General features: G+C 30.1%; 53 protein-coding genes and 2 tRNA genes (1 of these 55 running past the window's edge). 34 read left to right on the top strand and 21 right to left on the bottom strand.

Annotated features, from left to right (window positions below; translation table 11 throughout):
- The first annotated feature begins 485 nt into the window (after positions 1–485).
- The gene (locus AABJ49_RS11295) at positions 486–2,084 is read left to right on the top strand and encodes a L,D-transpeptidase family protein (protein ID WP_338378382.1); all 1,599 of its coding nucleotides are present in this window, start codon (positions 486–488) and stop codon (positions 2,082–2,084) included.
- On the opposite strand, the gene AABJ49_RS11300 is transcribed toward AABJ49_RS11295, so the two are convergent.
- Positions 2,055–2,771, bottom strand: a complete 717-nt coding sequence (locus tag AABJ49_RS11300) for a murein L,D-transpeptidase catalytic domain family protein (protein ID WP_338378383.1) — start codon at positions 2,769–2,771, stop codon at positions 2,055–2,057. The two genes, AABJ49_RS11295 and AABJ49_RS11300, sit on opposite strands and share 30 nt — an antisense overlap.
- Before the next feature lie 198 nt (positions 2,772–2,969).
- On the opposite strand from AABJ49_RS11300, the gene AABJ49_RS11305 reads away from it, so the two are divergent.
- The 8 genes from AABJ49_RS11305 to AABJ49_RS11340 all read left to right on the top strand — a co-directional run bounded on the left by AABJ49_RS11305 (position 2,970) and on the right by AABJ49_RS11340 (position 15,306).
- Positions 2,970–5,369, top strand: coding sequence for a DUF5916 domain-containing protein (locus AABJ49_RS11305; RefSeq protein ID WP_338378384.1), 2,400 nt, complete (start codon positions 2,970–2,972; stop codon positions 5,367–5,369).
- A 75-nt stretch (positions 5,370–5,444) separates the two neighbouring features.
- On the top strand, positions 5,445–7,856 hold the full coding sequence (locus AABJ49_RS11310; protein WP_338378385.1) for a DUF5916 domain-containing protein: 2,412 nt from the start codon (positions 5,445–5,447) through the stop codon (positions 7,854–7,856).
- 38 nt (positions 7,857–7,894) lie between these two features.
- Positions 7,895–9,412, top strand: a complete 1,518-nt coding sequence (gene gpmI, locus AABJ49_RS11315) for a 2,3-bisphosphoglycerate-independent phosphoglycerate mutase (RefSeq protein ID WP_338378386.1) — start codon at positions 7,895–7,897, stop codon at positions 9,410–9,412.
- Positions 9,413–9,595: 183 nt separating this feature from the next.
- Positions 9,596–10,117 (top strand): thioredoxin family protein, encoded by a 522-nt coding sequence (locus AABJ49_RS11320; protein WP_338378387.1) that lies wholly within the window; start codon positions 9,596–9,598, stop codon positions 10,115–10,117.
- Positions 10,118–10,238: 121 nt separating this feature from the next.
- On the top strand, positions 10,239–10,907 hold the full coding sequence (locus AABJ49_RS11325) for a TetR/AcrR family transcriptional regulator (protein ID WP_338378388.1): 669 nt from the start codon (positions 10,239–10,241) through the stop codon (positions 10,905–10,907).
- On the top strand, positions 10,907–12,562 hold the full coding sequence (locus AABJ49_RS11330; RefSeq protein WP_338378389.1) for an ABC transporter ATP-binding protein: 1,656 nt from the start codon (positions 10,907–10,909) through the stop codon (positions 12,560–12,562). The genes AABJ49_RS11325 and AABJ49_RS11330 overlap by 1 nt, the downstream gene beginning before the upstream one ends.
- Positions 12,563–12,568: 6 nt before the next feature.
- On the top strand, positions 12,569–13,915 hold the full coding sequence (locus tag AABJ49_RS11335; protein ID WP_338378390.1) for a biotin/lipoyl-binding protein: 1,347 nt from the start codon (positions 12,569–12,571) through the stop codon (positions 13,913–13,915).
- A gap of 2 nt (positions 13,916–13,917) precedes the next feature.
- On the top strand, positions 13,918–15,306 hold the full coding sequence (locus AABJ49_RS11340) for a TolC family protein (protein WP_338378391.1): 1,389 nt from the start codon (positions 13,918–13,920) through the stop codon (positions 15,304–15,306).
- A 191-nt stretch (positions 15,307–15,497) separates the two neighbouring features.
- On the opposite strand, the gene AABJ49_RS11345 is transcribed toward AABJ49_RS11340, so the two are convergent.
- Positions 15,498–15,842: an RNA-binding protein gene (locus AABJ49_RS11345; protein WP_338378392.1), complete on the bottom strand. Its 345-nt coding sequence runs from the start codon at positions 15,840–15,842 to the stop codon at positions 15,498–15,500.
- 115 nt (positions 15,843–15,957) lie between these two features.
- A complete protein-coding gene (locus AABJ49_RS11350) occupies positions 15,958–17,232 on the bottom strand; it encodes an acetyl-CoA hydrolase/transferase C-terminal domain-containing protein (RefSeq protein ID WP_338378393.1) in 1,275 nt (424 codons plus the stop codon).
- 238 nt (positions 17,233–17,470) lie between these two features.
- On the opposite strand from AABJ49_RS11350, the gene map reads away from it, so the two are divergent.
- The 3 genes from map to AABJ49_RS11365 are packed head-to-tail and all read left to right on the top strand — an operon-like array spanning position 17,471 to position 19,850.
- A complete protein-coding gene (map, locus tag AABJ49_RS11355; protein ID WP_338378394.1) occupies positions 17,471–18,289 on the top strand; it encodes a type I methionyl aminopeptidase in 819 nt (272 codons plus the stop codon).
- Positions 18,290–18,294: 5 nt separating this feature from the next.
- Positions 18,295–19,077, top strand: coding sequence for a DUF3667 domain-containing protein (locus tag AABJ49_RS11360; protein ID WP_338378395.1), 783 nt, complete (start codon positions 18,295–18,297; stop codon positions 19,075–19,077).
- A gap of 2 nt (positions 19,078–19,079) precedes the next feature.
- On the top strand, positions 19,080–19,850 hold the full coding sequence (locus AABJ49_RS11365; RefSeq protein ID WP_338378396.1) for a methyltransferase domain-containing protein: 771 nt from the start codon (positions 19,080–19,082) through the stop codon (positions 19,848–19,850).
- Positions 19,851–19,903: 53 nt separating this feature from the next.
- Here the strand turns inward: AABJ49_RS11365 and AABJ49_RS11370 are convergent, their stop codons facing one another.
- From AABJ49_RS11370 to AABJ49_RS11410, 9 genes are all read right to left on the bottom strand, one after another.
- A complete protein-coding gene (locus AABJ49_RS11370; RefSeq protein WP_338378397.1) occupies positions 19,904–22,708 on the bottom strand; it encodes an insulinase family protein in 2,805 nt (934 codons plus the stop codon).
- Positions 22,709–22,802: 94 nt separating this feature from the next.
- Positions 22,803–23,813, bottom strand: a complete 1,011-nt coding sequence (locus AABJ49_RS11375; RefSeq protein WP_338378398.1) for an FAD:protein FMN transferase — start codon at positions 23,811–23,813, stop codon at positions 22,803–22,805.
- Positions 23,791–24,153, bottom strand: coding sequence for a Na(+)-translocating NADH-quinone reductase subunit F (locus AABJ49_RS11380; RefSeq protein ID WP_338378399.1), 363 nt, complete (start codon positions 24,151–24,153; stop codon positions 23,791–23,793). Before AABJ49_RS11380 ends, AABJ49_RS11375 begins: the two co-directional genes overlap by 23 nt.
- 94 nt (positions 24,154–24,247) lie before the next feature.
- Complete coding sequence (gene nqrF / locus AABJ49_RS11385) at positions 24,248–25,558, bottom strand: NADH:ubiquinone reductase (Na(+)-transporting) subunit F (RefSeq protein ID WP_338378458.1); 1,311 nt, start codon at positions 25,556–25,558, stop codon at positions 24,248–24,250.
- 8 nt (positions 25,559–25,566) lie between these two features.
- Positions 25,567–26,316, bottom strand: coding sequence for an NADH:ubiquinone reductase (Na(+)-transporting) subunit E (gene nqrE, locus AABJ49_RS11390; RefSeq protein ID WP_338378400.1), 750 nt, complete (start codon positions 26,314–26,316; stop codon positions 25,567–25,569).
- A 3-nt stretch (positions 26,317–26,319) separates the two neighbouring features.
- Positions 26,320–26,991 carry an NADH:ubiquinone reductase (Na(+)-transporting) subunit D gene (locus AABJ49_RS11395; protein WP_338378401.1) on the bottom strand — a complete coding sequence of 224 codons (672 nt, stop codon included), beginning with the start codon at positions 26,989–26,991 and terminating at the stop codon, positions 26,320–26,322.
- A gap of 2 nt (positions 26,992–26,993) precedes the next feature.
- A complete protein-coding gene (nqrC, locus tag AABJ49_RS11400; RefSeq protein WP_338378402.1) occupies positions 26,994–27,716 on the bottom strand; it encodes an NADH:ubiquinone reductase (Na(+)-transporting) subunit C in 723 nt (240 codons plus the stop codon).
- Between the two features lies 1 nt (position 27,717).
- Complete coding sequence (locus tag AABJ49_RS11405; RefSeq protein WP_338378403.1) at positions 27,718–28,935, bottom strand: NADH:ubiquinone reductase (Na(+)-transporting) subunit B; 1,218 nt, start codon at positions 28,933–28,935, stop codon at positions 27,718–27,720.
- A 23-nt stretch (positions 28,936–28,958) separates the two neighbouring features.
- The gene (locus AABJ49_RS11410; RefSeq protein WP_338378404.1) at positions 28,959–30,305 is read right to left on the bottom strand and encodes a Na(+)-translocating NADH-quinone reductase subunit A; all 1,347 of its coding nucleotides are present in this window, start codon (positions 30,303–30,305) and stop codon (positions 28,959–28,961) included.
- A 196-nt stretch (positions 30,306–30,501) separates the two neighbouring features.
- Between AABJ49_RS11410 and AABJ49_RS11415 the strand changes: the two genes are divergently transcribed.
- The 4 genes from AABJ49_RS11415 (at position 30,502) to pruA (ending at position 34,945) form a co-directional block, all read left to right on the top strand.
- The gene (locus AABJ49_RS11415; protein ID WP_338378405.1) at positions 30,502–31,755 is read left to right on the top strand and encodes a DUF5103 domain-containing protein; all 1,254 of its coding nucleotides are present in this window, start codon (positions 30,502–30,504) and stop codon (positions 31,753–31,755) included.
- On the top strand, positions 31,755–32,807 hold the full coding sequence (locus tag AABJ49_RS11420) for a DUF3667 domain-containing protein (protein WP_338378406.1): 1,053 nt from the start codon (positions 31,755–31,757) through the stop codon (positions 32,805–32,807). Before AABJ49_RS11415 ends, AABJ49_RS11420 begins: the two co-directional genes overlap by 1 nt.
- Before the next feature lie 3 nt (positions 32,808–32,810).
- On the top strand, positions 32,811–33,197 hold the full coding sequence (gene apaG / locus AABJ49_RS11425; protein ID WP_338378407.1) for a Co2+/Mg2+ efflux protein ApaG: 387 nt from the start codon (positions 32,811–32,813) through the stop codon (positions 33,195–33,197).
- Positions 33,198–33,316: 119 nt separating this feature from the next.
- A complete protein-coding gene (gene pruA, locus AABJ49_RS11430) occupies positions 33,317–34,945 on the top strand; it encodes an L-glutamate gamma-semialdehyde dehydrogenase (protein WP_338378408.1) in 1,629 nt (542 codons plus the stop codon).
- 119 nt (positions 34,946–35,064) lie between these two features.
- On the opposite strand, the gene AABJ49_RS11435 is transcribed toward pruA, so the two are convergent.
- A complete protein-coding gene (locus AABJ49_RS11435) occupies positions 35,065–36,549 on the bottom strand; it encodes a tail fiber domain-containing protein (protein WP_338378409.1) in 1,485 nt (494 codons plus the stop codon).
- Positions 36,550–36,699: 150 nt separating this feature from the next.
- On the opposite strand from AABJ49_RS11435, the gene AABJ49_RS11440 reads away from it, so the two are divergent.
- The gene (locus tag AABJ49_RS11440; protein ID WP_338378410.1) at positions 36,700–38,481 is read left to right on the top strand and encodes a hypothetical protein; all 1,782 of its coding nucleotides are present in this window, start codon (positions 36,700–36,702) and stop codon (positions 38,479–38,481) included.
- Positions 38,482–38,496: 15 nt separating this feature from the next.
- Here the strand turns inward: AABJ49_RS11440 and rsmG are convergent, their stop codons facing one another.
- On the bottom strand, positions 38,497–39,126 hold the full coding sequence (rsmG, locus tag AABJ49_RS11445; protein WP_338378411.1) for a 16S rRNA (guanine(527)-N(7))-methyltransferase RsmG: 630 nt from the start codon (positions 39,124–39,126) through the stop codon (positions 38,497–38,499).
- A gap of 105 nt (positions 39,127–39,231) precedes the next feature.
- Between rsmG and AABJ49_RS11450 the strand changes: the two genes are divergently transcribed.
- The 9 genes from AABJ49_RS11450 (at position 39,232) to fabD (ending at position 46,210) form a co-directional block, all read left to right on the top strand.
- The gene (locus AABJ49_RS11450; RefSeq protein ID WP_338378412.1) at positions 39,232–40,326 is read left to right on the top strand and encodes an acyl-CoA desaturase; all 1,095 of its coding nucleotides are present in this window, start codon (positions 39,232–39,234) and stop codon (positions 40,324–40,326) included.
- A 52-nt stretch (positions 40,327–40,378) separates the two neighbouring features.
- The gene (locus tag AABJ49_RS11455; RefSeq protein WP_338378413.1) at positions 40,379–41,566 is read left to right on the top strand and encodes a pyridoxal phosphate-dependent aminotransferase; all 1,188 of its coding nucleotides are present in this window, start codon (positions 40,379–40,381) and stop codon (positions 41,564–41,566) included.
- Between the two features lie 45 nt (positions 41,567–41,611).
- The gene (purT, locus tag AABJ49_RS11460; RefSeq protein ID WP_338378414.1) at positions 41,612–42,778 is read left to right on the top strand and encodes a formate-dependent phosphoribosylglycinamide formyltransferase; all 1,167 of its coding nucleotides are present in this window, start codon (positions 41,612–41,614) and stop codon (positions 42,776–42,778) included.
- Positions 42,779–43,354 (top strand): Crp/Fnr family transcriptional regulator, encoded by a 576-nt coding sequence (locus AABJ49_RS11465; protein ID WP_338378415.1) that lies wholly within the window; start codon positions 42,779–42,781, stop codon positions 43,352–43,354. It abuts the gene before it with no gap.
- Positions 43,355–43,432: 78 nt separating this feature from the next.
- Positions 43,433–44,149, top strand: coding sequence for a pirin family protein (locus AABJ49_RS11470; protein WP_338378416.1), 717 nt, complete (start codon positions 43,433–43,435; stop codon positions 44,147–44,149).
- Between the two features lie 57 nt (positions 44,150–44,206).
- Positions 44,207–44,491: a GNAT family N-acetyltransferase gene (locus AABJ49_RS11475; protein ID WP_338378417.1), complete on the top strand. Its 285-nt coding sequence runs from the start codon at positions 44,207–44,209 to the stop codon at positions 44,489–44,491.
- Between the two features lie 16 nt (positions 44,492–44,507).
- Entirely contained in the window at positions 44,508–44,741 is a 234-nt protein-coding gene (locus tag AABJ49_RS11480; protein ID WP_338378418.1) for a (4Fe-4S)-binding protein, read from the top strand.
- Positions 44,734–45,261, top strand: a complete 528-nt coding sequence (locus AABJ49_RS11485) for an NAD(P)H-dependent oxidoreductase (RefSeq protein WP_338378419.1) — start codon at positions 44,734–44,736, stop codon at positions 45,259–45,261. The genes AABJ49_RS11480 and AABJ49_RS11485 overlap by 8 nt, the downstream gene beginning before the upstream one ends.
- Positions 45,262–45,334: 73 nt before the next feature.
- Positions 45,335–46,210 carry an ACP S-malonyltransferase gene (gene fabD / locus AABJ49_RS11490; protein ID WP_338378420.1) on the top strand — a complete coding sequence of 292 codons (876 nt, stop codon included), beginning with the start codon at positions 45,335–45,337 and terminating at the stop codon, positions 46,208–46,210.
- A gap of 54 nt (positions 46,211–46,264) precedes the next feature.
- On the opposite strand, the gene AABJ49_RS11495 is transcribed toward fabD, so the two are convergent.
- Positions 46,265–46,789, bottom strand: a complete 525-nt coding sequence (locus tag AABJ49_RS11495) for a hypothetical protein (protein WP_338378421.1) — start codon at positions 46,787–46,789, stop codon at positions 46,265–46,267.
- A 128-nt stretch (positions 46,790–46,917) separates the two neighbouring features.
- Between AABJ49_RS11495 and AABJ49_RS11500 the strand changes: the two genes are divergently transcribed.
- Genes AABJ49_RS11500 through AABJ49_RS11515 form a run of 4 tightly spaced genes read left to right on the top strand, consistent with a single transcriptional unit; the run spans position 46,918 to position 49,034 of the window.
- Complete coding sequence (locus AABJ49_RS11500) at positions 46,918–47,694, top strand: HipA family kinase (protein ID WP_338378422.1); 777 nt, start codon at positions 46,918–46,920, stop codon at positions 47,692–47,694.
- Entirely contained in the window at positions 47,684–48,067 is a 384-nt protein-coding gene (locus AABJ49_RS11505; RefSeq protein ID WP_338378423.1) for a DUF3037 domain-containing protein, read from the top strand. The genes AABJ49_RS11500 and AABJ49_RS11505 overlap by 11 nt, the downstream gene beginning before the upstream one ends.
- Before the next feature lie 5 nt (positions 48,068–48,072).
- On the top strand, positions 48,073–48,753 hold the full coding sequence (locus AABJ49_RS11510; protein ID WP_338378424.1) for a peptidoglycan DD-metalloendopeptidase family protein: 681 nt from the start codon (positions 48,073–48,075) through the stop codon (positions 48,751–48,753).
- Between the two features lie 50 nt (positions 48,754–48,803).
- Positions 48,804–49,034 (top strand): hypothetical protein, encoded by a 231-nt coding sequence (locus tag AABJ49_RS11515; RefSeq protein ID WP_338378425.1) that lies wholly within the window; start codon positions 48,804–48,806, stop codon positions 49,032–49,034.
- Between the two features lie 56 nt (positions 49,035–49,090).
- Here AABJ49_RS11515 and galE read toward each other — a convergent pair whose 3' ends face one another.
- Both galE and AABJ49_RS11525 read right to left on the bottom strand, forming a co-directional pair.
- A complete protein-coding gene (gene galE / locus AABJ49_RS11520) occupies positions 49,091–50,104 on the bottom strand; it encodes a UDP-glucose 4-epimerase GalE (RefSeq protein ID WP_338378426.1) in 1,014 nt (337 codons plus the stop codon).
- Between the two features lie 44 nt (positions 50,105–50,148).
- The gene (locus AABJ49_RS11525; RefSeq protein ID WP_338378427.1) at positions 50,149–51,276 is read right to left on the bottom strand and encodes a DegT/DnrJ/EryC1/StrS family aminotransferase; all 1,128 of its coding nucleotides are present in this window, start codon (positions 51,274–51,276) and stop codon (positions 50,149–50,151) included.
- 97 nt (positions 51,277–51,373) lie between these two features.
- On the opposite strand from AABJ49_RS11525, the gene AABJ49_RS11530 reads away from it, so the two are divergent.
- The 3 genes from AABJ49_RS11530 to AABJ49_RS11540 all read left to right on the top strand — a co-directional run bounded on the left by AABJ49_RS11530 (position 51,374) and on the right by AABJ49_RS11540 (position 55,186).
- The gene (locus AABJ49_RS11530; RefSeq protein WP_338378428.1) at positions 51,374–52,618 is read left to right on the top strand and encodes a glycosyltransferase N-terminal domain-containing protein; all 1,245 of its coding nucleotides are present in this window, start codon (positions 51,374–51,376) and stop codon (positions 52,616–52,618) included.
- Between the two features lie 52 nt (positions 52,619–52,670).
- Entirely contained in the window at positions 52,671–54,803 is a 2,133-nt protein-coding gene (locus tag AABJ49_RS11535; RefSeq protein WP_338378429.1) for a S46 family peptidase, read from the top strand.
- A 158-nt stretch (positions 54,804–54,961) separates the two neighbouring features.
- Entirely contained in the window at positions 54,962–55,186 is a 225-nt protein-coding gene (locus tag AABJ49_RS11540) for a hypothetical protein (protein WP_338378430.1), read from the top strand.
- Between the two features lie 100 nt (positions 55,187–55,286).
- Here the strand turns inward: AABJ49_RS11540 and AABJ49_RS11545 are convergent, their stop codons facing one another.
- From AABJ49_RS11545 to AABJ49_RS11555, 3 genes are all read right to left on the bottom strand, one after another.
- A complete protein-coding gene (locus tag AABJ49_RS11545; RefSeq protein WP_338378431.1) occupies positions 55,287–55,634 on the bottom strand; it encodes a DUF1508 domain-containing protein in 348 nt (115 codons plus the stop codon).
- A 121-nt stretch (positions 55,635–55,755) separates the two neighbouring features.
- Positions 55,756–55,841 (bottom strand) — tRNA-Leu (locus AABJ49_RS11550).
- Between the two features lie 35 nt (positions 55,842–55,876).
- Positions 55,877–55,949 (bottom strand) — tRNA-Gly (locus tag AABJ49_RS11555).
- Positions 55,950–56,272: 323 nt separating this feature from the next.
- Between AABJ49_RS11555 and AABJ49_RS11560 the strand changes: the two genes are divergently transcribed.
- Positions 56,273–56,971, top strand: a complete 699-nt coding sequence (locus AABJ49_RS11560; RefSeq protein WP_338378432.1) for a GLPGLI family protein — start codon at positions 56,273–56,275, stop codon at positions 56,969–56,971.
- Positions 56,972–57,097: 126 nt separating this feature from the next.
- On the opposite strand, the gene mutS is transcribed toward AABJ49_RS11560, so the two are convergent.
- Positions 57,098–57,671, bottom strand: the 3' end of a protein-coding gene (gene mutS, locus AABJ49_RS11565; protein WP_338378459.1) for a DNA mismatch repair protein MutS. 1,994 nt of this gene lie beyond the right edge of the window; only the last 574 of its 2,568 coding nucleotides appear in the window; the start codon falls outside the window, past its right edge — the gene reads right to left on this strand; its stop codon occupies positions 57,098–57,100.

Raw genomic sequence — 57,671 nt, forward strand, 5'->3', positions numbered from 1 at the left:
ACTCGCGACAACCAGCTTGGAAGGCTGGAGCTCTACCAACTGAGCTACTTCCGCATTAATGAGGTGCAAATATACTTCAAAAGTTTTTTTAATTGCAACTTTTTTTTGAAAAAAATTTTTCATGGTTTTATTGTAAATTTACTAAAGAAATTTTTAGACCCTTAATCAATTATATTACAATTCATTATAAATTAAGACAACAATAAACGAACTAAATTTAGAAGATGTTTACCATATTCAACATAAGGTTTTGAGAAAAGTAAACTGTTAGGAACTACATTTTTTGAAGTAGAAATACACTATTAATTTGAGCAAAAAAATAATTAGATTTAACGTTGGAGAAAATATTGAAAATTATCATGAAAACCTTAATAATGAAAAATGGCAAACCTTTTGATATTGTAACCATAAAATTTCATTATATTATGTTTAAGAAATTGGCATAGTGTTTTTTAATCTTTAGAAATTAGCTATATTTGATATAAATGAATAGAAAAAAATACTCTCTTTTATTATTTATTACACTCTTTTTTTTACATAGCTGTAAAGAAAAAGTTACTCCTACAAAAGTTTCAAATTTCTTTGTGGACCAAGATTCTATTGATCAAATTATCAAACCTGAATTTTTAGAAAAAGAAAATGATGGCATCAAAGAATTGTATGCTTCATTTGACAATAAAATCATTTGGAATGATGATAAAAACAGAAAAACATTAATTGATTTTATTAAAAAAAGCGAAGAAGATGGCTTGTTTCCTGAAGATTATTATTTAAAAGAAATTGATTCTTTTGAGAGAAACAGATCAAAAATTAATTATAGTGATTTTCAAACCTTTGACTTACTACTTTCAAACGGTTTTAAAAATTTGGCCGACGATCTTCACAAAGGAAAATTAAATCCAAGAGATTTATATAACGATTGGGATTTACCTTATAAAAGTCCCATTAAAATTGAAAAAATTATTGAAGCTATTCAAAAAAATGAAGTTAATGATTTGCTAATTGATGTTTCAGTAAAAAATAAATTATACACTGATTTAAAAGAAGGTTTAAAATCCATCTTAAAAAAATCAGATTATAATTTTCCAAAAACAGTAGTTGAAACTAAAATTGTAGCCAATGATTCTTCAAAAACTATTCAAATCATCAAACAAAAATTAGTGTATTGGAATGATTTGAATGTAAATAACGGAACTTTAATTTATGATACAGAAACTGTAAAAGCAATTAAAAAATTTCAACAACGCAATGGATTATCTCCTGATGGTGTGATTGGAAAAGGTACAGTTGATGCTTTAAATTATTCCAAAGAAAAAAGAATTGAACAACTAAAAGTTAATTTAGAACGTTGGAAATGGTTTCCTGAAGATTTTGGAGAAAACTATATTTTTATCAATATCCCAGAATATAAATTGCATTTTGTTTATGAAAATGACACTGTTGAAACCAAAAGAATTGTGGTAGGAAAACCTTCTAGAAAAACACCGATTTTGACTTCAAAAATTAATAATTTAGTTTTTAACCCCACATGGACTGTTCCTCCAACTATTTTAAAAGAAGATTTGGTTCCTTCAGCTTCAAGAAACATTAGTTATTTTACACGTAATCGAATTACAATTTTAAACAGCAGAAAAGATACTATTAAACCAAAAGATTGGAATTCAAAAAATTATAAAAGCTATAGATATGTTCAAAGTCCAGGCTACAACAATTCACTAGGCTTAGTAAAATTTAATTTCCCAAATAAATACATGGTTTACCTTCATGATACAAATCATAGAGATTATTTTTCGCGTTCTTACAGAGCTTTAAGTTCTGGTTGTGTTCGTATAGAAGAACCATTGCCTTTTGCAAAAACAATACTAATGAAAGATGATGAAGAATTTTGGAAAGAATCTGAAATCGACACAATAATTAAAAAAGCAAAAACAAAAGTTGTTCCCATTAAAATTAATGTAAAAGTTTTTCAGTTATATTACACGAGTTGGGTTGAAAAATCCCAAATCATGTTTTGTCCTGACATCTATAAATTAGACGATGAATTGTATGAAAAACTAAGAAACAAATCCTCTGATAAGAGTTGATTTTCTTGAAGGATGATAAATAAATAAAACTGATTTATTTTTAATTTTTGAAATAATTTTATTTGTTAAGTTTACTGGTAAAGCAGGACAACCTTGACTTCTTCCTAATCTTCCGTTGTTTTTGGCAAAATTTTCACTAACATAATCTGCACCGTGTATAACAATTGCTCTTTCTCTTGCATTGTCATTTATTCCTTTTTCTATACCGTCTAATTTTAAAGACGAACCGTGTTTTCCAGTGTAAATTTCACCTGTTAAATAAAATCCTAAACTGCTTTTATAAGATTCAGATTTATTAGAGAAATTTGTAGCGAACTCTTCTCCCGAATTTCTTCCATGAGCTACTAATGTATGATATAAAACCTCATTAGATTCCATATCAATAATCCATAATCTTTTTTGGTTTGAAGACAAACTAAAATCAATTATTGTTAAAATATTATTTTCTAATTTGTTTTGAGATTTTAAACTTTCATATCCTTCAAAAGCTACTTCAAAACTTTCAAGAGACGGAACTGTTGTAGAATTTTCTTCAATTAAAGAAAATTTTTGCTCTGTTTTTGAAATTGAATTGTTTTTTGCTAAATGTAGTGTAACATTTTGCTTCGAGTTGTTTATTGTGTTCTCTTTAGTAGGTTTCGTTGAAAAAAAACTTAAAAAAACAATAAAATAAATCTTATAAATCATTGATAACTAGTTATTAATATTTGCCTTGGGGATGGCAAATGTAGAAATATTTTTAAATAATCCAAATTTTACAAATTAAATTTATGAAAACATTTTTTCACTTAATCGATAAAACAAGTTATTATAACGAATATTTTTTTACTTTAGTATAATTAAACATTGTTTTATTTATAATTGCATACCCAACTCTACTAACTAATGCATAAAAGAATTCTTTATTTGTATGTTCTTTTGTTAAGTACATATATAGTAAATTCTCAAACTTCTAATAAAAAAGTAGCCCAAGCACATCGGGCAAACAATCGTATTGCTATTGACGGTAAATTAAATGAAGAAGAATGGAATAATACAATTCCAGCAAAAGACTTCATAATGTTTTATCCAGATAATGGAAAAGAAGAAAATCCAGACAAAAAAACTGAGGTTAAAATTCTATATGATGATGATGCAATATATGTTGGTGCCACAATGTATGATAATCCAGAAAATATTTTAAAAGAAATTAAACTAAGAGATCAATTCGGAACTTCTGACCATTTTGGTGTTTTTTTCAATGGCTTTAACGACAATCAACTAGAATATCGTTTTTTTATTAGTGCAGCTGGTGTTCAATTAGATGCAATTGCAACTTCTGCTGGTGAAGATTATACTTGGGATGCTATTTGGGATTGTAAGGTAAAAATCACTGAGAATAGTTGGGTTGCTGAATTTAAAATTCCTTATGCAGCATTACGTTTTTCTGAAAATGAAAAACAAGTTTGGGGTTTAAATATGTATAGAGAAATCAAAAAAGACAACACTAGTTATTGTTGGAATTTTATCGATAGCAATCTAAACAACGAAGTAGTTCAAGCTGGAATTTTAGAAGGAATTGAAAACATAAAACCTCCAACACGTTTGTTTTTCATTCCATATACTTCGTATTATCACAATAATAACGACAGTGATTCTGACAATAAATTTAAAATTGGAATGGATATTAAGTATGGAATTAACGATTCGTTTACTTTAGATGCAATTTTAGTTCCTGATTTTGGACAAACTACTTTTGACAATGTCAATTTGGTTTTAGGTCCTTTTGAGCAACAATTTAACGAAAACAGGCCTTTCTTTACGGAAGGAACTGATTTATTTAATAAAGGAAACTTATTTTATTCAAGACGAATTGGTGGTGCTCCTATTTTAGAACCAACTTTAAGTGATGATGAGGAAATTATAGAAAATCCAAGTACAACAAACTTACTGAATGCAGTAAAAATTTCTGGAAGAACCTCAAAAGGATTAGGTATTGGATTCTTAAATGCTATTACGGAAGACACCTATGCAGAAATTTCAAATACAACCACTAATCAAACCAGAAAAGAATTAATTGAACCTTTTACTAACTTTAATATTTTTGTTTTAGATCAGCGTTTTAGAAAAAATTCTTCTGTTTCTTTTATAAACACAAGTGTAATTAGAAATGGTTCTGCAAGAGATGCAAATGTATCTGGATTAGTTTTTGATTTGAACACTAAAACCAATACCTATAAATTATCTGGTGATTCAAAATTTAGTTACTTAAATGATTTTGGAACCATCAAAAGAGGTACAAATTCATCATTGTTTTTTGGTGATACAAAAGGAAAATATCAATACGGATTTGGTTCAGGATACATTTCAAAAGATTACGATCATAATGATTTAGGAATTATATTTAGAAATAATTATTATTCTTTTAATACAAATGGAAGTTATAGAACTTTAAAAAAGACAAAACATTTCAATAACATCAAATTACAATCTGATATTAATACTGAATTTGAAAATAGTACTAATAAATTACAATTAGGAACTATTTCTTTCACTGGAGATTTTTTTAGTTTAAAGAATGATGCTTTAAAATTAAACGCAACATTAAGTCCTTTTGAAACATTTGATTTTTATTTTCCAGGAATTGATGGAAGATATAATTACAATCCAAAATATATTGATTTAACTTCTGTAATTTCATCTAACAGAAATAGAAGGTATTCTTTTGATTTAACTGGTAATTTTGTTAAACATGATCAACCAGGTCGAAAAAGCTACACCATTAGTTTGGGTCAAGAATATCGATTTAGTGATAAGTTTTATGTTCGTTATGGTGTAAGAGGTATAAAAGATAGAAATGACATTGGTTTAGTGGATTACAGCAACAATGATATAATTTATGCCAGAAGAGATATCAATACATTGGAACATCAAATTACCAGCAAATACTCCATTAATAATGTCATGAATTTTAATTTAAAAGTCAGGTATTATTGGGCTCATGCAATCAATAACAAATTTCTAACTTTAAGAGAAGACGGTTATTTTGATGAGAATATTACATATAATTTAAACAAAAATATCAATCAAAATATCTGGAATTTTGATTTATCATATACTTGGTGGTTTGCTCCAGGAAGTTTAGTTTCTGTCTTATATAGAAACAATTCTAGTTTAGCAGAAAGAAATTTTAACACTAACTTTAGTAACAATTTGAAAAATGTTTTGTCTAATAACCCAAACAATACTATTTCAATTAGTTTTAGATATTACATAGATTACAATCAAGCTAAAAACATTTTTTAAGCCTGTTACAATCTTAAATATTTCTTAATAATTGAGGTTAAAAAAAATAAAATTTACTTTTGTAAAAAAACTTCAATGTCTTTTAATTTCAAAGCTTTTTTTGTTCTACTTTTTTCTGTTTCAATCTACAGTCAAGAAATCACTATTTCAAAAAAAATACTAGATGCTAAATTTGCTTCAGAAGCTATAACTATTGATGGTGAATTAAATGAACCTATCTGGCAAACTGCTCAAATTGCAACTGATTTTATCTCCTTTGAACCCAAAAACGGAACACCAATTCCAGAAGAATTAAGATCTGAGATTAAAGTTGCTTATGATAATGATGCTGTTTATATTGGAGCTATCCATTATGACAATGAACCTACAAAAATTTTAAAAGAAATTACTGAACGAGATGATTTTGGAACTAGCGATTTGTTTGGTGTTTTTATAAACGGTTACAATGATGGCCAACAAGATTTTCAGTTTTATGTTTCCGCTGCCAATGGTCAAGCTGATTGTAACTTTACATCACAAAATGGAGAAGATTACTCATGGAATGCCATTTGGAATAGTAAAGTCAAAATAACCGATTATGGTTGGGTTGTAGAAATGAAAATTCCTTATGCTGCTCTAAGATTTCCAAGCACAAATATTCAAACTTGGGGAATTAATTTTTTTAGAGAAGTAAGACGAAACAGGCAAAAATACACTTGGAATCATATCGATAATAAAATTGGAGCATTTTCGCAACAAGCTGGAATTTTAACTGGCATAAAAAAAATAACACCTCCTACTCGATTATTTTTAATTCCTTACGCATCTTCCTATGTAAATTCAAATAAAGAAGAAACTACTTTTACTCAAAAAGGAGGTTTAGATATTAAATATGGAATTAATGATGCGTTTACCTTAGATGCGATTTTAGTTCCTGATTTTGGACAAACAAAATTTGACAATGTCGTTTTAAACCTTGGTCCTTTTGAACAACAATTTAACGAAAACAGACCTTTTTTTACAGAAGGAACAGATTTATTCAATAAGGGAAATTTATTATATTCTCGAAGAATTGGAGCTGGTCCAGAGTTTTATCCATATTTGGCAGACAATGAAATAATAGATGAATTTCCTAGTACTGTTAATTTACTAAATGCTATAAAAATATCTGGCAGAAATAATGAAGGTCTTGGTATTGGTTTTTTAAATGCAATTACTAAAAAAACAACTGTAAATATTAGAAATACAGATGATGGAACTTCGCGTGAAGAAGTTGTTTCTCCATTAACAAATTACAATGTTACCGTTTTTGACCAACGTTTTAATCAAAACTCTTCTGTTACATTTATCAATACAAATGTCACAAGAGATGGAGGTTTTAGAGATGCCAATGTTTCTGGTTTACTTTTTGATTTGAATACAAAAGCGAATACTTATAATTTATCAGGAAAAATTACAGCCAGTAGTGTTTACGATATCGAAAATAAAAGTGGAATAAACTCATCCATTTACTTAGCTGAAACTTCCGGAAAAATAAGATATAGTTTAGGAGCTGATTATGTTTCAAAAGATTTTGACAATAATGATTTAGGAATTAATTTTCTAACCAATTATTACGACATTTTTTCGAGTGCAAGTTATCGTATTTTAAATCCAACAAAATATTTCAATACCTTCAGAGTAAATTTGAATAGTTATATGGAATTCAATAATACTTCTAATTACATTCAAGATAATAATTTCAATATTAACATCAATTCAAACACAAAGAAGAATCATTATTTTGGATTAGGATTTAATGTTAGACCATTAGAAAGTTATGATTATTATGAAGCACGTGTAAACGATCGTTATTTAATATTACCTGAATTCTATAGTAGTTGGTTTAGTATTTCTACAAACTATAATTATAAATTTGCTTTAGATGTCAATATTGAATATGCAAAATTTAATGAAGAAAGTCGTGAAAATTATAGTCTATTTGTTAGTCCAAGATATCGATTTAGCGACAAACTTTCTTTGATTTATGGGATAAATCCATACATTCAAAAAAATAATATTGGTTGGGTTGACTATTTATCGTCTTCAGACGAAATTATTATGGCAAGAAGAGATAGAAATACCGTAAATAATACTTTAACTGGTAAATATTCTATTAATAGTCAAATGAATTTTAGCTTATCAGTTCGTCATTATTGGTCATTTGCCGAAAACAACAAGTTTTTCACTTTACAAGAAAATGGCAGATTACTCGAAAATTTAGCTTACAATGCCAGCAAAAATTCTAATTTTAATACTTGGAATTTAGATTTATCTTATTCATGGTGGTTTGCTCCAGGAAGTCAGGCTACAGTTCTTTATCGTAACAATGCTTCTGATTTTAATAGAGTAATCAATAAAAGTTATGGAAGTAATTTGAATAATGTTTTTGCTGATAATTTAAATCACACTTTTTCTGTTAGTATTCGTTATTTTATTGATTATAATCAAGCTAAAAATTGGTTGTAATTTAATACCTTTGGAATTGTTAATTGAAAACAAGTCCAATGCACAAGAAAGTAATCTTAATGATTTTAGATGGTTGGGGAAAATCTCCTGACCCAAAAGTTTCTGCAATTGATAATGCAAATACACCTTTCATAGATAGTTTATATTCCAAATATCCAAATGCACTTTTAAGAACTGACGGTCTAAATGTTGGTTTACCAGAAGGACAAATGGGTAATTCCGAAGTAGGACACATGAATCTTGGAGCAGGACGAATTGTCTATCAAGATTTAGCAAAAATAAATTTAGCAGTTGCAAATAAAACAATGAATCAAGAAAAACCTTTAATGGATGCTTTTGATTATGCCAAGAAAAACAATAAAGCTGTTCACTTTTTAGGTTTAGTTTCTGATGGTGGAGTTCATAGTCACACTTCTCACTTAAGAGGTTTAATTGATGTGGCACAAGAAGTAGGGATTCAAAATATGTTTGTTCATGCGTTTACTGATGGTCGTGATGTTGATCCAAAATCTGGAGCCAATTATATTTTAGATTTAGACAATTATTTACAAAACACCAACGCAAAATTAGCTTCAGTTATCGGACGATATTATGCAATGGATAGAGACAAACGTTGGGAAAGAGTAAAATTAGCCTATGATTTATTGGTGAATGGTATAGGTACAAAAACAACAAATCCTGTAAAAAACATTTTAGAAAGTTATACAAATGATGTAACTGACGAATTTATTCAACCATTAGTGGTAACTGATGAAAACTGTAAACCAGTAGCAACAATTAAAGAAGATGATGTAGTTGTATTTTTTAATTTCAGAACAGATAGAGGAAGGGAATTAACAGAAGCATTAACACAAACAAATTTTCACGAACAGAACATGCATAAATTAAATTTGTATTATGTTACTATGACAAATTATGATGAAACCTATTCAAATGTTCATGTAATTTATGATAAAGATAACATCACTGAAACATTAGGTGAAGTTTTAGAAAAAGCCAATAAAAAACAAATACGAATTGCCGAAACCGAAAAATATCCACACGTAACATTCTTCTTTTCTGGTGGTAGAGAAGCACCTTTTACTGGTGAAACAAGAATTTTAAAAAACTCTCCAAAAGTAGCTACTTATGATTTACAACCTGAAATGAGTGCTTTTGAATTAAAAGATGCTTTAATTCCAGAACTTAGAAAAGGTGAAGTAGATTTTGTATGTTTGAATTTTGCTAATGGAGATATGGTTGGTCATACTGGAGTTATGGAAGCAGCCATTAAGGCTTGTGAAGCAGTTGATATTTGCGTAAAAGAAGTTGTTGAAACTGCTTTAGAAAATAATTACACAACAATTATCATTGCAGATCATGGAAATTGTGAAATGATGATTAATCCTGATGGAAGTCCAAATACGGCTCACACAACTAATCCAGTTCCAATTATTTTAGTTGACAAAGAATTAAAAAATATAAACAATGGTGTTTTAGGTGATTTAGCTCCAACCATTTTAGAATTAATGGGTGTTGAAAAACCGGAAGCTATGACATGTAAATCTTTATTATAACGAGAAAAATATTATTTTTAATTCTTACTTTTTATACTTTTAGTTGTGTATCAGCAACAAAAGGAACTGATGGAAAACCCGGTGAAAATGGTAAAGAAAGTATAAACGGACAAAAGGGTGTAAATGGAAAAGATGGTGAAAATGGCACTTCAGAAAAACAAACCATAATTAAAAAATAATTTTATGAAAAAAATATTATTAATATTACTACCTTTTATATTTATAAATTGTAGTCCAACAGGAAAAATCATATCTAATGAAAATGAAAAAATTATGATAGGAAAAGCCACAAAATCTGATTTAGAAAAAGCTCCTTTTGATTCTTGGTACACTTCTGGTTTTAATGATTACAAACCAAATGAAGAAGTTACCAATCAATTAAAAGACAAAGTAATCAATATTACTGTTACGATTTTTATGGGAACATGGTGCGAAGACAGTCACAATCATGTGCCAGATTTTTATAAAGTTTTAGAAGCTTGCCAGTTTAAAGAAAGAGGAATTACTTTAATTGCAATGGATAAAAATAAAACCACTCCCGAAAACCTTGAAGCTGGATCAAACATTACAAATGTTCCAACTTTTATTTTTTATGAAAAAGGAGTTGAAATTGGCAGAATTGTAGAATCTCCAAAAGTGAGTTTAGAACAAGATATGTTAGATATCCTTTCTGGAAAAGATTACAAGCTTAATTATTCAAATTAAAAGATAGCTTAAATATAATCCTGATTTTCATCAGGATTTTTTTTGAACAATTCTTAATCAAAAGTTAAACTTTTAAATATTGAAAGTATTACTATTATATTTGCGTAGTAAAACTTTAATTATGCAAAATTTATTTAACAATTTTAAAATTACAATAAATAATAAACTGTACGTAAAAGATCCAGAAACATCAGATTTAGGAAAAAAAATAGTTCAAAATAGCATTATTTTAATTGATGAAATAGGTTTTGAAGCTTTTACTTTTAAAAAATTAGGTGAAAAAATTCAATCTAATGAAAGTTCAATTTATCGTTATTTTGAAAATAAGCACAAACTTTTAATCTATTTATCTTCATGGTATTGGTCTTGGATTGAGTACAATTTAGTTTTTTCGACTAATAATATTTCAACTCCATTAGAAAAATTAGCTGTTGGAATAAGAATCGTGACTCAAAAAATTGAAGATGATAAAAACACAGCTCATATTGACGAGTCTATTCTAAATAAAATTATCATTTCTGAATTCACAAAAACACTTTTAACTAAAGAAGTTGACGAAGAAAACAAAGAAGGGTTCTTTTTAGTTTATAAAAGAGTTATTTATAGAATTATCGAAATGATTGAAGAAGTAAATCCAAAATACCCTTATGCAAAAAGTTTAGCTTCATCAATTGTTGAAGGAACTTTACATCAAAACTATCTTAAAGCTCATTTTAAAACCATCACAAGTTTATCTGAAAAAGATTGCATTACTGAATTTTATTTAGACATCATCAAAAAAGTATTATAATGAAACCTATTGAAAGATTTAAAAATTTAATTAAAGCTGACAAAAAAGACATCTATCAACTTTTCATTTATTCTATTATTGGTGGACTAATTAGTTTATCTATTCCACTAGGAATCCAAGCTATCATTAACTTTATTCAAGCAGGAAAGATAAGTACATCTTGGATTGTTTTAGTAATTATTGTTGTAACTGGAGTTGCTTTTGTAGGAATTCTAAAAATTATGCAGTTTAGAATAACTGAAAATTTACAGCAAAAGATATTTGTTCGTTCCTCATTTGAATTTGCATTTCGTTTTCCAAAAATCAAATTCGAACAACTTTACAACTATTCACCACCAGAATTAGCTAATCGTTTTTTTGACACAATAACAGTCCAAAAAGGCTTTTCAAAGTTAATATTAGAAGTTTCAACCTCAGCACTTCAAATTATTTTTGGTATAATATTACTATCGTTATATCATTCCTTTTTTATACTTTTTGGAATTATTTTAATGATAATACTTTATTTAATTTTTAAAATAAATTTTAACTCAGGAATAAAAACAAGTTTAAAAGAATCAAAATATAAATATAAAGTTGCTCATTGGTTACAAGAAATTGCAAGAAATCATTTAAGTTTTAAAAATGATAAATTATTCGATTTTTCGTTAAAAAAAAATGACCATTTAGTGAATGAATATTTACATTATAGAGAAAGTCATTTTAAAGTATTAAGAAGGCAATTTATTCAATTAACAGGTTTTAAAGTTTTAATTTCTGCCGGATTGTTAATAATTGGTGGAATGTTAGTACTAAATAATCAAATGAACATTGGTCAGTTTGTTGCAGCAGAAATTGTCATAATTACCATAATTGCAGCTGTTGAAAAACTATTTTATGGATTAGAACTATTTTATGATGTTATAACCTCTTTAGAAAAACTAGGAACTGTTGTTGATTTAGATTTGGAAAAAGAAAAAGTAATTACAAATTATACAATTGAAGGTAAAGAAATAAATATTTCTACAGAACAACTAACTTTTCAATTTCCAGATGCAGATTTACCAGCTATAAAAGATTTAAATTTAACAATAAATTCAGGTGATAGAATATTAATTCAAGGTGAAAATGGCTCAGGAAAAACAACTTTAATTCGATTATTATCAAGACTCTTAGAACCATCAGCAGGAACAATTTTTATTAACAACACCAATTATAAAAAGTTCTCTTATGAAGAATACAGATCAAAAATTGGAGTTATAACATTAAACGATTCCACATTTGAAGGAACAATTTATGAAAACATTACTTGTAGTTGTCCAACGGTTTCAATGAGTGATGTAAATGAAGTATTAGAAAAACTAGAATTAATTGATTTAATTAAATCACTGCCTTTAGGATTAGAAACACCTTTGCTTTCCGAAGGCAAACAAGTAAACTCATCTGCTATTCAAAAAATATTATTAGCAAGAATCTTAATAACAAAACCAAAGATTTTATTTTTAGAAGAACCAGTAGACAAACTTGACAAATATACAGCAGGAAGAGTTATTGATATGTTGACAGACAAATCAAACCCATGGACATTAGTTGTAGTTTCAAAAAGCAAATATTGGAAAGAAAAATGCAACCAAATTATTACATTAGAAAAAGGTCAAATTAAATCCATTAAATAATTTATTATGTTAAATATTACGAAAAACAGAATAGACCAATGGGTTGAATTAAAAAAATATAAGTCAACCAAAGTACTTGAAGACAACAAAGGATATTTAATGATCAAAAGAACCATTTGGGTTTGTGTCATTTGTTTAGTTATTTTTCTTTTTCTTCCTTGGACGCAAAATGTATCTGGAATTGGAACTGTAACTACTTTAAAGCCAAACCAACGACCACAAACTATTCATACAACTATTGCAGGACGAATTGAAAAATGGTATGTTAATGAAGGAGATTTTGTAAAAAAAGGAGATACAATATTATTTATTTCAGAAATTAAAGAAGATTATTTAGATCCAAATTTAGTTGAGAATACAGGTAATCAAGTTGCTGCTAAAGAAAGTTCGGTCAAATCTTATGCTTCAAAAGTAAATGCTTTGGAAAATCAGATTGGTGCAATTGATAACGAAAGAGCTTTAAAGTATAAACAAGCTCAAAACAAATTAAAGCAAGCATATTTAAAAGTACAAAGTGATAGTATAGATTTAGAAGCTGTAAAAACACAATTAACAATTGCAAAAACCCAATTTAATCGAGCTGTTAACTTGAATAAAGAAGGTTTAAAACCAATGACTGATGTTGAAGAAAAACGAGTAAAACTTCAAGATACAGAAGCGAAAATAATTACGCAAGAAAACAAATTTATAGCTGCACAAAATGAAGTTTTAAATGCAAGAATGGAATTGAACAGAATTTTAGCAGAATATTCAGAAAAAACAGCAAAAGCTCAAAGTGACAAACAAACAGCATTAAGTTCTCAATTTGATACAGAAGCACAAGTCAATAAACTTAAAAACCAATATACGAATTACCAAATTAGAAATGGTATGTATTATATTTTGGCACCTCAAAACGGATATATCAACAGAGCATTGCAATCTGGTTTAGGGGAAACATTAAAAGAAGGAACACCAATTGTAAGTATAATGCCTTCAAGTTTTGATATTGCAGTGGAAACTTATATTTCACCAATAGATTTTCCATTAATTAATAAAGGAGAAAAAGTACGTGTTTGGTTTGATGGTTGGCCTTCAATTGTATTTAGTGGTTGGCCTGGAGCCTCTTATGGAACTTTTGGTGGTGTAATTGTAGCCAAAGAAAATTTTATAAGTCAAAACGGAAAATATAGAGTTTTAATTGCTCCTGATAAATCTGAAAAAGAATGGCCCAAAAAACTAAGTATTGGTGCGGGAACACAAACTATTGCCCTTTTAGATACTGTTCCTATTTGGTTTGAAATTTGGAGAACACTAAACGGTTTTCCTCCTAATTATTATACAACTGAAAAGTCAGATACTGAAAAAAAATAAAAATGAACAAAAACATTATTTATCTTTTCTTGTTCTTCAGTTCTATTCTTGTTGCTCAAGAAAAGAACCAAAAAGAGTTTACCTATAATGAATATTTAGGCTATGTAAAGAAGTTTCATCCTTTAGTCAAACAAGCTAATTTAAAATTAAATGAAGCTCAAGCCATTCTTATGCAATCGCGAGGTGCATTTGATCCAAAATTAGAAGCAGAATACAGCGAAAAACAATTTGCCGACAAAAATTACTATTCCATTTTTAATGGAAGTTTTAAAATCCCAACTTGGTATGGCATTGAAATAAAAGCTGCATTTGATAATGCTGAAGGAATTTATGTAAATCCAGATATGACTTTGCCAAATAGTGGTTTAACTTCATTAGGAATTACAGTTCCAATTGGTCAAGGTTTATTTATTAATCAAAGAATGGTTGATTTAAAAAATGCCAAATTGCAAAAAACAGTCAATGAAGCAGAAAGAAATTTAGAAGCTGTTGAAGTTTTACACAAAGCATCTTTAGCTTATTTTGAATGGAAGAAAAATTTTAGTGAAGTTAAACTTTATGAAGAATATTTAGAAAATGCAAACATTCGATACAAAGGTGTTTTAAAATTAATTGAAGAAGGAGACAAACCTGCAATTGATAGCACAGAAGCAGGAATAACAGTTAAATCGAGAAGATTAAATTTAGAAAATTCAAAATTAAAATTACAAAAATCACGATTAGAATTATCGAATTATTTGTGGGTAGAAAACAATGTTCCTATTGAATTAGACGAAACACTTTTCCCTGAAATTAATCTTCAAAACACCATAAAATCTACATTAGAAACTAATAATTTATTAGAATTTGACATTAACAATCATCCAAAAATAAATGCTCTTTCAACTAAAATTGATATTTTAAAAACAGAACAAAGATTAAGTGCCAATATGTTATTGCCAAAATTAGATTTGAGTTATAATTATCTTTCTGAGCCAAGTGCGTTTAATAATTATCGTTTTGAAGATTATAAAGTTGGTGTAAATTTCTCGTTTCCCATTTTTTTACGAAAAGAAAGAGGTAAATTAAAATTAGCTCAATTAAAAGTACAAGACTCCGAGTTTATATTAGCATCAGAACGAGTTAGTATTAAAAACAAAATAGAAGCACAACAAGTAGAAATAGCTTCTTTAGAAAAGCAAATCTCGATAAATGAAGATTTAGTAAAAAGTTATAACATAATGCTCTCTGGTGAAGAACGTTTATTTGCTTTAGGAGAAAGTTCTTTATTCGTAATTAATTCTCGTGAAAATAGTTTAGTTAGTTCGCAAATTAATGTACTAAAATTAGAAAACGAATTTTATAATGCTATTGTGAATTTGTATAAAACTATTGCTAATCCTAATTTATAAAATCACTTCGACAAGCTCAGTGTGACAATTAAGTAATAAATTAGCTAAACGTAAATTTGAAAAATTATTTTATTACGAGTAAACAATTAAAACCCGACATGTCAGTCTGAGCCTATCGAAGACACGTTCAGTATAAAACAAAAAAAAATCCCGAAATACATCGGGATTTTTCTTTGTTTTTAAAAGAAATATTAAAAACGACCTCCACCTCTGTTGTTGTCTCTGTCGTTATAACCACCTCTTCCACCACCGTTTCCACCGCGGTTATTGTTAAAGCTTCTTCTTTCTCCTTCTGGTTTTGGCTCAGATTTGTTAACTACAATAGTTCTTCCATCAATTGAACCTCCATTTAACTCATCAATAGCTTTTTGAGCCTCTTCATCACTTGGCATCTCTACGAAACCAAATCCTTTACTTCTTCCTGTGAATTTATCAGAAATGATTTTTACTGAATCAACAGCACCATACTCTTCAAAATAACCTCTTAAATCTGCTTCCTCAATACTGAATGGAAGACTTCCTACGAAAATGTTCATCTAAAAATTTTTTTATTGAGTCAAAGGTAGTCTTTTAAACAATACAAAATATATTTATTCTATTTATTTTCAATAATTTATAAAAATATATTTATCTATCAGACAACAAATTGAATTACAAACAATTTACCATTTCAAAATATTCTTGTTCAATTCTTTCTTGATGTGTTGGGTGTGCAATTTTCACCAACTCATTAATTCTTTGTTTTAGTGATTTTCCATATAAATCTGCAATTCCGTTTTCTGTGATGATGTATTGAACATGAGAGCGTGTTGTTACAACTCCTGCTCCTTGTTTTAAAAACGGCACAATTCTACTTTCTCCTTTTTTTGTGATTGATGGCAAGGCAATAATTGCTTTTCCACCTTCACTTAATGATGCACCACGAATAAAATCCATTTGACCACCAACACCAGAATACATTTTACTTCCTATAGAATCTGCACAAACTTGTCCTGTTAAATCGACTTCAATTGCAGAATTAATAGCTACCATTTTAGGATTTTTTCTAATTCGAGCTGTGTCATTGACCATGGATGATTCTTTCATTTCAATAAATGGGTTATCATCAACAAAATCATATAATCGTTTTGAACCCACTAAAAAAGTAGCCAAAGCTCTTCCTCTTAAAGTGCCTTTATAATTGCAATTGATAACATCTTTCTCAATTAAATCGATGACTCCATCAGAAAACATTTCGGTGTGTAATCCTAAATCTTTATGATGTATTAATTTACTCAAAGCAGCATTAGGAATAGAACCAATTCCCATTTGAAGGGTGCTTTTATTTTCGATTAAAGAGGCAATGTAACTTCCAATTTTTTCTTCTTCGGCTGAGAACGGTTTAACATCGTGACCATAAATTGGCACATTTACATCTACTAAAAAGTCGATTTCTGATTCGTGAATAATTCCATCTCCAAAAGTTCTAGGCATTTGCGGGTTTACTTGTGCAATAACTATTTTAGCGTTTTCGATAGCTGCAATTGTTGCTTCAACTGAAACACCTAATGAACAATAACCATGCTTATCTGGTGGCGAAACGTGAATGAAAGCAACATCTAAAGGCAAAACATTTTTTCTGAATAATCTTGGCAATTCACTTAAAAAAACAGGGGTGTAAGAACCGTTTCCTGCTTTTAAGGTGTGACGAACATTTGCCCCGATGAAAAAAGAATTAACGTGAAAACTATCAGCATATTCTAGATTTGCATAACGAGCTTCTCCTTCGATATGAAGATGACAAATTTCTACGTTTCTTAATTCTGATGCTCTTTCTGTTAATGCGTTTGCTAATATAGTTGGAGCAGCTGCAGCGGCTTGCAAATACACTCTATCTCCTGATTTTACAGCTTTTACGGCTTCTTGTGCCGTGACATATTTTGACATACCTACTAATTTTATGTAAAGGTAAGATTGAAAATCATCTTAAAATATGACATTTCTCATCTTTAACGAATTGTTATTATTTGTTTACAACCCTAGCCCAGATAGCAGTGAAAATCCTTTTTTATCTTTTTTTTAAAGATAAAAAAGATTGCAACGAATAGCTGGAAATAGCTTCTAAAAAAAGTCAAAAAGAAATTGAATAGAAAATTGTACTTTTGTCTTTCTGAAAATTTAGGATATGATTATTATAAAAACCCTTGAAGAAATTGAAATAATGCGTGAAAGTGCGTTATTAGTTTCTAAAACTCTTGGTTTAATTGCAAAAGAAATAAAACCTGGTGTAACGACTTTATATTTAGACAAACTAGCCGAAGAATTTATTCGTGATAACGGTGCTGAACCTGCTTTTTTAGGCATGTATGGCTTTCCGAATAGTTTATGCATGAGTCCAAATACGCAAGTGGTTCATGGGATTCCGAATGACACTCCGTTGGTTGATGGTGATATTATTTCGGTGGATTGTGGTGTTTTAAAAAACGGATTTTATGGTGATCACGCTTATACTTTTGAAGTTGGTGAAGTTGATGAAGCTACAAAAAAGCTATTAAAAATCACGAAAGAATCCCTTTACGAAGGAATCAGAGCAACGAAAGTTGGAAATCGTGTGGAAGATATCGGAAATGCCATTCAAACCTATTGTGAAGCTCATGGATATGGAGTTGTACGCGAATTATGTGGTCATGGAATAGGAAGAAAAATGCACGAAGATCCAGAAGTTGCCAATTACGGAAAACGTGGTCGTGGAAAAAAACTAGTCAACGGAATGGTGATTGCCATTGAACCAATGATTAACATGGGTACAAAAAACATCAAACAACACAAAGACGGTTGGACAATTACTACAGCTGATAATAAACCAAGTGCTCATTTTGAACATGACGTTGCAATTGTTGATGGAAAACCAGAATTACTATCAACCTTTTCTTATATTTATGAGGCTTTAGGAATTGTAAGCAATGAAGAAGATGGATTACGTCAAAAAGCATTAGTACTTTAAAAACTATGAATTGTAAATCTTGTTCGTCAGAAATAAACGAAAATACTCGTTATTGTTCCAATTGCGGTTCAAAAATTGTTCATGATAGACTTTCTCTGAAAGGAACATGGGAAGAATTTATTGGACCATTTTTCAGTTGGGATAATAATTTTTGGAGAACTTTTATTGGTTTATTTAAAAACCCTAAAGATGTATTAGAGGCTTATATCAGTGGTGCAAGAAAAAAATATTTCAATCCTTTTTCTTATTTAATTTTATTTGCAACTATAGCAGTGCTTTTTTACAAGTTTTTCCCAATGGGAGAAATCGAACAATTTTCTAATGGTTTCAACAATGGTTATAATTCTCCAGATTCTTCTGTCAATGCACCAAAATTAGACATGAAGCCCTTTATGGAAAGTATGATGAACTATTACAATTTTGTTTTCATATTGATTATTCCATTTATGGCAATTACAACCTATTTTACCTTTTATAAACAAAAAAATAATTTTCCTGAACATTTAGTTTTTAATGCTTATTTGCATACAAATCTTGGTTTTTTTGCTTTATTTCTTCAGTTATTATTTTTAAATATTATGGGTATAAGTTTTGGCATTTACTATTTAACCTACACAATACTTGCAATTATTTTTAGTGTAAATGCATTCAGTAAATTATATAAATTAAATACAAAACAGATTATTATAAGTATTATAAAGTTTTGGGTACTATTATTAGTTTTATATTTAATACTTCTCATTTTAGGTGGAGCTTTATTTTTTTTATACATGATTTTAACTAGATAATTTTGAAAAAAATATTCAAATTCATTCTCAATACTATTCCAAGACCTTTATTAATTCGATTGAGTTATGTGGCTCGCCCTGTTTTGGCTTTTATGCTTAAAGGAAATAAATTTACTGATCCAATTGACGGAAAGAGTTTTAAGATGTTTTTGCCTTATGGTTATGGAACACAGCGAAACAATGTTTTGTCACCAAGTACACTTTCTTTAGAAAGACATCGTTTGTTATGGTTGTATTTGCAGAATGAAACTAATTTCTTTAAATCTGAAACTAAATTGCAGGTCTTACATTTTGCTCCTGAACAAGCGTTTTACAAGCGTTTTAGAAATCAGAATAACCTTGATTATACAACTACAGATTTATTGTCTCCATTAGCCGATGTGAAAGCCGATATTTGCAATTTACCTTTTGAAGATAATCAATATGATATTATTTTATGTAATCATGTTTTGGAACATATTCCTGATGACACCAAAGCAATGCAGGAATTATATCGTGTTTTAAAACCTGGTGGAATGGGGATTTTTCAAATTCCTCAAGATTTATCTCGTGATGTTACTTTTTCTGATGATTCCATTACTGATCAAAAAGAACGTGCTAAAATCTTTGGTCAATATGATCATGTTCGAGTTTATGGACGAGATTATTTTGACAAATTAAGAAGCATTGGTTTTAAAGTTATTGAAGAAGATTACACTTCTAGAATCAGTCCTGAATTAGTGGAAAAATATTGTTTAGCAAAAGGAGAAATAATCCCAATATGTTTTAAATAAAAAAATCCCGAAATCAAATAATTTCGGGATTTTCAATTTTACTTAAAAATATATTATTCCTCTGGCATTAACATTCCAATTACTTTATCTTTTGAAACGTATTTTTTAGCAACATTTTGAATATCTTTTGCGGTAATTGCATTTACTTTATCTACGTAAGTGAGCATTTCTTCAGGATTATTATCATTGGTATAAGAACGTGTTAAAGTACTCATCCAAAAATTATTTTCTTTAATTTTCTCTTTATAATCCAATCGTTCTGCTTCTTTAAATTTATCCACATCTTTTTGTTCTGGACCTTTTTCAATTATTTTATTTAATTCTCTTAAGGCAGATGCTGTTAAAGTTTCCGCATTTTCTGGTCCACAAGGAAAATTAATTGAGAAATTATAACTACCATTTGGTATTTTATTCATGCTTCCTCTTGCTCCTACACCATAAACACCACTTTCATTTTCTCTCAACTCTTCTACCAATTTGATTGTTAATACATCCCCTAATGCTTTTAAGGCAAAAGCATCTTGAGCATCATATTTACAATCACCATAAAACATTATATTTACTGTACTTTTTGGATCTTTTCCTTTATTTATTACTTTTTTATGTTCACCACTTAACATTCTATATCCTAAATCAATAGCTTTTTCTTTTGTATCAGTTGAAGGTAATGATGCTAGATACATTTCTGCATATTCTACCAATTTTGCTTCATCTACATTTCCTACGAAAAAGAAATTAAAATCTCCTGCATTTGCAAAACGCTCTTTATAGGTTTTATAAGCCAATTCATAATCAATTTTATCAAAGTCTTCCACAGTTGGGAAACCAGTATATCTTGGATTATTTTTGTTTAAGTACCCATACAATTCATTAGAAAAAAACATTGTAGGCATTGACATCATATTCGCTAAAAATCCTTTTTGTTTTGTTTTATAGCCTTCAAATGCTTCTTTGTCAAAATTTAAATCTGTAAAATAAGCATGTGTCATTTGCATCAAAGTTTCAAAATCTTTTGGAGAAGCCGAACCTCTCATTCCTTCTGTAGTTCCGTAAACATAAGGATTTACTCTTACCGTTTTTCCAGTCATGAATTTATTAATATCATTTTTATTCATTCCTGAAAAACCTGCTTCTGTTAGTCCATTCATTCCATTTGAAACTTTTTTATAATCTTCATTTGACATTGAATTTGTTCCTCCAAAACTTACTGCTTCAAATAAAATTTCATCATTTTTAAAGTCTGTTTTTTTGTAAGTCACTGTAGCTCCATTAGAAAGTGTAAGTATTGTAGTTCCTAATTTATCATTTTTAGTTGTTTTTACAACTTTCCCTTTTTTAATAGGATTTCTTAATAAACTTTCAGCAATAACTGTTTCTTCATATGGTTTCAATGCTGAAACATCAACTTTCATAGCTTCTAAAACTTGAGCTTCTGTTGGCATAACTAAACCTTCTTTTTCTGGACCAGTTAAAATAACTACTCTATTATCTTCCTTAATATAATTTTTAATTAAATCGTTAGTTTCTTTTATGGAAATAGTTGGCATTAATTTTTTCATAGTCTCAAAAGTCCAATCAATACTTGGAGCTGGTTCTTGCTCTAAAAAGTTACTTTGTAAAGTCCAAACATAATTTTCAGATTCTGTTTTATCTCTTTCGTTGTACTGTCTTTCAATTTGATTCAAGAACTCTTTTTTAGCTCTATCTAGTTCCCCTTGTGTAAAACCAAATGCTTTTACTCTTTCATTTTCTTCTACTAGAACTTTTAGGGCGTCTAATTGTTTGTCTTGAGAAACCATTGCAAAAGATTGAAAAGCTTCTTTTGTTCTTGCATAAGTTCCACCATGAAACGAATAACCATAAGTGAAAGGTGGTGTTGGAGAATTTTGTTTTTCTTCTAACCTATTATTAAGCATTGTAGCAAATAAACCTTCAATGAGTTCGTTTTTAAAATCTCCAATAGTTTTTGCTTTCTTTGGCTCTACATAATCTTTGTACATTAATCTAACTTGTGTGAAAGCAGCTTCTTTATCACTTTCTACAGCTACAAAAGTTTCTTTATGATTAGGCACATCATAAACCTTTCTTGGCTTTTCATTTTTAGGGTTTTTGTATGAAGAAAAATGGTCTTTTATTTTTTGTTCCATTTCGTCTACATTAATATCTCCAACTACTACAACACTCATTAAGTTTGGCCTATACCAATCTTTATAAAAACTAGTTAATTTATCATAGGTAAAGTTTTCAAGAATTTCTTTTTGTCCAATAGGAAGTCGTTTTGCGTAAAGCGAGTTATACATCATTTTTGGCATAAAACGTCCCATCATTCTTTTATCTGCACCCAAACCAAGACGATATTCTTCTAAAACAACACCTCTTTCTTTGTCAATTTCTTCTGGAGTTAGTGTTGTGTTGAATGCCCAATCTTCAATAATTTGAAAACCTTTTTCAAGTTTATCTTTATCATCTGAAGGAATTGGCAAGAAATAAACAGTTTCATCGAAACTTGTATAAGCATTTAAATGTTGTCCAAATTTAACTCCAATACTTTGAAGATAATCTACTAATTTGTTTTTTGGGAAACGCTTTGTTCCGTTAAAACACATGTGCTCCATAAAGTGAGCTAATCCTTGTTGTTCATCTGTTTCTAAAATAGAACCAGCATTAATCATTAACCTTAGGTCAACTTTGTTTTCGGGTTTTCCATTTTTCTTAATGTAATACGTTAAACCGTTTTTAAGTTTTCCGGTTCTTACAGATGGATCCATTGGAATAAGATCTTCCATTTTCATTTCTTGAGCAATCACAAAAGACGGCATCGCTACAAGAAGAAATAGTAGTTTAAAGTTTAGCTTCATAATAAATGTTTTTTGATTTGTTAAATGTATATACTTAACGACAAAAAAATAATTCTATTATATTTTTTTTAACGAAAAATCGTACTTTTTTTATTTATTCTAAATTAATAAACTGCTTATTTCTAAACTGTTGTACTTTATTACTTTCATTTCTGTAAATCAACAGTACATATAAATCTGTATGATTGTTAGCAAATTCAATGCTTTGTTCAATATTCATTACCATAAAAGCAGTGGCATATCCATCAGCCATTTTACAAGTCGGTGCTAAAACTGTTGCACTTAAAACATTTCCTCTTTGAGGTTTTCCTGTTTTTGGATTTATGGTGTGCACAAATTTTTCTCCAGTAATGGAATCTGTAACTACTTTCCTATAGTTTCCTGAAGTTGCCATTCCTAGATTTTCGATTTTAATTTTTGCAATTAAAGTTCTTTCTTCTGGACTTTGTAATGGATCGTCAATTCCGATTATCCAATTTTTGTTATCTATTGTGTTTTTTCCGAAACCTAATAATTCACCACCAATTTCTACGATTCCGTTTTCTATTCCTTTTGATTTTAGAAAATCTACAACCACATCTACTGAATAACCTTGAGCAATTGCATTAAAATCGAAATACGTTGCTGCATGTTTTTTTGAAATGGTTTTATTTGAATTTAGTTTTACTTTATCGAATCCAACAAAGTTCAATAAACTATCAATTTGAGATTGATTTAAGTTTTTCCTTTGGTGACTTGGACCAAATCCATAAGCATTAACCAAAACTCCAATTGTTGGGTCGAAAAGTCCATTTGTTTCTTTAAATATTTTATTAGAAGCTTTAAATGTTTCCACAAAAAAATCATCAACAACTATAGTTGAATCACCATTATTTATTTTTGATATTTTTGAATCTTCACGATAAGTAGAAAGAGACATATCAAAAGCAAGCAATAGAGAGTCTATTTGAGTTTTTGACACTAGTTCTTCTTTAGCAATATATTTAATATTATAAGTGCTTCCTTGAGCTTCTCCTTGAATAATTTGAAATGATGATTTACTTTTTTCGCAAGAAATTAAAAGTAAAGAGAAAAAAGCTAGATTAAGAAATTTCTTTATATCCATTATAATTGATGATGTAATCTGACGATGTGTAGATTGGTTTTTCAAAATTTTCCGCATTTGCAATTCCAACTCCAGCGAATAGAACTTTAGCATTTTTCTTTTTAGCGTGATTTAAAAATGTTTCTATAAAAAGCACATTTGGTTCGTCAGGATTGACAGGATATGGAACTGCTTGAACCATCACAAAATGTAAGGTGTTTTGAGTATCAACACAAACAAATTGAGGATGCTTTTTTAGTTGACTATTAATCGCTATGAATTCGAAGCCTTTTTTTTCAAGGTCTTTACCAACATGGTTCATAGCAATTTGATGTAATTCTTGTTCTGAAAGTTCTTCCATAAGGCAAAGATAATAAATTACGAAATGTAAAAATTAGAAGAAATCATAAAATAAAAAAACCGATTCATTGCTGAATCGGTTTTGTGTGTTTAGATTATCCTCCAAAGTCATCAAATCTAATATTTTCTGGGTCTAAACCAAAGTCTTCACCCATTTTTTGAACTGCATTGTTCATCATTGGTGGTCCACAGAAATATAATTCAATATCTTCTGGTTCTTCGTGTTTAGATAAATAATTATCAATTACTACATTGTGAATGAATCCAACGAATCCATCTCCTTCTGCATTGATATCTTCTTTAATTTTCCAGTTATCTTCTGGTTGTGGTTCAGAAAGTGCTAAATAGAATTTAAAGTTAGGGAAATCTTTCTCTAATGCTCTAAAGTGTTCTGTGTAGAATAACTCTCTTTTTGAACGTCCACCGTACCAGTAAGTAACTTTTCTTCCAGTTTTTACTGTACGGAAAAGATGGTATAAATGTGAACGCATTGGAGCCATTCCAGCACCACCACCAACGTATAGCATTTCTGCTTCAGACTCATTAATGAAGAATTCACCATAAGGACCAGAAACCACTACTGGATCACCTGCTTTTCTTGAGAAAATATAAGATGATGCAATTCCTGGATTTACTTTTGCCCAACCGTTGATATTTCTATCCCATGGTGGAGTAGCCACACGAACGTTCAACATGATTTTTCTACCTTCTGCAGGGTAAGAAGCCATAGAATAAGCTCTTTCTACTAATGAATCATTTTTCATTACTAATGGCCATAAATTAAATTTATCCCATTCTGCTTTGAATTTGTCTGGTTCACCTGGATGTTCTTCTGGGTGAGCAGTAATATCTATATCAGTATACTTAATTTCACATTCAGGAATTTCAATTTGAATATATCCACCTGCTTCATAATGCATGTCTTCTGGTAATTCAACAATGAATTCTTTAATGAAAGATGCTACGTTATAGTTTGAGTATACTTTAGCTTCGAATTTTTTAATTCCAAATACTTCTTCTGGAACTTCGATAACCATGTCGTTTTTAACTTTAACTTGACAACCTAATCTCCATCCTTCTGCTAATTCTTTTCTTGAAAAGTGAGGAGTTTCAGTCGGCAATGCTTCTCCACCACCTTCTTTAACAATACATTTACACTGAACACATGTTCCACCACCACCACAAGCTGATGGTAAGAAAATTTTAGAATTACCTAAAGTAGATAACAAAGTGTTTCCTGAATTTACTTCAATTTCACTTTCTCCATTAATTTTAATTGATACTGGTCCTGTTGAAACTAATTTAGATTTTGCAAACAAAATTACTCCCACTAAAACCAATAACAATACTAAAAATGCTATTACTGTTGTACTGATTAAACCACCAGTTGTTACTTCTAGAACTATCATACTTTTTATTGAGATATTTTAGTTAATGAATCAGTTACTATTTCTAATGCTGTTGAATCATTTGCCGTTTCTTCCACTTTAATTTCAGTTGAAACTTCAACATTTTCTACAACTTCTTTCTTTTCTACAGGTGCATCACCACCAGTTAACATACCTCCAAAAGACATGAAACCAATAGCCATTAATCCTGTTAAAATAAATGTCATACCTAAACCTCTAAAAGCATCAGGCACATTTGAATATCTAATTTTCTCTCTAATTGCACCAATTGCAACAATTGCCAAGAACCAACCAATTCCAGAGCCTACACCGTAAACTGTTGCTTCTGTAATGTTATTAAATTCTTTTTGCTGCATGAATAAAGATCCTCCTAAAATAGCACAGTTTACAGCAATAAGTGGTAAAAATATACCTAAAGACGTATAAAGTGATGGAGCAAATTTTTCAACAATCATTTCTACTAATTGAACCATTGTAGCAATAGTAGCAATAAATAAAATAAACGTTAAGAAACTTAAATCATAATCAGCATATTCTTCACCTAACCATGCTAATGCACCTGGTTGAAGTATGTATTGATCTAATAAGTAGTTTAAAGGTACAGTTACTAGCATCACAAAAATTACTGCTGCACCAAGTCCAACTGCTGTTGAAACTTTTTTAGAAACTGCTAAGTACGAACACATTCCAAGGAACGTTGCGAATACCATATTATCAATAAAAATTGACTTTAAAAATAATTGTAATAATTCCATTTCTTAGTTTGTTTCTATTAGACTTTTATTTCTTGAACGTTGGAAACCAATTATTAACCCTAAAGTAATTAAGGCCATTGGAGCTAACAACATAAATCCGTTATTTTCATATCCTGTAGCATAAAGACCTGTTTTTTCAACTGGATCTCCAAAAACTGGGAAACCAAATAATTTACCTGAACCTAGTAATTCTCTAAAGAAACCTACTATTACAAGAATTAAAGCATATCCAGCTGCATTACCAACACCATCTAAAAATGATTTCCAAGGACCGTTCCCTAAAGCAAAAGCTTCAAAACGTCCCATGATAATACAATTTGTAATAATTAATCCTACGAATACTGATAATTTCTTTGCTAAATCAGGAACATAAGCTTTAAGTGTTAAATCTACAATAATTACTAAAGCAGCAACTACAACAAGTTGAACAATAATACGAATTGCAGAAGGAATAACATTTCTCAATAAAGAGATAACAACGTTACCAGCTCCTAAAACAAATATTACAGAAAGTCCCATAATAACTGAAGCTTTTAATTCAGCTGTAATTGCTAATGCAGAACAAATTCCTAATACTTGAACAGTAACTGGGTTGTTATCTGTTAAAGGATCTTTTAATAAACCCATGTTTTTCTTTGAAAACAATGGTTCGCTTTGTGTTTTATTTTCTGCCATTTTTATTTTTTTAATGTTGAAAAATAAGGTAAATAGGAACGGATTCCTGAATTAATCATAGCTCCTACTCCATTACCTGTAATTGTTGCACCTGATATAGCATCCACTTGATTGTCTGACTTATCAGTGTTGTTTGGGTCACCGTTTGATTTAGAGATTTCAATACCTTTGAAATTACCTGAACCATCATAAAGGCTTTCCCCTTTAAAATCATCGGTAAAGAAAGTTTCAGTAATGTTAGCTCCTAAACCTGGTGTTTCACCTTTGTGGTCAAAATAAACACCATTTACAGTTTTTAAATCATCGTTAAGCGCAATGTAACCCCAAATTGCATCCCATAAACCATTACCTCTAACAGGCAATATGTAAACCGTTTTTCCGTCTTTTTCAGCGATAAACAATGGTAATTTTTGAGTCTTACCATTTTTTGCGTTATCTAATTCTTTTTTAACGTCAATTAAATAAGCTTTATCATTATCAGAAACATTTTCTGCTTCAATAACTTTTTGCTCTTTAATATATTTAGTAAACATTTCTGTTGCATTTGATCTAGTTGCTTCCACACCAATTGCATTTAAAATATCTATTTGAGCTTTAACTTGGTCGTTTTTAACTCTATCTTCTTTTGTGAAATTAGCAAAAAATGCTAATAAAGCTCCTACTACTATTACCATTACAACTGAAAAGATAATAGTATATCCGTTTGAATCTGTACGTTTTGACATATTATGTAGTTTTTACTTTTAAACGTTTCATTCTTCTCTTTATGTTTGCCTGAACTACATAATGGTCAATTGTTGGTGCGAAAACATTCATTAATAGAATAGCCATCATTACACCTTCTGGATAAGCTGGATTGAATACACGTATTAAAATACTAATAAATCCAATTAAAAATCCATAAATTATTTTACCTGTTGCAGTTTGTGAAGCTGATACTGGATCTGTTGCCATAAAGACAATTCCAAAGGCAATACCTCCAACTAGTAAATGTTGCCAGAATGGAAAATTCATTAAACCATAGAATTTACTTCCTTCTACAATTACACCTGAATCTACTAAACCATTAAATATTAATCCCATTGCGATTGCTCCTACTACAGAAGAAATCATAATTCTTGCACTTCCAATTCCTGTAAAGATTAAGAAAGCTGCACCTAATAATATCATTAACGTAGAAGTTTCTCCGACAGAACCCGGAATAAACCCAAAGAACATATCTTGAGCCGAATGCAATAGCGGTTTATTTGCAGCAAGAGTTCCTAAAATAGTTTCTCCTGAAATAGCATCTGTACCAGCAGCATTTTTAACTCCTTCAACTGCTCCGTGAACCCAAACTTTATCTCCAGACATCCAAGCTGCCCAGTTGAAGAATAAGAAAGCACGAATTGTTAAAGCAGGATTTAAAACATTCATTCCTGTTCCACCAAATAATTCTTTACCTATGATAACACCAAAGATTACAGCTACTGCTAACATCCAAAGCGGCAAATCGATAGGCATGATAAGTGGTACAAGCATTCCTGTTACAAGATATCCTTCTTCAACTTCATGTTTTTTAACGGTTGCGAAGATAAACTCAACTCCTAATCCAACACCATAAGAGACGATAAGCATTGGAAGAATTTTTGAAGCTCCAACCAATAAATTATCTAAATTCCAGAAGTTTGTAGATAAAAAAGTCATTCCATCAGTTGGAAAACCGTTTATCTGACCATAATGCTGAAAACCAGCATTGAACATACCAAAAATTAATGCAGGAATCAATGACATGATAACTGTATTCATCACACGTTTCAAATCGGCAGCATCTCTAACGTGAGCACCAGAATGCGTTGTGATGTTTGGTAAATATAGAAAAGTATGCAAAGCATTGAACGTTTGTTCCATCTTTGTTCCTTTATACTTCCCTTTTAAATTATGTAAATTTTGTTTTAATCCCATTTTCTTATTTCTTTATTTTGAAATTAACCCACTTCATTTATCATCATATCTAATCCTGCACGGATTATTTTTTGATGATCTTGTTTAGAAACGTCAACATATTCTGTTAAAGCAAAATCTTCTGGAGCTACTTCATAAATTCCTAAAGCTTCCATTTGGTCAATATCTTTAACTAAAATAGATTTTAATAATTCCATTGGATAAATATCTAATGGAAATACTTTTTCATATTTCCCAGTAAGTACAAATCCTCTGTGTTCTCCGTTTGTATTAGTATTTAAATCGTATTTTTTATTTGGAGTTAAGAACGAGAACATTCCAGCTCTATAAATACTAAATTTATTAGGTCTTGGTAAATTCCAACCAAAGAAATCATAATCATCACCTTCTGGAATTACTGTAACTTGAGAATGATAAAATCCTAATGATTGCTCTTTAGATTTTTTATCTCCAGTTAAAACGTTCCCACTAATGATTCTGAAATTTCCATCTTTTAAGTTAGAAGCAACAACATCTGCCATTTGACCACCAGCAATTACGGTAACATAAGAAGGTTTTTCAAATCCAGTTCCTGTTAAAGCCACTTTTCTTTCAAAGTTTACTTTTCCTGTTGAGAACAATTCACCAATTATAGCAACATCTTCTATCTGAACAGTCCAAACTTTCTCCCCTTTATTGATAGGATCAATTTTTGCTATTTGCGTAGAAACTAATCCAATTGGATGAACTCCTTCTCCTTTATGAAGTACAACTGCATCCGTTTCAGGCATGAAAGTAGCGTTTGGCCTAGTAGTTACATGAACTTTTCCAGTTGTCAATTTGGCTAAAGCCTCAAAACCAGCTTTTAAAAATTCTTTTTTACCTTCTAAAGTAAAGTTTAAATCGGCAGCTAATGGTGCAGAATTAATTCCAGATACAAAAATTGCTTTTGGAGTATCAGCAGAATTAGCAATCACATCATACGGACGTTGATTGATAAATGGCCAACAACCAGAAGCTAACAGTTGTTCTTTTACTTCTTGAGACGATAAATCTTTTGGATTTTTTTTGCTATGCTCTACGTGTACATCTTGAGAATCTGCAGCGATAAGAATTTCTAAAATAACTCTTTTATCACCACGTGTGATTTGTTGGATTGTTCCACTTACAGGAGAAACAAATTTTACTGACTCATCATTTTTTGAGTAGAAAATTACTTCACCAGCTTTAACTTTTGCACCTTCCTTAACTATCATTTTTGGAGTAGTTCCATGAAAATCAGAAGGAGTAATAGCATAGACTTTCGAGCGGGAAACAACAGAAATTGTATTTTCTGCTTCACCCTTCAATTTAAGGTCTAAACCTTTTTTAATTCGAATGTCTTTTGACATGTTTATTGAAGATATGGTTAGTACTATTTTATAAAACGTGCAAATTTAATCATTTACCAATATGCTTACCAAATATTTAACCCTATGATTTTACTATTTAAAATAATTCTAAATAATTGTTTTTTAGGTTTCGAGCATAATTATTGCAAAGTTCTTTTTAGATTTACTAAATTTACACTTTACTACAACTACTTTTATGAAAAAAATAATTACTTTATTGTTGATTACACTTGGCTTCACAACTATGTATTCACAATCGCAAATTGAAAAAGAAGTCAATCCACCTTATAATATTAAAGCTGTTTCATTTCATCAAAGAGATTCTGTTTCGGTTCCTTTTTTTAAATTAGGAGAAGGTTTTGAGTTGCAATTTGACGATTTATTTGGCAACGAAGCAGATTATTATTACACAATTACACAATATACTTATGATTGGAAGCCAACAGGTTTAGCCAAAGTAGAATATTTGCAAGGAATGGACAATCAACGAATTATTACCTACGAAAATTCATTCAACACATTACAATTATATTCGCATTATGTTCAAACTTTTCCAAATCGTTTCAATCAAATTACAAAAAGTGGAAACTACATGATTAAAGTATTTAATGATGATCGTGAAATTGTTTTTTCAAGAAAATTTATTATTTACGAAGACATAGTTACCATACCAGCAATTGTTAGAAAATCTAGAAATATCCAAACCATTCAAGAAAAACAAAATTTAGATTTCACAATTAATTTAGGAGAAACTACATATCAAAATCCAAAACAAAATGTAAAAGTCAGTATTTTTCAAAATGCCCGTTGGGACAATGCAAAATATAATATTGCTCCCCAATACACCATTGGAAATGAATTAGTTTATCGTTATAATGAAGAAACGCAATTTTGGGGTGGAAACGAATTTTGGAATTTTGAAAACAGTACAATTAGAGCTACAAGCAACACCGTTTTAAAATATACTGCTGGAGATATTTATAACACGCATTTATATCCAAATGTTGAAAGAAAAAACAGAATTTATACCTATTATCCAGACATCAATGGAAGGTTTTTAGTGTATAATAGAGGTGCCGAAAATTCAGATATTCAAGCAGATTATACATGGGTATATTTCACTTTAGATGCAGCAACTACTTTTACAAATAACAACATATATGTAGGAGGGATGTTTAATAATTATGCCAAAACTGACGAGTACAAAATGGAGTATAATAAAGAAAGCGGTTACTACGAAAAGGCTGTTTTAATAAAACAAGGTTTTGTCAATTTTGAATACACTTTAACCGATAAAAAAGGAAATATTGACAGTGAAAATGCAATAGATGGAAACTTTTTTCAGACAGAGAATCAATACAATATAATAGTGTATTATCGTGGAAATAATGACAGATACGATCGTGTAATTGGTCACGGAACAACTTCTTCTAAAATTATTAAAAATTAATGTCTAAAAGAAAATCAAGGCAATTTAGAGGAACGAAATGTTTAAACTGCGAAACAGCTTTAGATATTAGTGAAAAATATTGTCATCAATGCGGACAACTTAATTCAACTAAAAAACTAACAATTAGTGATTTTTTTGAAGAATTTCTTTCTAATTTTTATGCCTATGATTCTCGTTTAAGAAATTCGATAATTTCAATATTCACTAAGCCAGGAGTTTTGGCTAGAGAATTTAATGAGGGAAAGCGTCAAAAATATGCTAATCCTTTTCGTTTGTTTTTAAGTGTTTCCATTATGCTTTTTATTTCATTCAATTTAAGTCCAACTCAAGAAACATTTAGTGAAGAAAAACAAAAGACAGATCAAATTGAAAAAGATTTAGAGCAAGAAGACACTCTGACATACAGTTCTTTAAAAAAACTAAAAAGAGATAGCTTACACATTAGTAAAGATTCTATTTACACAAGTGACTTTATTAACAAAAATCTACATTCTAATATTGAACCTTTAACTTACAGAATCTCTTCTTTTAGAAACTATTCTTTAAAATATCCAGACAAAGATGCTGAAGACTGTTTAAAAGAATTAGGTTTTGACAATAACTATGCAAATAAGTTTCTATACAATAAATCTAAACTATTTAAATCTAACAATATTAGCGATGAACTTATTGAGTTCTTTTATCAAAAATTACCTTTTTTAATTTTCTTAAGCTTACCCATAATAACTATTATTTTTTGGTTGGTATATATTCGAAAAAAAATTAATTATACAGAGCATTTAGTATTTTCATACACCTATTTTACTTTCATATTTATTTGTATGATTATATTTAATTTATTTGATTTTGTGAGCCCAACATTATCCTATCTATTTTCCTCTGTTAGTTTTTTTATTGTATTTCCAATATACTTCTATAAATCTTTAAGAAATTTTTACCAACAAGGTCGTTGGAAAACCATTTTAAAATTTGTACTTTTGAATCCATTATTTGGAATATTTTTATTTATTTCTGCAATAATAATGATGTTTATAGGAATTATTTTATTCTAGAAAATGGTAACTCAAATAACAAGAGGCATTAAAATTTCAGTTTTGACTAGTTTTGAAGGCACTTACTTCAAGAACTACAAAATTCATTTTGCCTTTTCTTATCAGATTACGATTGAAAACCAAAGTAAAGATTCTGTCCAACTAAACTCGCGTCATTGGGAAATTTATGATTCTTTAAACAATAAAGAAATTGTTGACGGTGAAGGCGTTGTAGGTAAAAAACCAGTTTTAAAACCAGGTGAATCTCATGTGTATTCTTCTGGATGTTTATTAGCTTCTCCTATTGGAGCTATGAAAGGACATTTCAACATGATAAATTTCACCTCAACAAGAAGCTTTAGAGTGGAAATTCCTACTTTCAAATTAAGTGCAACTTTTGCTTTAAATTAATTTGTATCTTTTCTAACATACTTTTTGAAAAATCATTTGTATTTTTGCATTCAATTAAATTTTCTACAATAAAAAGTAGCAAAATTTCATAAAAGTTTAATAATCTAATAATTCACATTATGCCAAAAGGATTCTTTCATGTCCCAAAAGCGGTTAACGAACCCGTAAAATCTTACGCTCCAAATTCTCCAGAAAAAGCAGCCGTTTTAGCAGCTTACAAGAAAATGTGGAATGAAACTATAGACGTTCCTATGTATATTGGTTCAGAAGAAGTTCGAACTAACAATACAAAAACAATGTCAGCTCCTCACGATCATCAACACATTGTAGGAAAATATCATTTAGCTGAAAAATCTCATGTAGACAAAGCTATTTCTGCTGCATTAGAAGCTAGAAAAGAATGGTCACAAATGCCATGGGAACACAGAGCAGCTATATTTTTAAAAGCAGCTGAATTAATTGCTGGACCATATAGAGCTAGAATTAATGCTGCAACAATGATTGCACAATCAAAAAATATTTTTCAAGCAGAAATTGATGCTTCATGTGAGTTGATTGATTTTTTACGATACAACGTAGAATTCATGACGCAAATTTATAATGACCAACCTACTTCAAATTCTGACGTTTGGAACAAAGTAGAATACCGTCCATTAGAAGGATTTGTTTATGCGATTACTCCTTTCAACTTTACAGCAATTGCGGCTAATTTACCAGCAAGTGCAGCTTTAATGGGAAATACTGTTGTTTGGAAACCAAGTGATAGTCAAGTTTTTTCTGCAAAAATCATTATTGATATTTTCAAAGAAGCTGGAGTTCCTGATGGAGTTATCAATGTGGTTTTTGGTGATCCAGTTATGATTTCTGATACTATTTTTGATCATCCAGATTTTGCTGGAGTTCATTACACGGGTTCAACATATGTTTTCAAAGAAATTTTTAAGAAAATTGGAAACAATATTCATATATACAAAACCTATCCAAGAATTGTAGGAGAAACTGGTGGAAAAGATTTTATCGTAGCGCATCCATCAGCGAATGTAAAACAAGTTGTTACAGGAATTGTTCGTGGAGCTTTTGAATTTCAAGGACAAAAATGTTCGGCAGCTTCTAGAGCTTACATTCCTCAAAGTATGTGGGCAGCAGCAAAAGAACAATTAGTTGCTGATGTAAAATCATTCAAAATGGGTTCTCCAGAAGATTTTGGAAACTTCATTACAGCTGTAATTCACGAAGGTTCATTTGACAAATTAGCTAGTTTTATTGATCAAGCTAAAAAAGATTCTGATGCTGAAATTTTAGTAGGTGGAAATTACGATAAATCTAAAGGGTACTTTATTGAACCAACGGTTATCGTAACCACAAATCCAAAATACGAAACTATGTGTACGGAACTTTTTGGACCAGTAATTACGATTTATGTATATGAAGATGCGAAATGGGCTGAGACTTTAAAATTAGTAGACGAAACTTCAGAATACGCTTTAACTGGAGCTATTTTTAGTCAAGATAGATATGCAATTGTAGAAGCAACAAAAGCCTTAGAAAATGCAGCTGGAAATTTCTACATCAACGACAAACCAACAGGAGCTGTTGTAGGAATGCAACCTTTTGGAGGAGCAAGAGCTTCAGGAACCAATGACAAAGCAGGTTCTATGCAAAACTTATTGCGTTGGGTTTCTCCAAGAACAATTAAAGAAACTTTCGTTACACCAGAAGATTACAGATATCCGTTTTTAGGAGAATAAAGTTTTAACACAAATTTTATTAATTTTCACTACTTAAATTTGTGCTAATTTGTAAAATACTATTAAAAAAAAAGGGGTTCAATTATGAATCCCTTTTTAACTTTAATTTTATAAACTATTTATCTAACAATCATTTTCTTTGTCATTATTTCAGAACCATTGTAAACCATTGTGTATAAAAACATTCCTTTACCTAAATCTGAAGATTGTATGTTTAATAATCCACTATTTTGGTTTAAATCATATTCTTTTATTAATCTACCATTTAAATCAAAAACAACAATATTTGCTTTGCTCACGTTTGTTGGCAATTGAAAACGAATTTGTGTTTGATCTGTAAATGGATTAGGTACGTTTTGTTCCATACTGTAACCTTTTATGTGTGTGTTTGAACTCTCATTTAAACGATTACGTAGTATCTCGTTTGATTTATATTCAGCCAATTCTTCTTTTAAAGCTTTAACTTCTTTATTCAACTCTAACATACCAGCAGTTAAAACAGAAATTAAGCCATTGTAATTAATAGACTTAAATTCAAAACTAGATACAATTTTTCCTTTTTCATCAAAAATTGGTTTTGTAACATCTTTAGTTAGCTCTGGAAAAACTGCTGCTAATTCTTGCGAAATAAAACCGTGTTGCTTCTGCATCGGTAAATGCATTTCTTTAATGTCTTTATACTCATAAGTAACAGGACGCAATTTTTCTAAACGTTTTAAAACATTTTCTTCATTAACTACATTATCTTTTAATTTTGCATCAGAAGGCAAATATGAGGCAGTAGTAAATACATCACCATCAAAGTAACCAGCAAAATAGTTTCCAGTAGTTGGAGTATCTCCATAAATACCTGCTTCAAAACCACCTTGACCTAATGTAGTACCTCTTACACCTATGTTATTTTCTGCACTAGTACTATAAGAATTTACACCTGTAGATTGAATCACACCTTGGGCTTGTGCATATATGCCTATACCATATTCTCCACCATAAGCATTAAATAGACCTCCATAATTTGTAGTGCTACCTGAAACATCAACACTAACCCCTGCTCCACCTGTTGATATAACATCTATAGCTGTTAAATCTGAAATTATAGAAAGAGCTGTACTATTACCCGAAGAAACAATACCTACACGAGGAGATGCAGAATTATTACCAAAAGGATTAGTTGTACCAAATACTGTATTGCCAAATTTTGTCATAGTTGCTGCAAGAGTAGTTGATGATGAAGCAAAGTTATTACCAACTCTAAATTCTAAATCACCTAAATTAGCACTTTCACCAAACCATTCTATTCTTGGATTGGCACTAGTGATATCTTGATACCCAAAAAATACAGATTTTGAAGGCAATTGAAAGCGTAAACCATAACTGGTAATAGAACCTGCTGCTACATTACCCATAGAAAACCAACGAGAATTATTAGTAGTAAAACTCGAACCAGCATCTAATTGCTTAACGTTGCCAGGTTGGAATCTAAATATCTCTCCTGCTACAGCTGTGGGACTTGATATTACAGACTGCACAGAACCTGAAGATTTGTTTTGAGCAAATGAAATACCAAAAGCAAATAAACTGAAAATAAGTAATTTTGTTTTCATAAATAAGAATTTTAGGATTAATTACTCAAAGCAATACAATTTATTTTAAACAAAAAAAAAAAAAAAAAGATTTTTAACTTTTATTTAACAGTTTGTTTTTCTTTTCTTATGTTAAAATAAGCCTATATTTGTTTTAAAAGCCCATTATCTATGAGATTAACTCTATTTCTATTATTAACTTTTACTTTTTGTAATGCACAATATGACGTACCTATCACCTTATTACAACAGTTTAATGGTCAATATGGTTATACCATAATTGGCAATACACACAATGAATTTGATAATTGGCAAACTCCTCCTCCACCTTGTCAAATGCTATCTCAATCTTCTGCAACTCTTAATCTTCTACCTTCACAAAATGTAGTAGCTGCATATTTAATTTGGTCAGGAACAGGGACTGGTAATGATGCTAGCGTTCAATTGAATGGCATTACACAAATGCCGGATTTTATAAATGTTGCCGATGTAAGTGTACCTATACAACCAATTCCTTATTTTTCTGCAGTTAAAGATATAAGTAGTTATGTTCAGACTACTGGTAACAGTATTTATAATTTTACTAACTTTGATTTAAATTCAATAATAACAACTTATTGTTCCGGCTCAATTTATTTCAGTGGCTGGAATATTATTGTAGTCTATGAAGATTTAACTTTACCAAATCAACAACTAAATATTTATAATGGGTTTAGGTTTACTTACAATCCTTTTGGTGTTCCAATTCCAATACAAATACCAATTGACAACCTTAATGTTGTGGACACTCAAAACGCAAACATGACTTATATAGTATGGAATGGTAGTCCTAATTTATTTTTTGGAGAAGATATTCAATTTAATAATAATTTATTATCTAATACTTTAAACCCAATAAACAATCCTTTTAATGGCACAAATAGTTTTACAGGAAGCATAACCAATTGGAACCAGGACATTGACACCTACGATGTTAGTCCTTACATCAATATAGGAGATACAAATGCTAACATTACCATGAATTCAGTAGCAATTCGTTTTATACAGACAGTAATAACCTCCATCCGTTCAGAGCTACCAGATGCTACAGTTACTATTGACCAAGTTACTGGTCAAGGTGTTTGTACAAATCAAAATTTGAGTGTTAATTACACCGTTTCAAATAATAACAGTAATGCGGTTTTGCCTGCTAACACACCTATATCTTTTTATGCTAATAGTACGTTGTTACAAACTATTTACACAACTGTTCCTATTCCTATAAATGGTAGTATTTCTTTAACACAAAATATTGTTATTCCTTCAACAATACCTAATAATTTTCAATTACAAATTATTGCAAACAATGATGGTACAACCACAGGAATAGTTGCAGAGAGCAATACTTCAAATAATGAAGCAAATTATGCGGTTACAACTAGTGGCTTACCTAATGGAACAATAGCATTAGATGTTAATCAAGTATGTCAAAATGGAACATTACCAGTATTAACTTTTACGGGTAGTAACGCAACAGCTCCTTATGAATTTAGCTTTAATGTAAATGGTTTAAATCCACAAACTGTCACTACAACAGCTGGTTCATCAATTGTAAACCTTAATTTTCCAACTGCTAATTTTGGGACATATACTATAAATTTAACCCAAGTGGCTCTTGCAAATAACCCTACATGTTTTCAAACTTTAAATGAAAGTGTAGTTTTAGAAATTATTGAAGCACCTTTTGCAAACGTAGCAGCAGCAAGTGATATTTGTGTAAATGAAACAGCTGTTTTTAATTTTACAGGCACTCCAAACGCTGTTGTTACCTATACATTAACAACTGGTCAAACCCAAACGATTACATTAAATAATTTAGGTGAAGCAACGCTAACTATTCCAAATATAACAGCTACTATTTCTTGTACTATTCAAAGTGTTTTTGATCCTGTAACTGGGTGTAGTTCTAATTGATAATAAAAAAGTCTATTAAGCTTTAAACTTCAAAGGCAAATGAACCACTTTTTTAGTTTCGAAAAAATCTTCTTTAAAATAATTGGATAAATTATATTCAGTTGCTTTTGGAAAATCCTTTAATTCTTCGGTTAAATCACCACCCTTTAGATATAAAATTCCGTTTTTAAGTTCGTGTTTGTTTTGTTTTTTGATTTTATCTTTAATCCAACTTACAAAGTCTGGCATATTTGTAACTGCTCTACTTAAGATAAAATCGAAATCACCTTTTACGTTTTCGGCACGCATTTGTTCTGCTTTTACATTTTGTAAACCTAAAGCAGTAGCCACTTCATTCACCACTTTTATTTTTTTGGCAATAACATCAATCAAGTAAAAACGCGTTTCTGGAAATAAAATAGCCAATGGAATTCCAGGAAAACCACCACCAGTTCCAACATCTAAAATAGAAGTTCCTTTTTCAAATTCTTGAATTTTAGCAATTCCTAATGAATGCAAAACATGTCTTGTATACAATTCGTCAATATCTTTTCTTGAAATCACATTTATTTTTGAATTCCAATCTTCATATAAAGCTTGTAATTTTTCAAACTGTTCAATTTGAATTGAAGTTAAATTAGGAAATTGTCTTAAAATTTCTTCCATAAAGTTAATTTTTCCACAAAAATAGTGTTTTTAACTAATAAAAAATGACTAATATCATATTTGAAAAAATTATAATATTTATCTTTGGCACTTAATTACATTATTATGAATTCAAATTCACCTACATTTTCAAATATTGATTCATTGAAATTCTTTCGTACTCTAAACAAGAGAGTTAACGAATATTTCAAAGAAAACAAAATACAAAAAACAGGCAACTGGAAACTACATTTAAAAACTGTAGTGATGTTTGCCATATTTTTAACACCTTATTTCTTTCTTTTAGCAATGAATATGCCTTTTTGGGTTTATTTATTACTTAACGTAGTTATCGGAATAGGAATGGCTGGTGTTGGAATGAATGTTATGCACGATGGAAATCACGGTTCGTATTCTTCAAAAGGATGGTTAAACAAAATTATGGGTGGAAGCATCTATATTTTAGCCGGAAATGTGTACAACTGGCAGGTACAACACAATGTATTACATCACACTTATACCAATATTCATGGTCATGATGAAGATTTAGATGCTGGAAGAGTAATGCGCTTTACCAAACAAGCTGACTGGAAATACTTTCACAAGTTTCAACATATTTATTCTGTATTTTTATATGGATTATTGACTTTCAATTGGGCAATCACTACAGATTTCCTTCAAATGAAACGTTACTTAAAAAGAAAATTATCTTATGGAGAATGGAAAAAACCTTCTGTAAGATGGACAACTTTAGTTATTACAAAAGTGATTTACTTTTCAATCTGGTTGGTGATTCCAATGGTAATCGGAATTGTTTGGTGGAAAGTTTTATTAGGATTCGTGGTTATGCATTATACAGCTGGAGTAATCTTAAGTGTTGTATTCCAATTAGCACATATTGTAGAAGACACCGTTACACCTTCACCTGATGAAGACATGTCAATGGAAAACACTTGGGCAATTCATCAGTTATTCACAACAGCTAATTTTGCTCCTAAAAACTGGTTAGTAAATTATTACACTGGTGGATTAAACCATCAAATAGAACATCATATTTTTCCGCACATCAGTCATATTCATTATGATAAGATTGCAAAAATCGTTAAAGAAACTGCTCAAGAATATGATTTGCCTTATTATGAATTCAAAACCATGAGGGCTGCTCTGTACTCGCACTTTAAACATTTAAAAGAATTAGGTCAAAAACCTCAACTAGTATAAAAATTCAAGACGCGATTAATTTCGCGTCTCTTTATTTAACATCAACAACATAATGAACAATCCACTTTCAGACAGAATTAACAAATTATCGACCTCTCAAACTTTAGCTATGGCAGCTTTAGCAAGAGAGTTAAAATCTCAAGGAAAAGACATCATAAGTTTAAGTCTAGGAGAACCTGATTTCAATACACCTGATTTCATCAAAGAAGCAGCAAAAAAAGCAATTGACGAAAATTATTCTACTTACTCTCCTGTTGATGGATATGCCGATTTAAAAGAAGCAATTTGTAGAAAATTTAAAAGAGATAACGAATTAGAGTATAAACCCTCAAACATTGTTGTATCAACAGGTGCAAAACAATCGTTATATAACATTGCGCAAGTAATGCTTAACGATGGTGACGAAGTAATTTTACCAGCTCCTTATTGGGTTTCATATTATGAAATTGTAAAAATGGCTGGAGGAATTCCGGTTGAAGTTCCAACGACTATAGAAAGTGATTTTAAAATTACACCTGAGCAATTAGAAAAAGCCATTACTCCAAAAACAAAAATGGTTTGGTATAGTTCACCTTGTAATCCAAGTGGTTCAGTTTATAATTGTGAAGAATTAACTGCTTTAGCCAAAGTATTAGAAAAGTATCCAAATATCTATGTAGTTTCAGATGAAATCTACGAACACATCAATTTTTCAGGAACATTTTGTAGTATCGCTTCAATTCCTGGTATGTTTGAAAAAACAATTACTGTGAATGGAGTTGCAAAAGCATTTGCTATGACAGGTTGGAGAATTGGTTATATTGGAGCATCAGAAATTATTGCAAAAGCTTGTACAAAAATGCAAGGACAAGTGACTTCTGGAGCAAATTCAATTGCGCAAAGAGCTACAATTGCAGCTGTTGATGCTGATCCAAAAGTATTAAACGAAATGGTTTCAGCTTTCAAAAGCAGAAGAGATTTAGTCGTTGGATTAATCCAAGAAATTCCTGGATTAAAAATCAATTCACCTGAAGGAGCATTTTATGTTTTCCCAGATGTATCTGACTATTTTGGAAAAACTTTAAAAGGAACAGAAATCAAAGATGCTAACGATTTTGCCATGTATTTACTTTCTGAAGCAAACGTTGCCACAGTAACAGGTGAAGCTTTTGGAAATCCAAATTGCATTCGTTTTTCTTATGCTACCAGCGAAGAACAACTAACAGAAGCAATGCGAAGAATTAAAGAAGCATTAGCATAATAACATTTGCCTCAAGGAAACTTGGGGCTTTTTATTACAACTAAAATGAATAAAAAAATACTACTATTAGGCTCTGGTGAACTAGGAAAAGAATTTGTAATTGCAGCACAGCGAATTGGCCAAACGGTAATTGCAGTTGATAGTTATGAAAACGCTCCAGCCATGCAAGTCGCACATGGTTTTGAAGTCATTAATATGTTAGACGGTTCTGAATTGGACAGAATTGTAGCCAAACACCAACCTGATTTTATTGTTCCAGAAATTGAAGCTATTCGTACAGAACGTTTTTACGATTATGAAAAGCAAGGATTAACAGTTGTTCCTTCTGCTAAAGCGGCAAATTTTACCATGAATAGAAAAGCAATTCGCGATTTAGCTGCTAAAGATTTAGGCTTAAGAACTGCTGATTATCGATATGCAACAACTGCCGAAGAGTTAGAAAAAGCGGTTAAAGAGGTTGGAATGCCTTGTGTTGTAAAACCATTAATGAGCTCGTCTGGAAAAGGACAATCTACCATTAAAACTAACGAAGATATCGTAAAAGCATGGAATTATGCAGTAGAAGGTTCTCGTGGAGATGTTGTGGAAGTAATTGTTGAAGCATTTGTAAATTTTCATTCTGAAATAACTTTATTAACGGTAACACAAAACAATAACCCTACGCTATTTTGTGCTCCAATAGGACACAGACAAGAACGTGGTGATTATCAAGAAAGTTGGCAACCAGCTAGAGTTTCAGACAAAGATTTATTTGAAGCTCAAGATATGGCCGAAAAAGTTACAGAAGCACTTGGTGGAGCTGGACTTTTTGGTGTTGAATTTTTCTTGACTGATGAAGGTGTTTATTTTTCTGAATTGTCTCCAAGACCTCATGATACTGGAATGGTAACTCTTGCAGGAACACAAAACTTTAATGAATTTGAATTACATTTAAGAGCTATTTTAAGTTTACCTATTGCAGAAATCACTCACGAAAAAAACGGTGCAAGTGCTGTAATTCTAGCTTCTGAAAGCTCTAATAACCCAACATTTACTGGTATTGAAAATGTTGCTTGTTTACCAAAAACAGATTTTAGATTATTTGGAAAACCAACCTCAAGACCTTACAGAAGAATGGGTGTTGTTTTATCTTATGACTCAAAAGAAACTCCAATTGAAAAAATTGTAGAAAGAGCAAAATTAACAGCAGCTTTAGTAAAAGTTAATGCATAAATGACTTTAATAATTCAAAATATAGAAAAGATTATTTCACTAAGCGATGAAGAGAAAGAACTAATCCTATCCAAAATTGAATTAAATCATTACAAAGCCAAAACTGTTTTATTACAAGCTGGAGAAGTTGCTAAATACTCCTATTTTGTTAAATCTGGAATTTTAAGAAGTTTTACTATTAACGATAATATTGTTGAACATGTTCTTCAATTTGCCTGCGAAGATTGGTGGATTGGAGACATGTATAGCTTAATTTCTCAAAAACCTGGAAACTTGTTTATTGAAGTATTGGAAGATGCTGAAGTTGCTCAACTATCAAAAGAAAACCAAGAAGAATTATACCATCAAATTCCAAAACTAGAACGTTTTTTTAGAATTTTAACTGAAAACTCATTAGTAGCTCATCAAGAACGATTAATGGATAATTTAAGCTTATCTGCTGAAGAACGATTTGAAAAATTTTGTTTAAAATACCCAACATTAATCCAAAAAGTTCCTCAAAAACACATAGCCTCATACATTGGAGTAACTCCAGAATTTTTTAGTAAAATGAAAGGTAAGATGCTGAGGAATTGATTTCTTAATCTAGGTTAAGCATTTCAAAGTGTGTATCGTCATAAATTTATATTATAAAATTTATTAAATTTATACGATATGAAAAATACAGTCTTACACAAAGCCAACACAAGAGGCCACGCTGATCATGGTTGGTTGAATGCTTATCACAGTTTTAGTTTTGCCAGTTGGTATAATCCAGATAGAGTTCAATTTGGAGCTTTAAGAGTTTTAAATGATGACACTGTAGCAGCTGGAATGGGTTTTGGAACACATCCACATGATAATATGGAAATCATTACAATTCCGTTAGAAGGTGATTTAGCACATAAAGATAGTATGGGAAATGCTGCAACTATAAAAACTGGAGATGTACAAGTAATGAGTGCTGGAACAGGAATTCAACATTCTGAATTTAACCCTAATCACGATCAACACACTAAATTATTTCAAATTTGGTTGTTTCCAAAAATGAGAAATGTGGAGCCAAGATACCAACAAATCACACTAGATAAATCATTAGAAAAAAACGATTTTGCTCAAATTTTATCACCAAATGCTGATGACGAAGGTGTTTGGATTCATCAAGATGCTTGGTTTTATTTAAGTGATTTTGATGCTGATTTTTCAAAAAAACTTTCCCTTAAAAAAGAAGGAAACGGATTTTATATCATGAATATTGAAGGAAAAATTGAAGTAAATGGTTCAATATTAGAAAAAAGAGATGCAATTGGGATTTGGGATACAACTGAACTAGAAATCAAAGCCATTTCAGCTTCAAAATTTTTAGTAATGGAAGTTCCAATGGAAAATTAATTAAACTTAACCTTTTCTCGTTTTTGAAATGTGGAAAGGTTTCTTTATTTTTAAAGTATGAAAAAAGAAGTAAAATTACAACTAAACGAAAAAAATGGCTTTTTCTACATTGAAATTGATGGAAAAACACAAGCTAAAATGACTTTCGTTTTTGCTGGTGATGATAAAATTATAATTGATCACACAGAAGTTAACGAAGGAAATAACGGTAAAGGTTTTGGTAAAATGATGTTGACAAAAGCTGTTGAATTCGCTAGAGAAAAAAATATAAAAATAATTCCACTTTGTCCGTTTGTAAAGAGTGTGATTAATAAAACCGAAGAATTTCAAGATATTTTATAACCTAAATATTGTAGCTATGCATCAAAAAGACATAACAAAAGAATACACAAACGGTGAAGTTACTGTTGTATGGCAATCTGGAAAATGTACTCATTCTGGAAATTGCGTTAGAAACAACCCTGATGTTTTTCAGCCTAAAGAAAAACCTTGGGTTAAAATTGATGCTTCAAGTTCAGATAAAATTATAGAAACTGTAAATAAATGCCCTTCTGGAGCTTTATCACATTACAAAAACAAAACTAATGACTAAAAAAATTATTGCGTTTGGAGGTTCATCGAGCAAAAAATCAATTAATAAAAAACTAGCAACTTATACATCCAATTTATTTAAAAATGCTTCTGTAGAAATTATCGATTTAAACGATTATGAAATGCCAATATTTTCAGTTGACAAAGAAGAAAAGGGATTTCCTAAAGAAGCTCAAAATTTCCTTGATAAAATTGGAGAAGCTGATTTTCTTGTGGTTTCTTTAGCCGAACACAACGGTGCTTACACGGCTGCTTTTAAAAATATTTTAGATTGGACTTCAAGAATTAATGGAAAAGTTTTTCAAGGAAAAAGAATGCTATTAATGGCAACTTCACCTGGTGCTCGTGGTGGAAAGTCAGTTTTAGAAATGGCAAAGGACAGATTTCCTAGACACGATGCTAATTTAGTAGGCACATTTTCTTTACCAAGTTTTTATGATAATTTTGACGAAGAAAAAGGAATTATTGATGAAGACTTAAATAAAGAATTGTTGGAAATCATTAAATCATTTGATTTATAATAAAAATGTTATTTTTGCAACAGTTTGTGAGTGCTTTTTAACCTCATAACTTTTAAACTTTTAAACTCAAAACATGAAAGCATACGTATTTCCTGGTCAAGGAGCACAATTCTCAGGAATGGGAAAAGATTTATATGAAAATTCGGCATTAGCCAAAGAACTATTTGAAAAAGCAAACGATATTCTAGGTTTTAAAATCACAGACATTATGTTTGAAGGAACTTCCGAAGAATTAAAAGAAACGAAAGTAACACAACCAGCTGTTTTTTTACATTCAGTAATTTTAGCAAAAACATTAGGAGAAGACTTTAAACCAGAAATGGTTGCAGGTCACTCTTTAGGTGAATTTTCTGCTTTAGTTGCTAACGGAGCATTATCTTTTGAAGATGGATTAAAATTAGTTTCAAAACGTGCGTTAGCTATGCAAAAAGCTTGTGAAATTAAACCTTCAACAATGGCTGCTGTTTTAAATCTTGACGATAAAATTGTGGAAGAAATTTGTGCTTCAATTGATGGTGTTGTTGTGGCTGCAAACTATAACTGTCCAGGTCAATTAGTTATTTCTGGAGAATACAAAGCTGTAGAAGAAGCTTGTGAAAAAATGAAAGAAGCTGGAGCAAAAAGAGCTTTAATATTACCTGTTGGTGGAGCATTTCACTCACCAATGATGGAACCGGCTAGAGAAGAATTAGCAGCAGCCATTGAAGCAACAACTTTCTCTACTCCTATTTGTCCGGTTTATCAGAATGTAACGGCAACTGCTGTTTCAGATGCAAACGAAATCAAGAAAAACTTAATTATACAATTGACAGCTCCTGTTAAATGGACACAATCAGTTAATCAAATGATTGCTGATGGTGCTACAAGTTTTACAGAAGTTGGTCCAGGAAAAGTATTAGTTGGATTGGTAAATAAAATTAACCGTGATGTAGAAACTCATTCTGCATAAATTAATCACACAAAATAAAAGCCTTGTAATGAAAATTATGAGGCTTTCTCTTTTTTAAAATATTGGTTTTTCTTTATTTCCAAATGCATCAATAGCATCGGAGCAATTGAGGTAAACATTACAGTTAGGCATTCGTTCCTTTAAGACAAAACCTTTTTCTTCAATGTGTTCTTCATTCTCTTCTGAATCTAGAAACACTTCTTTAAGACTTTGATTGTTTAAAAGTTCACATAAATCAGTTAATGTTATTTTGGTTCTGGTTATGTTTAAACTTTCCAAACCTTTCATTTGATTAAAAAACGGTATACTCACTTTAGTTATGTTGTCATGTTTTCTCAAAAAAAGCATTTTAAGTTCTTTAAATTCAAGCATATATTTAACTGCTTTATCAGTAATTAAAGTGTCTTTTAAATGAACTTCAGTAATTGATTTTACACGTAATGAAAAAAAATAAAAAAAATCATCATCATGATTTCCATCTACTGACCAAATCTGATGCCAATCCTTATAAATCTGTGATGGCTTATCGACATGATAATGTGTTTGCCAAAATTTTTTTTCTTCTTTTGAAAATTTCATGTTTATCAGAATTATTTTTCTTTAAACTTAACTACTAAAAGTAATATATATTTTTATATTTCAAAAATATTTGAATAATCATATTCAAAATTTGAATTAGTTATATTTGTAAAAAGAATGCTCCATTTATGAATTTAGATTTACGCACAGTAAACGTCACAAGATATATAACTCCATTACGAGAAGGTGGTTCTTTACCAGCCTTAGCGGAAGCAGATGATGATTTTAAATACGTTTTGAAATTTAGAGGAGCTGGTCATGGAGTAAAAGCACTAATCGCAGAGTTTTTAGGTGGACAAATTGCAAAATTTCTTGAATTACCAGTTCCTGAGTTAGTTTTCGCTAATTTGGACGAAGCCTTTGGAAGAACAGAAGCTGATGAAGAAATTCAAGATTTATTGAAATTCAGTCAAGGTTTAAATTTGGGCTTACACTTTTTATCAGGAGCTTTGACTTATGATGCAGCAGCCAATGATTGTGATGCTTTTTTAGCTTCAAAAATCGTTTGGTTAGATGCTTTTATCACTAATGTAGATAGAACTTTCAAAAACACCAATTTATTGATTTGGAAAAAAGAACTTTGGTTGATTGATCATGGTGCTTCCTTTTATTTTCATCATTCTTGGACAAATTGGGAAGCAACAGCTAAGACACCATTTGCATTAATTAAAGATCATGTCTTATTACCAAAAGCCAGTAAATTAGTTGAAGTACATCAAGAATTTACTTCCAAATTAAACGATACCATTCTGAAGGAAATAGTCAATCAAATTCCGGAAGATTGGTTGCAATGGGAAGAACAGAACATTTCTCCTTCAGAAATTAAGGAAGTGTATTTTCAATTCTTATCTATCAGATTACAAAACGCTGAACTATTTTTAAAACAAGCTCAAGATGCACGATAAACACTTATATGAATATGCTGTAATTCGTGTTGTACCGAAAGTTGAACGCGAAGAATTTATCAATGTTGGTTTGATGTTGTACTCAAAGCGTCAAAAATATTTGAGAATCAAGTACCATATTCCATCTGAAAAAATAAAAGCTTTCTGCTCTGAATTTGATTTGGATTTGCTTAAAATTAATCTTGATGCATTAGTAAATATTTGCGAAGGAAAAAAAGAAGGTGGACCCATTGCTCAATTTGAAAAAGACGAACGTTTTAGATGGATAAGTGCAATAAAAAGCTCAAGTATTCAAACTTCGAGACCCCATTCAGGTTTTAGTGATGATTTAGATAAAACTTTCGAAAAATTATACAGTGAATTAGTAGAATAAAAAACATGTACAAAAACTTAGAACAGTTACTTCAAGAACAAAAAAATGTAAAAGTTATTGACTCTTCAATTGATTACAAAGATTATGTTACTTTAGATTTGTCTGCGACTCACACAGATCAATTGAATTTAGACCTAACTAATGCGCTAATTTTTGAAGCATTCATAGAAAATCATCTTTCAAAAAACAAGGCTAAAGTTGCCTTTGGTGGTTATTTAGAAACTAGAAATTTATACCGAAGAAGTACCGTTTTTAAAAATGAAATCACTGATGAACGTAACATTCACATTGGACTAGATTTATGGATAAAGGCTGGAACAAGTGTTTTAGCTGCTTTAGATGGAAAAATCCATAGTTTTCAAAACAATACCGCTTTAGGTGATTATGGTCCAACTATAGTTTTAGAACATACAATCGAAAATAGTACATTTTACACATTATATGGTCATTTAGATTTAAACAGTTTAATTGGAAAAGAAGTCGGACAAATTGTAAAAAAAGATGAAGTTATTGCTAAACTTGGAGCTTCACCTATTAATGGAGATTATGCACCTCATTTGCATTTTCAAATTATAAAAGATTTACAAGAAAAAAAAGGAGATTATCCTGGAGTTTGTAGCCAAAAAGAGTTGGAATTTTACTCAAGAAACTGTCCAAATCCAAATTTACTGTTAAAGATTCAATAGATTTTTATATATTTGATTACCAAAAATTTATTAATTCAAAACATTTATTTATGAAAAAAGTAATTTTAGCATTAGCATTTATTTCTACCTTAGCATTTGTTTCTTGTAAAGAATCTACAGAAGACAAAGTAGAAGAAGCAACTGAAGCAGTTGGAAACGACATTGAAACAGCTACAGAAAACGCAGTAGATGCAATTGATTCTACAGCAACTGAAGTTGGAAACGATATTGAAGCTGGTGTAGAAAAAATGGATGATAAAATGGATGAAGCTACAAAGTAATTCTTCCTATTAAAAAACAAAACCCAAATGAAATTCATTTGGGTTTTTTGTTGTTTTTAACTTCTAATTTTTTGCTCCCATTTCCAAGCACTTGCTAAGGCTTCTTCCAGAGAAGATTGTGCTTTCCAGCCTAAAACATTGTTTGCTTTATCCGTATTAGCATAAGCTTCAGTCACATCACCTTCTCTTCTGCCTACAATTTGATAATTTAATTTCTTATTTGAAACCTTTTCAAAAACAGTAATTACTTCCAAAACCGAACTTCCTGTTCCTGTTCCTAAATTGAAGGTTTCTACTTTTTCTAAATTTTTATTGTCCAATAAACGTTTCAAAGCTACAACATGTGCTTTAGCTAAATCCACTACATGAATATAATCTCGAACAGCCGTTCCATCTGAAGTTGGATAATCATCTCCAAAAACAGATAATTTTTCACGTAATCCTATTGCTGTTTGTGTGATAAAAGGTACTAAATTTTGCGGAACACCTAATGGTAATTCACCAATTTCAGCAGTTGGATGTGAACCTATTGGATTAAAGTAACGTAACAATATTGAATTTACATTAGTTACTTTAGCAACATCAGTTATTATTTCTTCACCTATTTGCTTAGTATTACCGTAAGGTGAAATTGCTGGTTGAATAGATGCATTTTCTGTAATTGGCATTTTTTCAGCTTGACCGTAAACCGTACAAGAAGAACTAAATATAAAATTAGCTTCTTTCAATTTTGTCAATTCTTGTAAAACATAAACTAATGCATTGATATTATTTTCATAATATAAAAGAGGATTTTCAACACTTTCTCCAACAGCTTTTGAAGCTGCAAAATGAATCACACCAACCACATCATTATGCCTTTTGAAAAAATCTTGAACAACAGTTTTTTCTCTTAAATCTAACTTTTCAAAAATGGGTTTCTTTCCTGTGATATTGAAAATTCCGTCTAAAACACTTTCGGAAGAATTCGATAAATTATCAATGGCTACTACTTCAAAACCTTCATTTTGTAATTCAACTACTGTGTGAGATCCAATAAAACCTAATCCTCCTGTTACTACTATTTTCATATTCATTTTCCGTGAAAACGGAAATCTTTTTAATTGTTAAACTTTTAAACAAATTCTAAAACCGAATCTGTGATAAACTTAATTTGTTCATCATCCAATTCCGTGTGCATTGGCAAAGCAATTACTTCTTTACACAATTGATTCGTTACCGGAAAATCTTCTTCTTTATATCTTGAATCAGCATATGCTTTTTGACTGTGCAATGGAATTGGATAATAAATTGCACAAGGAATATCTTTACTTTGTAAATGAGCCAACAATCCATCACGTTTTCCATTAATAATTCGGATTACATATTGATGAAACACATGGCAATCACAAGTTTCGCAGATGGTTGGAGCCCAAATGTTAGGATTAACACTCAAAGCAGCAGAATATTTTCTAGCAGCATCTTGACGTGCTTTGTTGTAAGTATCTAAATGAGGTAATTTAGCTTTCAAAACACCAGCTTGCATACTATCTAAACGAGAATTAACTCCAACAACATCATGATGGTACCTTTCATACATTCCATGATTGACAATACCTCTTAAAGTATGAGCCAAAGCATCATCATTTGTGAAAATCGCTCCACCATCACCATAACATCCTAAATTCTTAGAAGGGAAAAATGACGTAGCTCCAACATGACCAATCGTTCCAACTTTAGTTTTAGAACCATCTTTTGAAGTATAATTTGCTCCAATAGCCTGTGCATTGTCTTCAATTACATATAAATTATGCTCTTTTGCAATTTCCATTATAGCATCCATATTGGCTGCACGTCCAAACAAGTGAACCGGAACAATTGCTTTTGTTTTTGGCGTAATAGCTTTTTTAATTGCATCAAGTGAAATATTCATGTTATTCATATCCACATCAACTAAAACAGGAGTTAATTGTAACAAAGCAATAACTTCAACTGTTGCAGCAAAAGTAAAATCAGCCGTAATCACTTCATCACCTGGTTTCAAATCCAATCCCATCATGGCAATTTGCAAAGCATCCGTACCATTAGCACAAGGAATAACATGTTTTACTCCTAAATATTTTTCTAAATCTGCTTGAAATTGGTGAACCAAAGGTCCATTTATATAAGTATTTGTATCTAAAACTTCTTGAATTGAAGCGTTAACTTCGTCTTTTATTTTTTCGTATTGACTTTTAAGGTCAACCATTTGTAGTTTTCTCATTGGAAATAAAATTAAGTGTTACAAAAGTAAGAAATTCTGCCTTACAATTTAAAGTATCACAAAAGAAACGTATTTTTAGCCCATCAAAAAAGAAAGAATGTATTTTATTTATAATTTCATTACGTTTTTAGCATCGCTCATCGTTAAAATTTTAGCTCTTTTTAGCCCTAAAATGAAGCTTTTTGTTGAGGGAAGAAAAACAGTTTTTTCTACTTTACAAAGTAAAATTAGCTTAAATGATAAAACGATTTGGTTTCACGCAGCTTCTTTAGGTGAATATGAACAAGGTTTACCTGTAATCGAAAAAATTAAAGAAAAATATCCTAATCATAAAATTATTGTGACTTTCTTTTCTCCTTCTGGTTATGAAGTTAGAAAAAATAATACTGTTGCAGATGTTACCGTTTATTTACCATTAGATTCAACATCAAATGCTAAAAAATTTATTGAATTAGTTCATCCAGAAATGGTTTTCTTTATTAAATATGAATATTGGCCCAATTACTTGAATGAATTAAAGAAAAAAAATATTAAAACGTATTTAATTTCTGGAATCTTACGAGAAAATCAAGCTTTTTTTAAGTGGTATGGCGGTTTTTATAGAAATGCCTTAAAAACTTTTGACTACTTTTTTGTTCAAAATGAAAATTCAAAAAAATTATTGCAAAGCATAGGATTTACCAATGTGAAAATTTCTGGAGATACAAGATTTGACAGAGTAGTTTCTATTTTAGAAAGAGATAATACATTGGATTTCATTGAAACTTTTAAGGATAACAAAACTACAATCGTTATTGGAAGTTCGTGGCCAAAGGACGAGGAATTATTAGTGAATTATATCAATCAAAGTTCAGATGATTTGAAATTTATCATTGCTCCGCATAACATTCTGCAATCAACAATCGTTAATCTTCAATCTTCAATCAAAAAAAATACAGTTTTGTTTTCTCAAAAAGAAAATCAAAAATTATCAGATTTTAATGTTTTCATAATTGACACCATTGGAATTTTAACCAAAATCTATTCTTACGCAGACATTGCTTATGTTGGTGGTGGCTTTGGAAATCCTGGAATACATAATATTTTAGAACCAGCCACTTTTGGAGTTCCAATTGTAATTGGACCAAATTATTCCCATTTTGCAGAAGCTATAGCTTTAGTTCATCAAGAAGGTTGTGTTTCAATTTCCAATCAAAACGAATTGAATGAAGCTTTGGACAACTTACTTTTCAATGAGGATATTCGTCATGAAAAAGGGCATATTTGTAGCACTTTTGTTCAAATGAATAAAGGGGCAACAAACAGCATCATGAATCACATTCTTAATGAAAACTTAAATTAATTTCAATAAAATACAAAAATCGTAACTTGCAAAACTTATCAAAACAAAACTTATGAAACATATTAAATTACTACTATTACTTTTCGTTATTTCAACACAAGCACAACAAGGTGGCATGTGGATTCCTTCTTTATTAAATGGAATGAACGAAAAAGAAATGAAATCACTTGGCATGAAGATTTCAGCCAAAGATATTTATGATGCCAACAATTCTAGTTTAAAAGATGCTGTTCCTCATTTTAACAATGGTTGTACCTCTGAAGTCATTTCTCCTCAAGGACTAATTTTAACCAATCACCACTGTGGTTATGGAGCTATTCAAAATCATTCTACTGTAGAGCATGATTATCTTCAAGATGGATTTTGGGCTTATAAAATGGAAGAAGAATTACCTAACAAAGGCATGGTAGTAACTTTTGTAGTCAGAATTGAAGATGTAACTTCAAAAATTTTAGAAGGAACAGAAAGTTTGACTGATGAAGCACAAAAACAAAAGAAAATCCAAGAAAATATTTCAAAATATAGTGAATCTTTACCAAAAGAATCATGGCAAGAAAATAGAATTAAAACATTTTATGACGGAAATCAATACCTATTATTTGTAACAGAAACATTCAAAGATATTCGTTTAGTTGGTGCACCACCAAGTTCTATTGGAAAATTTGGTTCTGATACTGACAATTGGGTTTGGCCAAGACATACAGGAGATTTTTCATTGTTCAGAATTTACGCAGACAAAAACAATCGACCAGCAGAATATTCAAAAGATAATGTTCCTTACAAATCAAAGCACTTTTTACCTATTTCAACAAAAGGAATTAAAGAAGACGATTTTACAATGGTAATGGGTTATCCTGGAAGAACACAAGAATATTTACCTTCTTATGCTGTCGAACAAATTATTAATGATTTAAATCCAGCCAAAATTGAAATTCGTGATGCTGCTTTGAAAGTTCAAGATGGTTTCATGCGAAAAGATCAAGCCATCAAAATTCAATATGCTTCCAAATATGCAAGTGTAGCTAATTATTGGAAAAAATGGATTGGTGAGAGTAAAGGATTAAAAAAATCAAATGCTGTTGGAATCAAACAAAAATTTGAAGCTGATTTTAAAAATAGAGTTGCGAAAGCTGGAAAACAAGCTGAATACGGGAATTTACTTTCTGAATTTGAAAAAAATTATGCAGCAATTAAAGATTATGCTGTTGCCAGAGATTATTTTAGTGAAGTTGTTTTAAGAAATACAGAATTATTGAGCTTTGGCTTCAAATTATATCAATTAGAGCAAGTTTATGCTTCTAAAGGAGAACAATCCTTTAACGATAGAAAAAACAATCTAATTACAAGTTTTGAAGATTCTTACAAAGATTTTAACGCACAAGTGGACGAAAAGGTTTTTGAACAGTTAATTCAGTTATATGCAACAAAATCTCCAAAGCAATTTTTACCAAGTTCTTTAGAAAATATTAATCCAACAACTTTGTCTAAAGAAATATATGCAACTTCTAGTTTAACTTCTTATGATAAATTAAAAGAATTATTAAATGGTGATGCAAAATCTGTAATCGAAAAACTTAATAATGATAAAGGATTTCAATTAGTAAAATCATTAGCTGATGCTTATTTTGAAAAAATTGCACCTACTTATAATGAATTGGATTTAAAAAATTCGGCTTTACAAAGAACTTATATGAAAGCCATAGTAGAATTATTTCCAAATGACAGAATTTTCCCAGATGCTAATAGTACTTTACGTGTAACTTATGGAAAAGTGAAAGGTTATGCTCCACAAGATGCTGTTTATTATGAGCCAATAACTTATTTAGAAGGTGTTATGGAAAAATATGTTCCTAATGATTATGAATTTGATGTACCTCAAAAGCTAATTGACTTATATAATAAAAAAGATTATGGTAATTATGCGCAAAATGGGAAACTACCTGTTTGTTTCATTGCCACAAATCATACTACTGGTGGTAACTCTGGAAGTCCTGCAATCGATGCTAAAGGAAACCTTATAGGATTAAACTTTGATAGAGTTTGGGAAGGCACTATGAGTGACATATATTATAGTCCAGATATCTGTAGAAATATTATGGTTGATATTAGATATGTATTATTTATTATTGATAAATATGCAGGTGCCAAGAACATTATTAATGAACTAAAAATCAGTAGTAAATAATTTTAAAATCATATTTTTTTGGCACGAAAATTGTAAATTTCATAAGCGGAATTCAAGGGTAAAAAATATTTTGAAAAAAAAATGAAAAAATATTTTGTCATGTCAAAAATTTTATATCTTTGCTCCGAATTAATAATTAACCTTTTATAATAAAAAAGATGAAAAAAGTTGTATTAAGCTTAGCATTAGTTGCTATGATGTTCGTATCTTGTAAAGAAACTGAAGCTAACACTGAAGAAGCTACTACTGACGCAGTTGAAGCTGTAGAAGCTACTACTGAAGAGGCTGTTGAAGCTGTAGAAGTTGTTGGTGATTCAGCTGCTGCTGCTGTTGAAGGTGCTGCTGAAGTAGCTACTGAAAAAGTAGAAGAAGTTGCTAAGTAATTAGCGCTAACGCAAAAAAATTAAAGCTCCACAATGTGGAGCTTTTTTTTTACCTTTTAAAAACATTTATGAAAGAAAATTTTTATAAAAATTAAAAATATTAATCTTTAAAAATATCTAATTCTAAAGAAAAATCTAAAATTTCAGATAGACTTCCGTATTTAATTATTTCGTTAATACTTTTTTGCATCATCAATTGTGTTGAAAATTTTCTGCTCACTGCAATTTCCTGATTTTCTAAAACAATTTTAAAATAGAATTTTCCTTTTGTAGACTTAAACTGCATAAAAAAACAATCTTCTAATTTTGTCTTTAAGTTTTCTATTTCGTTCTCACATTCAAATCGCAATTCAAAATCTTTACTAATAAAAATAGGTTTTCCTTTTCTAGATACAAACTCGTATTTGTACAGATCACTTATTCTTTTTGTAATGACGAATGTTCCCATAAATAGTTTTAGAAATGAAATAGCAAGCTACTATTTTTAACTTAAAGAAGAAAAGGTTTAAAAAAAAGTAATGAAGATGTTATAAACAAAAAAAGCTCCAAACATAGTTTGAAGCTTTTAGTACTCGAGGCGGGACTTGAACCCGCACGGGCATTACTACCCACTGGATTTTAAGTCCAGCGTGTCTACCAATTCCACCACTCAAGCATTTGGTTTACTGAAAAACCATTGGTATATTTTTGAGCGAAAAACGGGGCTCGAACCCGCGACCTCGACCTTGGCAAGGTCGCGCTCTACCAGCTGAGCTATTTTCGCGTTTAGGATAAACTCAAAAAAAGACTAGATTAAGTAGAACAGAATCACACTCTAAATGAGCCTATTTTCACTTGTTTTGTTTAAGAACTTCGCCATACTTGTTCCGTATTGCGAGTGCAAATATAGAATATATTTTTATTACTACAAGGACTTTAATCAAAAAAAAAAAAACTTTTTTATAACCTTTTGATAACTATATAATTGGTTTTTAAAATTATTATTAAATTTTACTTAAAAAATATAAACAAATTATTTTGAAGCATATTTCTTCTTTATTTTTGTTTGAATAGTAAAATAATAACACAAATATTTAATTAAAAAATATGAAAAAACTAGTTTTAATAACTATCATAATTTCATTTTACAGTCACATTTTAAAAGCTCAAACAATAAGCGGTTATTATATCAAGCAAATGAAGGGTGGCGTTGGTGATGACAGTAAGTTATCGGAAAATGCTCAGATTCCTGAAATATATGAGTACATGTTTTCTAACAACAAATCATCTCTTATAAAATTAACAAAAGGAGGTACCGTAATTGACACTTTAAAAAATGATCTTAATGGATATGAAATAGATAATAAAGTCATAGAAACTACTATCAAAATGTCTGACTATGAATTAACAAAAAATTTATCATCGAAAACATTTAAAAACAAATATTGTTTAAAAAATAAAGAATACTATATTAATGACTCTTTACCAACATTTATTTGGAACATCTCAAATGATACTAAAATTATAAATGGGTTTATATGTAAAAAAGCAACTACCACTCATATTTCATTTGGATATAAACTTCCAATAACCGCATGGTTTTGTGAACAAATACCAATAAAAGATGGGCCTTTTCATTTTCACAACCTACCTGGTTTTATATTTGAATTAACATCAAAAAATTATTTTACAATAGAATTTATTTATTTTAAGTATGACGAAAATAAATCAACAGAAGTAATGGACATAGAAACAGATATCAAACCTCAAACAATAAAAGAATTAGAAAAAAATTGGAAAGAATAATTTATATTATCCGTCCTGCAAAAAATCAATACAAAAAGAACTTAAATAAATTCCTCCCTTGATAAAATTATGAAAAACTAAAAAATTTAAGGTAATATCATGAAAAGTACGTGACATAGTAGCCAATTAATTTTTAACTATCATTCGTCTAATTTCATTTAATTTCATCAAAGCTTCCACAGGAGTCAATGTATTAATGTCTAAATTAACGATTTGTTCTTTTATTTCTTCCAACAAGGGATCATCTAAATTGAAAAAACTCAATTGCAACTCATCATTGGCTGCTTTTATATCCATCAATTCGTTTGAAGAATGTTTTTTCTCTAGTTGCTTTAAAAGTTTTTGTGCTTTTTGTATTACAATTTGAGGCATTCCTGCCATTTTTGCCACATGAATTCCAAAACTATGTGCACTTCCTCCTTTGACCAATTTACGAATAAACAAAACCGTATCTTTTAATTCTTTTACAGAAACATTAAAGTTCTGAATTCTATCAAACGTGACTTCCATTTCATTTAATTCGTGATAATGTGTGGCAAAAAGTGTTTTAGGTTTATTTGGGTGTTCGTGTAAATATTCAGCAATAGCCCAAGCAATTGAAATTCCGTCATATGTAGATGTTCCACGACCAATTTCGTCTAATAAAATTAAACTTCTTTCTGAAAGGTTATTCAAAATGGAAGCCGTTTCATTCATTTCG

Source organism: uncultured Flavobacterium sp., assembly GCF_963922255.1.
In the GTDB taxonomy this organism is placed as follows: Bacteria; Bacteroidota; Bacteroidia; order Flavobacteriales; family Flavobacteriaceae; genus Flavobacterium.

Coding starts and splice junctions, on each gene's coding strand:
- AABJ49_RS11295 (WP_338378382.1), top strand. CDS start 486: ATGAATAGAAAAAAATACTCTCTTTTATTATTTATTACACTCTTTTTT.
- AABJ49_RS11300 (WP_338378383.1), bottom strand. CDS start 2,771: ATGATTTATAAGATTTATTTTATTGTTTTTTTAAGTTTTTTTTCAACG.
- AABJ49_RS11305 (WP_338378384.1), top strand. CDS start 2,970: ATGCATAAAAGAATTCTTTATTTGTATGTTCTTTTGTTAAGTACATAT.
- AABJ49_RS11310 (WP_338378385.1), top strand. CDS start 5,445: ATGTCTTTTAATTTCAAAGCTTTTTTTGTTCTACTTTTTTCTGTTTCA.
- gpmI (WP_338378386.1), top strand. CDS start 7,895: ATGCACAAGAAAGTAATCTTAATGATTTTAGATGGTTGGGGAAAATCT.
- AABJ49_RS11320 (WP_338378387.1), top strand. CDS start 9,596: ATGAAAAAAATATTATTAATATTACTACCTTTTATATTTATAAATTGT.
- AABJ49_RS11325 (WP_338378388.1), top strand. CDS start 10,239: ATGCAAAATTTATTTAACAATTTTAAAATTACAATAAATAATAAACTG.
- AABJ49_RS11330 (WP_338378389.1), top strand. CDS start 10,907: ATGAAACCTATTGAAAGATTTAAAAATTTAATTAAAGCTGACAAAAAA.
- AABJ49_RS11335 (WP_338378390.1), top strand. CDS start 12,569: ATGTTAAATATTACGAAAAACAGAATAGACCAATGGGTTGAATTAAAA.
- AABJ49_RS11340 (WP_338378391.1), top strand. CDS start 13,918: ATGAACAAAAACATTATTTATCTTTTCTTGTTCTTCAGTTCTATTCTT.
- AABJ49_RS11345 (WP_338378392.1), bottom strand. CDS start 15,842: ATGAACATTTTCGTAGGAAGTCTTCCATTCAGTATTGAGGAAGCAGAT.
- AABJ49_RS11350 (WP_338378393.1), bottom strand. CDS start 17,232: ATGTCAAAATATGTCACGGCACAAGAAGCCGTAAAAGCTGTAAAATCA.
- map (WP_338378394.1), top strand. CDS start 17,471: ATGATTATTATAAAAACCCTTGAAGAAATTGAAATAATGCGTGAAAGT.
- AABJ49_RS11360 (WP_338378395.1), top strand. CDS start 18,295: ATGAATTGTAAATCTTGTTCGTCAGAAATAAACGAAAATACTCGTTAT.
- AABJ49_RS11370 (WP_338378397.1), bottom strand. CDS start 22,708: ATGAAGCTAAACTTTAAACTACTATTTCTTCTTGTAGCGATGCCGTCT.
- AABJ49_RS11375 (WP_338378398.1), bottom strand. CDS start 23,813: ATGGATATAAAGAAATTTCTTAATCTAGCTTTTTTCTCTTTACTTTTA.
- AABJ49_RS11380 (WP_338378399.1), bottom strand. CDS start 24,153: ATGGAAGAACTTTCAGAACAAGAATTACATCAAATTGCTATGAACCAT.
- nqrE (WP_338378400.1), bottom strand. CDS start 26,316: ATGGAATTATTACAATTATTTTTAAAGTCAATTTTTATTGATAATATG.
- AABJ49_RS11395 (WP_338378401.1), bottom strand. CDS start 26,991: ATGGCAGAAAATAAAACACAAAGCGAACCATTGTTTTCAAAGAAAAAC.
- nqrC (WP_338378402.1), bottom strand. CDS start 27,716: ATGTCAAAACGTACAGATTCAAACGGATATACTATTATCTTTTCAGTT.
- AABJ49_RS11405 (WP_338378403.1), bottom strand. CDS start 28,935: ATGGGATTAAAACAAAATTTACATAATTTAAAAGGGAAGTATAAAGGA.
- AABJ49_RS11410 (WP_338378404.1), bottom strand. CDS start 30,305: ATGTCAAAAGACATTCGAATTAAAAAAGGTTTAGACCTTAAATTGAAG.
- AABJ49_RS11415 (WP_338378405.1), top strand. CDS start 30,502: ATGAAAAAAATAATTACTTTATTGTTGATTACACTTGGCTTCACAACT.
- AABJ49_RS11420 (WP_338378406.1), top strand. CDS start 31,755: ATGTCTAAAAGAAAATCAAGGCAATTTAGAGGAACGAAATGTTTAAAC.
- apaG (WP_338378407.1), top strand. CDS start 32,811: ATGGTAACTCAAATAACAAGAGGCATTAAAATTTCAGTTTTGACTAGT.
- pruA (WP_338378408.1), top strand. CDS start 33,317: ATGCCAAAAGGATTCTTTCATGTCCCAAAAGCGGTTAACGAACCCGTA.
- AABJ49_RS11435 (WP_338378409.1), bottom strand. CDS start 36,549: ATGAAAACAAAATTACTTATTTTCAGTTTATTTGCTTTTGGTATTTCA.
- AABJ49_RS11440 (WP_338378410.1), top strand. CDS start 36,700: ATGAGATTAACTCTATTTCTATTATTAACTTTTACTTTTTGTAATGCA.
- rsmG (WP_338378411.1), bottom strand. CDS start 39,126: ATGGAAGAAATTTTAAGACAATTTCCTAATTTAACTTCAATTCAAATT.
- AABJ49_RS11450 (WP_338378412.1), top strand. CDS start 39,232: ATGAATTCAAATTCACCTACATTTTCAAATATTGATTCATTGAAATTC.
- AABJ49_RS11455 (WP_338378413.1), top strand. CDS start 40,379: ATGAACAATCCACTTTCAGACAGAATTAACAAATTATCGACCTCTCAA.
- purT (WP_338378414.1), top strand. CDS start 41,612: ATGAATAAAAAAATACTACTATTAGGCTCTGGTGAACTAGGAAAAGAA.
- AABJ49_RS11465 (WP_338378415.1), top strand. CDS start 42,779: ATGACTTTAATAATTCAAAATATAGAAAAGATTATTTCACTAAGCGAT.
- AABJ49_RS11470 (WP_338378416.1), top strand. CDS start 43,433: ATGAAAAATACAGTCTTACACAAAGCCAACACAAGAGGCCACGCTGAT.
- AABJ49_RS11475 (WP_338378417.1), top strand. CDS start 44,207: ATGAAAAAAGAAGTAAAATTACAACTAAACGAAAAAAATGGCTTTTTC.
- AABJ49_RS11480 (WP_338378418.1), top strand. CDS start 44,508: ATGCATCAAAAAGACATAACAAAAGAATACACAAACGGTGAAGTTACT.
- AABJ49_RS11485 (WP_338378419.1), top strand. CDS start 44,734: ATGACTAAAAAAATTATTGCGTTTGGAGGTTCATCGAGCAAAAAATCA.
- fabD (WP_338378420.1), top strand. CDS start 45,335: ATGAAAGCATACGTATTTCCTGGTCAAGGAGCACAATTCTCAGGAATG.
- AABJ49_RS11495 (WP_338378421.1), bottom strand. CDS start 46,789: ATGAAATTTTCAAAAGAAGAAAAAAAATTTTGGCAAACACATTATCAT.
- AABJ49_RS11500 (WP_338378422.1), top strand. CDS start 46,918: ATGAATTTAGATTTACGCACAGTAAACGTCACAAGATATATAACTCCA.
- AABJ49_RS11505 (WP_338378423.1), top strand. CDS start 47,684: ATGCACGATAAACACTTATATGAATATGCTGTAATTCGTGTTGTACCG.
- AABJ49_RS11510 (WP_338378424.1), top strand. CDS start 48,073: ATGTACAAAAACTTAGAACAGTTACTTCAAGAACAAAAAAATGTAAAA.
- AABJ49_RS11515 (WP_338378425.1), top strand. CDS start 48,804: ATGAAAAAAGTAATTTTAGCATTAGCATTTATTTCTACCTTAGCATTT.
- galE (WP_338378426.1), bottom strand. CDS start 50,104: ATGAAAATAGTAGTAACAGGAGGATTAGGTTTTATTGGATCTCACACA.
- AABJ49_RS11525 (WP_338378427.1), bottom strand. CDS start 51,276: ATGAGAAAACTACAAATGGTTGACCTTAAAAGTCAATACGAAAAAATA.
- AABJ49_RS11530 (WP_338378428.1), top strand. CDS start 51,374: ATGTATTTTATTTATAATTTCATTACGTTTTTAGCATCGCTCATCGTT.
- AABJ49_RS11535 (WP_338378429.1), top strand. CDS start 52,671: ATGAAACATATTAAATTACTACTATTACTTTTCGTTATTTCAACACAA.
- AABJ49_RS11540 (WP_338378430.1), top strand. CDS start 54,962: ATGAAAAAAGTTGTATTAAGCTTAGCATTAGTTGCTATGATGTTCGTA.
- AABJ49_RS11545 (WP_338378431.1), bottom strand. CDS start 55,634: ATGGGAACATTCGTCATTACAAAAAGAATAAGTGATCTGTACAAATAC.
- AABJ49_RS11560 (WP_338378432.1), top strand. CDS start 56,273: ATGAAAAAACTAGTTTTAATAACTATCATAATTTCATTTTACAGTCAC.